The organism is Microbacterium trichothecenolyticum, assembly GCF_000956465.1.
Lineage (GTDB): Bacteria > Actinomycetota > Actinomycetes > Actinomycetales > Microbacteriaceae > Microbacterium > Microbacterium trichothecenolyticum.
In genome coordinates, this window is sequence record NZ_JYJA01000019.1 from 1 (window position 1) to 57,671 (window position 57,671).

Here is a 57,671-nt window from a genome sequence, read left to right on the forward strand (position 1 = left end):
CTGACCTCCTCGACGTGGCGCAACACCGCGAGCTTGTGATTCGCCCGCCGCTCGAGCTCCCTGTCTGACATGGACTCTTCCTCCCAATCGGAAGACCCAACTGTCAACAACCTCCGTCAGTTTTAGACGCAGATGACCGACGACGACGGCAACACCTGGACCTGGACGTTCGACCAGCGCGGCCGACAGACCGCTACGTCCGACCCCGACGCGGGCGCCAAGTCGTACACGTATGACGACCTTGCGCGGCTGCTCACCACCACCGACGCCCGGGGAACCACCCTCGGATACACGTACGACACGCTCGGCCGCCGCACCAGCGAACGCAGCGGCGGCACAACGGGCACGGTGCTCGCGTCGTGGACATACGACACCCTCGCCAAGGGGCAACTCACCTCCACCTCACGGTTCGACGGTGGCCTCGAGTACAAGACCGCGGTCACCGGGTACGACAACGCCTACCGGCCCACCGGGTCCAAGGTCACCATCCCCGCCGGCGCACCGGCATTCGCCGCAACCAGCTACACCACCAGCACCTACTACAACCCGGACGGCACGGTGGCTGCCACCGTCGTCCCGGCGATCGGCGGTCTCCCCGCCGAGGACCTGTACGCCGGATACGACGACCACGGCCGTCAGACCAGCCTGTCCGGGGCCGCGGGGTACGCTACCGGCGTCGTCTACACCGCAGCCGGCGAGCTCGGCCAGATCGTGCGTCCCGGCACCACATGGAGCGCGCTCACCTTCGGCTACGACCCGGGCACCCGCCAACTCGCCAGCCTCGAGGAGACCACCCGCCGCGGCGGCACCGTGTTCACCCAGGAGGCGCTGCGCAACTACACCCGCAACGCGGCCGGTCTCATCACGCGCGTCTCGACGACGGCGGACACGCACACCGCTGACGTCCAGTGCTTCCGCTACGACGGGCTGCAGGCGCTCACCGACGCGTGGACACCGTCCACCGGCGATTGCGCCACCGGCCCCACCGCCACCCTCGGTGGTCCCGCGGCGTATCGTGCGGCATACACGGTGGACCCGGACACGGGAAACCGGACGTCGGCCACCACGTGGGCGGGATCCACTCCCACGGTGTCGACGTACAGTTACCCGGCGGCAGGGCAGGCTCGCCCGCATGCGGTGTCGCAGGTAACTCGGACCACTGGGACCGGGCAGCCGCAGGTCGCGTCGTACAGCTACGACGCTACCGGTGGCACCACCGGACGCGACGGGCAGACTCTCACGTACGACGAGGCCGGCCGGCTTGGGTCGGTGACCGCGGGGTCGTCGACCGAGAAGTCGCTGTACACCGCAGACGGCACCTTGTTGATGCGGTGGGGTGGGACTGACGGGGCATCCCTTTTCCTCGGTGACACCGTGGTCCGCAATACGGCGGGGGTTACCACCGGGATCCGCTCCTACACGGTCGCGGGTATCACGGTCGCGGAGCGGGTATCCGGGACCGGGGGTGCGCTCAGGTGGCTGTCGCCGGACCCGGTGGGCACCGTGGGCCTGCAGATCAACGTGTCCACCGGTGCGGTCACCCGCCGCTGGATGGACCCGTTCGGCGGCACCCGCGGCACCGCAGTCACCTGGTCGTCCATGTTCGGCTACCTCAACGCACCGACCAGCTCGACCGGCCTGACCCAGCTCGGCGCACGCGCCTACGACAGCGGACTCGGGAAGTTCGTGTCGGTCGACCCGTTGCTGGACGTGGGTGAGCCACGGCACGCGAACGCGTACACATACAGCTACCACTCGCCCATTTCGTACGCCGACCCCACCGGTCTGGTCGCGATGATGCACGACGGCGGAAAGGCAGGGAAGTACAAGCCGAAGGCCACGACGAGCTTCTCAAAGCAGAGTGCTCCCGCGGCAGCCGGAAGTGGCGGAGGCGGTGCCAAGCCGCAGCCCACGCAGGCAGTGCAATGGTGGAACCCCACCACATGGGACAAGGATGCCTGGATCAACGCGGGCGCGATCGCGCTGGGCGTCGTAGCGACCGTTGCGATAGGTGCCTGCGTGGTGGCGACCGCGGGCATATGTGGCGTCGTCGGCGCGGGGATCGGCATCGCCGCGTCGGTGGCGGCAAGTGCTGCCATCTCGGTGACCGCATATCACTTCTCTTCGGGAAAGAAGACGGCAGAGGGGTACATCTTCGCAGGTGCTCTCGGCGGAGCTGCTGGCCTGATTCCGGGCGCCGCGGCGGCACTCAAGCCATTGGCAAGTGCAGCGGTGAAACCTCTGGCCGGCTTCGCTGCGAAGCAGACTGCTTCCGTCGCCGACCGAGCCGCCGCGTCAGTAGCGCGGGAAGCGAGTTCGTCAGTTTCGAGCGTCGCTCAAGGGACACGCCAGGTGCTGCCGTCCGGGCCAGCTATCCAGAAGGTGTGGTCCACTCTGAATAGAGTGGACGAGAAGGCTGCTCCCCTTCCGGGATTTCGTGGCGGCAGGACTTTCCAGAACTCGCAGCAAAAGTTGCCAGAAGGCCCGGGGCTGACATACAAGGAATGGGACGTCAATCCGCAGGTGCAAGGCGTGAATCGGGGCGGTGAGCGCCTCGTGACAGGAAGTGACGGCTCGGCCTACTTCACGGCGGACCACTACGACAGCTTCATGTTGGTCAGGAGCGGGGGATGGCAATGATGCGGTACCTCCTAGAGCCGGACCCACATATGCGGATCTTGTTGCTGAAGGGAGAGCTTGCAGACCTGTCCGCCGCAATGTCCGAGTGGATGTCTGCAAGCCTGGCAGTACGCGTGGTGAGGGGGCGGAAGATGCGTCGAATCACCGACGTCTTCGATGAGTTCGCGGCGGCCATGCAGTTCCCGCTGTACTTCGGCGAGAATAAGGACGCTTTCGACGAATGCATCGCGGAACTGGATTGGCTGCGACAAGCGGTGGGCTGCGTCGTCGTGATTACGGAACCCGACGAAGTGCTATCGGACGCACGTGCTGAACTAGCCTGGCTCGTGAACTCGCTCAGGGCGGCTGCCGAGGACTGGAGCCGTCCGGTGGATGTCGGCGAGGCATGGGACAGACCAGCACAGCCGTTCTACGTCGTGCTTGCTGGCAATCATGAAGAACTCGAGGTGGCAGCAGACCGTTGGTCTCGCGCCGGTGCGAATCTGGAACTTCTTCGTTAGCGCAACTGATTCCCGGTCTGATGACAACGCCACCGACCAGTGACGCCGATACCTCGGCCCCTGAAAGCAGTCGGCTCCGCGCCGCATACGCAACGGCACGATCCAACCGGGTGGCCCAGGCTGCGACGTCTGCCGGTGCACCGGTGCCGGGGTGGTACCCCGATCCGTTCGACCCGCTCCGAACCCAACGCTGGTGGAACGGTCGTGACTGGAGTGACTTCGAAGCTCCACTGAGCAGCGACGCGTTACCTTGGCCAGCGTCGACCTTGCCCGCCGAACCGATGCCTGATCTCTGGAAGCGTCTGTCGAACGGGCGCGTGGACCGTGATGCCGGCACGAACGCGGCGGCCAGCATATCTGTGGCCGCCGCCCTTCTCGGACTCGGGTCGATCAAGATGAGTCGGTGAGTTTTGATATCTATCTGCAGGACTTCTCAGGCGTCCTTTGCGGATCGCAGCCAGTCGGTCGGGCAGCGCATATTGGCACCACTGCTCGACGCCAACAAAGAAAATGTCCTGACCGCTGACGGCTCAGCCGCGGTGTACGGGGGCGGGCAGCGTTCCCTTGTACGGACTGATGTTCAATCACATCGAGGGGGACCTCGCCTGGGAGGTCATCTACGACGCCGCTGTCGCCGGTGGCTGGCTGATCATGCCGGTTGGCGGCCCATTGTGCCTCGTCTCGGAAGAACAGGTCGCTACGGTGCCTGAGGAACTTAGAGCTGCTGGGCTCGTTCATGTACGCACGAGGGAGGAGCTGCGCAACGCAACGGTGGGTGCTGCCTAAGCACCGCCGTCTGGCGGCGTGTTCTGTGTGGCACAAGCGCATCTTGTCGCAGCCTTCAGCTGCTGACGGCTTTCAGCTTCGCGTGGCGGCCGTGAACACCGGCCGCCGATTGCCCGGTGAACCCGTTATCCAACTGTGATGAGCAGGGTGTCAGGGGGTACCGGATCAGAACAACAGTCCAAGTAGAGGGGCCGATGATCTGGAGATGACACCCGCTTCGGTCGGCGCCGGGATGAACTCACCACATTCAGGAAGGGCGGTCATGAGAACGTCATCCACACCTGCCACCGGGACACCAAGCACTGAGAGAGACCAGGTCGCCACTATGGACGAGGCGGGTCGTGGTGCAGAGCGACGCAACCTGCGCCGTCGCGTCGTTGTGCTCGTAGTACTGGCCATCGTGATGGTCGTCGTCAGCGTGGGAACTTGGGTGGTGCTGACCGCCGCCGACCGCGCGGTTACCGCAGAGGGCGGGACCGATTACTCAACGGACGCGTACTCGGTGACCTTCCCTGGTAGTCCCGAGGTGGGTGAACTAGCCATTCCGTCCACGGAACTGTCCGTAGAGACGGCGACGTGGAGCAACAAGCAGAAGATGTACGCCATCTCTTATCTCGCCCCCTACGGCGGCATGCCGAGCGTCGACGGCGCGCTCGAAAGCTCACTGCAGAATTCGGGGGCGACTCTCGTGGACTCCGAAGCGATCTCCATCGACGGCGGCTCCGGCGTAGTTGCGCAGTCAACGGCCGAGGAAGAGATCATCTGGACGATGATCATCGTCAGCGACCGGGGTGAGTTGTTCACGTTGGTTCAGAGCGGTGAAAACAAGGACCAGGCGTACTTCGACTCGTTCCACATCCGTTGACCCGGAGAGCAGCCAGCCAATGACCCTTTCGCCTACGCCACCCTCCTCAATCGGGGGCTCTCCGTCTCCCGCCCAGCAGCCCGCGCTATCCCGCGCTTTCGTGAAGCTGGCCACGGCAACCCAAACCCTCCTGATCATCTGCGGGGGCTTCGCCGTCGCCACGATCGGCATGGAGACATTCGGGATCGCCGCGGTCACGGCGTTCCTCGACGGCAACGACGCAGCGGTCGACCTGATCAACTCGTACGACCAGGCCAGCGTGGCTGTCACCATCCTGTCGGCCGCCTCCCTTTTCGCCACGGCCGTGGTGTGGGTCATCTGGCAGTACCGAGCGGCGAAGCAGGTCGCGGGCCTCACGCGCCGCTCACCCGGCTGGCACGTCGGATCCTGGTTCGTGCCTGTCGTCAGCGCCTGGTTCCCGTTCCAGAACATCACGGACCTCTGGCGGGCTGTCGGCGATCACGCCCCTCGTGGCAGATCCTGTGGTGGCTGCTCTGGCTCGTCAGCAACTCGGTGATCCAGGTCTCGACCCGTCTGTACACGAGCGCGGAGGACCTCGAACAGTTCCGCGCCGCGATGTGGACGAGCGTTGCCGGCCAGGCTCTCCTGCTGGCAGCCACACCGCTGGCCTGGCTGATCGTCCACGGAATCACTCAGGGGGTGCAACGCCGCGGCCCGGTGGCGGCGCACCTGTCCGTGCTCGCCAACGGCGAGGCAGGGCCGCCGCTCACGTTCGGTGCGGACCTCGCACGTGCTCTGAACGGCGAGCCTGCGCCCACCGGCCATGAGGGGAAGCCGCTCATCCAGCCGTGGGCGGTCAGGCCGGCCGTATCATCGGCCTGATCGCCGCGAGCGCCGGCCTCGCGGTCGCCGCGTTCGCACCCGTCCTCGGAATCGCTCTCGGGCTCCTCGGCTTCGTCCTGTCGAACACGGCGTGGGCGCACCTTCGCAACGCAGGTCGACGCCGCACCTTGCCCATCGCTGCACAGTTCATCGCGGGCGCGGCGGCGATCGCCGGCATCGCCGCCCTGATTATCGGCGCCGTGCTCGGGCTCTAACAGGGAACGCCTGACCGCGGCGCTTGGATCTCGCCGACTGATCCAGCGGTCTTCCAACCGGGAGTTGCGATCGGTGCAAGGCCGGTGCCGTCCGCGGGTGCGCGGACGATCGGTGCGGCCTGATCGAGCTTGTCATGCGCGTGGTCAGTACGCGGAGATATCGCTCCGGATCTTCGTCATCCGTGGAATCAGGTGGTGGTGGTCGGTGTCCGGGGCCGGGCCGGTCTGGCCGAGCAGTTGCGGTGCAGAAGGGTCTGACAGACCCGTTTCAGTGGCTCCGACCGGCATCGATCCGGTGACCCTTCGACTTTCAGTCTTGCCAGGTCGTCGGGGAATCCGTCGAGCCATGAGATCGTCGTCATTCAGCGCGGTGTGAGAGATTGTCCTTGCCGAACTGGACGATGAACAACAGGGCGGTGATCGTCTACGTTCGTTCGACAGCCAATGAAGCTGTATGCGAGGGTGATACGCCTGCCCACCTGGTGCCTACGGATGTCGCGGATCGAGGGGGATTGAGAACGACTGAAGCCAGCTCTCGTCCCGATTCCGGACGCGCAAATCCGCGGATTCTGGGACGAGAAGGGCTCAAGAGGATTCGAACGTATGCCTCTCGGCGGAATTCAAACCCCTCCGTCTCCGCCGGTAGTCGTTTGCGCACGAGCAGCGGGCGCCGAGTGCCATCGGGGCACCTTGTATAGCGTCGTTCTCAAACGGGCGAGCTTGCTCCATAGGTCCGTCGCTTCACACGCGAGCACCGAGCCTGACAGCGCGACCGAGTCGATGACACGCATGTGTGCACCAATGTGTGCACTCAGGGCGGCGATCCCAGTGTCCGCAAGGGCTCGACGACGGTTCCCGCTTGACTACGGATCAGAAAGTCTCCGTTCTCGAGCATGGTGGCCATGTCGGGGGCGAAGGGCAGGCCACAAGCGTGATGAATTGTCGAATTCCTGGAAGCTTCGACATGACCGGCCTACGCTAGTCCGATGGGAAGTGTCGAGTCCTACGAATCGAAGTCAGGCCGCCGATACCGGGTGCGATACCGTCGGCCCGACAACAAGCAGACGGACAAGCGGGGGTTTCGCACCAAGCGCGAGGCGGAGAACTTCCTCGCCTCCGTCGAGACGTCGAAGCTCCGTGGCGAGTGGGTAGACCCGAGTCGCTCGCGCGTGCGCTTCTCGGAGATCGCGGAGGCGTGGTACGCAAGCAAGATTCGTGTGAAACCGACCACTCGGTCGGGCTATCGAAACTCGCTGGACAAGCATGTGTTGCCCGAATGGGGCGATGTGAGAATCGTCGACATCGATCACGCGCACGTGCAATCGTGGGTGGCCCGACTGTCGACGACGCTGTCCGCGTCCTCCACGCGGCAGATCTACCTCGTTGTGTCGGGTGCGCTCGCATACGCGGTCCGCGACGGGCGACTGGCTCGCAACGTCGCTGCGGACATCGAGCTCCCAAGGCTCTCGAAGGCGGAGCGTCACTACCTGAGCCACCTGCAGGTGCATGAGCTCGCAAATGGCGTGGGGGAGTGGGGCACGCTGGTCAGGTTCCTTGCCTATAGCGGACTGCGCTGGGGTGAGGCTTCAGCGCTGAGGCCGGCTGACGTGGATCTGGCAAACCGCGTCGTGCACGTGCGTCGCGCGGTCGCTGACGTGCGTGGCTCCCTGGTCTTCGGTACCCCGAAGACTCATGAGCAGCGCATCGTTCCATATCCGTCTCTGCTCGACGAGGGAATCGCCACTCACCTCGCGACCGGACGCCGGCACGACCTCGTCTTCTCCACCCGCGAAGGCGCGGTGCTCCGCGGAGGCAACTTCCGGCGCCGCGTATTCGCGCCGGCCGTCGCCAAGCTTCAACTCGCATCGCCAGACGGATTCCCTCACATCACTCCACACGACCTCCGGCACACGGCGGCGAGCCTCGCGATCTCTGCCGGCGCGAACGTGAAGATCCTGCAACGAATGCTCGGTCACGCGTCAGCCGCGATGACGCTCGACGTCTACGCAGACCTGTTTCCGGAGGATCTGACGTCCGTCTCGATCGCCCTCGACCGGGCGGCGCGTGATTCGTTCGTGGGCAAACCGTGGGCAAGAGCTCCAGACGGCGGTCCGAACCAATCGCAGTGACGACGAGATCTCGTCGAATCTGCGTCTCGATTCCGAGCCCCCGAGGTCCCGAGATCCGCGTAATTCCGCGGGAAAGACGAAACCCCCGCGATGTAGAAGCTACGCGGGGGTTTCAGTGGCTCCGACCGGCATCGATCCGGTGACCTTTCGATTTTCAGTCGAACGCTCTACCAACTGAGCTACAGAGCCGCGCGGCATCTCTTATACAAGACCTGCCGCGTCCTAGACGAAAGGCCCTCTTCGAAAAAAGGGCCCGTCGCTCGGAGCGACCCTGACGGGACTTGAACCCGCGACCTCCGCCGTGACAGGGCGGCACGCTAACCAACTGCGCTACAGGGCCATGCTTATTGAATTGTGGAGTGACCCCAACGGGATTCGAACCCGTGCTACCGCCGTGAAAGGGCGGCGTCCTAGGCCGCTAAACGATGGGGCCGGGTGAACCTTTGGGGCTCACTGCCGAGGACCAAGCATACGTAACTCCTCGCGAAAACGCGAATCGAGCGCGCGTCGCCCTTGTACAACGGGTCCTGAGGGCGCACACTGACCGGGTGACCGCTTCCCGAGGCGGCAACAGCCGTGCACCCCTGGGGGTTGCGCATGTTACTGATGTTGCTAGTGTGAAACGAGTTGACGCCGCGAGGGAGGGATCCGGTGCAGCCCGAAAACGTCACTGACCAGGCCGTGTCCGACGACACCTCCGTGGACTGCGGGTGCGCGCCGTCTGCTCGCGAGCAGCGGCGGCTCTGGCCATCGATGAACCGGCGCACCGCGCTCGGGCTCGGAATCCTGGGCGTCGCGGCGATCGGCGCAGTCGGCGGAACGCTCGGGCCGCTGGTCGCCCCCGCTTTCGCAGCCGACTACCCCTCGTGGGACGACGTCGTCGCGGCGAAGAACAATGAGGCCGCCAAGGCCGCCGAGGTCACGAAGATCCAGCAGCTGATCGCCGGGCTCGAGGCTGATGTCGCCGCCAAGCAGCAGGTCGCGCAGCAGCTGGCCGATGAGTTCTACGTCGCGCAGCAGGCGTACTTCGACGCCGCCTTGCGGGCCGACCAGTTGCAGCAGCAGGCGGACGAGCAGGCCGCGGCTGCGACGGATGCGGCCAACAAAGCAGGCCGCGTGGCTGCCCAGCTCTACCGCAACGGCGGCGACGACACGTCGATGGAATTGTTCTTCGCGGGCTCTGCCGCCGGCGCCGACGACCTGCTGGCGCGCCTGGGCACGATGGACAAGCTCGTCCAGCGAAACCAGGACGTGTACGCCCAGGCCGTCACCGCGCGCGACTCGGCCCAGAGCCTCAGCGATCAGGCCGCCGTCCAGCGCGCCGAGCGCGACCGGCTGCAGAAGATCGCCGAAGAGAAGATGGTCGCAGCGCAGAAGGCCGCCGACGAGGCGCAGGCCGCCCTCGACGCGCAGAACGCCAAGCGCGGCGAACTCGAGGCGCAGCTCGCCGCACTCCAGGACGCGACCGCCACGACCGTCGCACAGTACGAAGAAGGCGAGCGTGTCCGCAAGGAGCAGGAACGCCTGCGCCGCGAAGAAGAGGCACGTCGCGCCAAAGAGGAAGCCGACCGCCTCGCCCAGCAGAACCAGGGCGGAGGCGGCGGCGGTGGTGGCGGTGGCGGAGGCGGCGGGGCCGTCGTGGGCTCGGGCTGGGCCCGTCCGTCATCCGGCTGGCGCAGCTCCGGCTACGGCCCGCGCACCGTGCAGTGCGGCAACAGCTACTGCTCCAGCGGCTTCCACTACGGTGTCGACCTCGCCGCAGGGTGCGGATCCGCCATCTACGCCGCGTCGGCGGGGCGCGTCGTCTACGCCGGGTGGAACGGCGGCTACGGCAACTACATCAAGATCGACCACGGCGGCGGCATCGGCTCGGGCTACGGCCACATCCGCACGGGCGGCATCTTCGTCGGTGTCGGGCAGTGGGTCAGCGCCGGGCAGCTCATCGCGAGCGAGGGCAACACCGGCAACTCGTTCGGCTGCCACGTGCATTTCGAGACGTACGTCAACGGCTCCCCGGTCAACCCGATCTACTTCATGGCCGATCGCGGCATCTCGGTCTGACCGGCATACACACCTCGAACGACGAAGAGCGGATGCCGAGGCATCCGCTCTTCGCATGAAGACAGCCGTCAGAGCGTGTTCGGCGCGACGCCCTCACCCTGAGTCGCGGTCTGGCCCTCGTGCTGGGCGAAGCGCGCGAACGCCTCGTCGACCAGGCGCTCGGCCTCGGCGGCGTCCGCCCACTCGTCGACCTTGACCCACTTGTTGGGCTCGAGGTCCTTGTAGTGCTCGAAGAAGTGCGCGATCTCCTTCTGGAGGAACTCCGGGATGTCGGCGACGTCCTGGATGTGCGCCCAGCGCGGGTCCTTGGCGAGCACCGCGACGACCTTGTCGTCGCCACCGGCCTCGTCGCTCATCTTGAGCACGCCGACGGGGCGGACGCTCGCGAGGATGCCGGGCGCCAGGTCGACGTCGAGGATCACGAGCACGTCGAGCGGGTCGCCGTCCTCGCCGAGGGTGTTCTCGAAGAACCCGTAGTTGGTCGGGTAGCCCATGGGCGTGTAGAGGATGCGGTCGAGGAAGACGCGGCCGGTGCCGTGGTCGACCTCGTACTTCACGCGGCTGCCGCGCGGGATCTCGATGACGGCGTCGTACGCGCCCATAGTGGTGCTCCTTCGAAGACTGTGGATTGCCGCGACCAGCCTAGTTCGGGCGCCCATCGGGCACTAACTCAGGATCGTCGGCGCGCACAGGCGCGACACGCCGCGGCGAGGCGTGACCGCGAGGCTCCGATCCTGAGAACGGTACGGCGTCCCCGGTACGGTGGGCGGGTGGAGGAGCGCAGACCCGGACTCGACCCCGCCGTCGCCGAGGTGCGGCTCGCCGTGCGCCGCGCCCTCGCCGGCCTCCGACCCGGTGCGACCGTGCTCGTCGCGCTGTCGGGTGGTGCGGACTCCCTCGCGCTCGCCGCCGCGACGGCCTTCGAGGCGCCGAAGCCGGGGCTGCGGGCCGTCGCGCTCACCGTCGACCACGGCCTGCAGGACGGATCGACGGATGCTGCCGCCGCCGCAGCCGCGAAGGCCGAGGCGCTCGGGCTCGAGGCCCGCGTGGCGCGCGTCGAGGTCACGGGAGCAGGCGGTCCCGAGGCGGCGGCGCGCGAGGCGCGCTACCGCGCCCTCGCCGAAGGTGCCAGGGCGATCGGAGCGGCCGCGATCCTCACCGGCCACACGCTCGACGACCAGGCGGAGACGGTGCTGCTCGGCCTCGCCCGCGGCGCGGGTGCCACCAGCCTGCAGGGCATGGCCGAGGCATCCGTCCTCGAGGGCATCGCGCTCCTGCGCCCGCTGCTGGGCGTGCGCCGCGTCACGATCCGCGCCGCGTGCGCGGCCGAGGCGCTCGAGCCCTGGGACGATCCCCACAACGCCGACCCGCGGTTCGCGCGTGTGCGCGTGCGCGAGACGGTGCTGCCGGTGCTCGAGTCCGAACTCGGCCCGGGGATCGCCGAGGCGCTCGCCCGTACCGCAGCGCAGCTGCGCGAGGACTCCGAGGCGTTCGACGAGATGATCGACGAGACGATCGAGGACATCGTCGAGCACGCCGAGGCCGGCATCTCGGTGTCGGCGGCCGCGCTCGCCGCCAACCCGGCGGCGCTTCGGAACCGCATCATCCGGCACGTCGTGGCCAGTGAGTTCCACGAGAGCCTCTCGCGGACGCAGACGCTCGAGGTGGCGCGCCTCGTGACGGACTGGTCGGGTCAGGGCCCGATCGATCTGCCCGGTTGCCGCGCCCGCCGTCTCGGCGGGCGCGTCGAGTTCACCGCGCGCTGATGGTGCCCCTCTAGACTCGTCGCATGCGCGCGGCCGACGTTTCCAGCGACATCACCGAAGTCCTCGTCACCGAGGAGGAGATCCGAGCCAAGCTCGACGAGATCGCGGCGCGGGTCGCCGAGGACTACGCCGACGAAGACCTGCTGCTGGTCGGGGTGCTCAAGGGCGCGATCATGGTCATGGCCGACTTCTCGCGCGCGCTCAAGAAGCACGTGACGATGGACTGGATGGCGGTCTCGTCATACGGCGCCGGCACCAAGTCCAGCGGTGTCGTGCAGATCCGCAAGGACCTCGACACCGACATCCTCGGCAAGCACGTGCTCATCGTCGAGGACATCATCGACTCGGGTCTGACCCTCAGCTGGCTGCTGGAGAACTTCGCGGCCCGTGGTGCGGCATCCGTCGAGGTCTTCGCGCTGCTGCGCAAGCCCGAGGCCGCCAAGGTCGAGGTGCACTGCCGGTACGTCGGCTTCGACATCCCGACGGAGTTCGTCGTCGGCTACGGCCTGGACTACGCGGAGAAGTACCGCAACCTGCGGGACGTCGCCGTGCTCGCGCCGCACGTCTACAGCTGACGGCACCGCTCAGCCCCCGAGCATCTCCACAAGAGCGGGCGGTGCCGCGTACGTCGCGATGTGGTCGACGATGAGCCGACGGCATCCGTCCAGCTCCACCGTGATCGGAGCCTTCCCCTCCTCGTCCGCGTCGAGCACGACCAGGGAACCGGGGATGTCGTCGCAGGCCTCCGGCAGCGGCTGAGCGGATGCTGCGGCCCCGAGCACTGCGCGCGTCTCGGCGGCGTCGAGCTGACGGCTGCCGGTGAACCACGCCGTGCCCTCCGCATCGACGGTGACCCAGGTCGTCGACCCGGGCGCGGGCGTCGCCGAGGGGTTCGCGGCGTCGTCGGTGGAGTAGGCGCAGAGGCGGAGCGTCTCGACCTCGCCGGGTGCGGGCGTGCGCGGAGGCGCCCACGGAATGGTCTGGATCCCCGTCGACGACGGCGCGGGGGCGGGTGCGTCGAGGGTGCCCTCCCATTCCTCGAGTTCCTCCGGCGCGGCGATCTGCAGCGGCCGGGCCGACCAGGTCGGCGCGCACCCGGACTCGAGCGCTGCGCGCGGCTGCGTGAGCGTGCGCTGCTCTTCGTCGGTCTGCACGACGGCGAGCTCGGCCAGCGCGTCGCCGATGAGGTCGAGCTTCGGCTGGCTGCAGCCGTCGGCCGGATAGCGGACGCGGATGCCTCGGCCTGCAGCATCCGTCAGCCAGATCTGCGGCGCGATGATCGCGATCGCCGCGCACGGTCCCGGAGAGCGCGCGTCGTCGGGCTCGGCCTGCGCACGCAGGAGCGCCGTGAGATCGCCTTCGAGCCGCTCACGGAGGATGACGGACCAGATGCCCTCGTCGTCCTCGACGGTCTGGAAGGGCACGCAGCGGACCGCGGCGACCGGCTCGAAGTGATCGGGCATGGGCCCGGCTCGACCGGGGTCGCCGCCCAAGGGGTCCGTGCTCGCGCAGGCGATCTCGGCCACGATCTCGGAGGGCGTCAGTGACTGCGGACCGGATGCGCAGCCGACCAGGGCGACGGCCGCCGCAGCGAGGACGATGAGCGAGGGGCGGATGCGGGGCACGGGGTCCTCCTCGTCGTGGGCTCGTGCGGCGCTTCGCCCCCACGCTATCGGGCGGGCTGTGATTACGCCCGGGGCGAATGCACAGACGGCGCCTAGGAATCGCGCGATACCCTGATTCAACCGTCGACGGGGGTTTTCCGTCCGCGGCGGCACGTCGACGAAAGGGGTCGGGCTCGCGCCCGTGCCATGGACTTCAAGAAGATCACCCGCAACCCTCTCTTCTACGTCCTGCTGATCGGGGTCTTCCTCATCGTGGGTTTCTCGCTCATCTCGAGCCTGGGCGGGGCGAAGCAGATCTCCACGCAGGAGGGTCTCGAGCTGCTCTCGGGCGACACGGTCACCGAGGTCGTCAACACCGACGGCGACCAGCGGGTCGACATGAAGCTCTCGAAGGAGTACGAGGGCGCCAGCGACGTGCAGTTCTATTACGTCTCAGCACGCGCTGACGAGGTCGTCACCGCGATCAACGACGCGAACCCCAAGGACGGCTTCAACGACGCCGTCCCGCGTGCCACGTGGTTCGACGGCTTCATCTCCCTCCTCCTGCCGATCCTGCTGCTCGGCCTGCTCTTCTGGTTCCTGCTGTCCAGCGCCCAGGGCGGCGGCAGCAAGGTGATGCAGTTCGGTAAGTCGCGCGCGAAGCTCGTGACGAAGGAGATGCCGCAGGTCACCTTCCAGGACGTCGCGGGCTCCGACGAGGCGATCGAAGAGCTCGAAGAGATCAAGGACTTCCTCAAGGACCCGTCCAAGTTCCAGGCGGTCGGCGCCCGCATCCCGAAGGGCGTGCTGCTGTACGGCCCTCCCGGAACCGGCAAGACGCTGCTCGCCCGCGCGGTGGCGGGTGAGGCAGGCGTGCCGTTCTACTCGATCTCGGGTTCGGACTTCGTCGAGATGTTCGTCGGCGTCGGCGCGAGCCGGGTGCGCGACCTCTTCAACAACGCCAAGGACAACGCGCCGGCCATCATCTTCATCGACGAGATCGACGCCGTGGGCCGCCACCGTGGCGCCGGGATGGGCGGCGGACACGACGAGCGCGAGCAGACGCTCAACCAGATGCTCGTCGAGATGGACGGGTTCGACCCCAAGGCGAACGTCATCGTGATCGCGGCGACGAACCGCCCCGACATCCTCGACCCCGCGCTGCTGCGTCCCGGCCGCTTCGACCGTCAGATCGGCGTCGACGCCCCCGACCTCAAGGGCCGCACGAAGATCCTCGAAGTGCACGGCCGTGGCAAGCCGCTCGCCGACGGCGTCGACCTCGAGGTCGTCGCCCGCAAGACGCCCGGCTTCACCGGTGCCGACCTGGCCAACGTGCTGAACGAGGCCGCGCTGCTGACCGCCCGCTCGAACGCGCAGCTGATCGACAACCGCGCCCTCGACGAGGCCATCGACCGCGTGATCGCAGGCCCGCAGCGCCGCACGCGCGTCATGAAGGACAAGGAGAAGCTCATCACGGCCTACCACGAGGGCGGTCACGCGCTCGCGGCGGCGGCGATGAACCACACCGACCCCGTCACGAAGGTCACGATCCTCCCGCGCGGCAAGGCCCTCGGATACACGATGGTGTTGCCGCTGGACGACAAGTACTCCGTCACGCGCAACGAGCTGCAGGACCAGCTCACGTACGCGATGGGTGGCCGCGTCGCGGAGGAGATCGTCTTCCACGACCCGACCACCGGCGCCTCGAACGACATCGAGAAGGCGACGAACATCGCCCGCAAGATGGTCACCGAGTACGGAATGACCGGCGACATCGGCCCGGTCAAGCTCGGTCAGTCGTCGGGTGAGGTCTTCATGGGCCGCGACATGGGGCATGGCCGCGAATTCTCGGAGCGCGTCGCGGAGCGGGTCGACGTCCAGGTGCGCGACCTCATCGAGCAGGCGCACAACGAGGCGTACGAGGTCATCAACGCCAACCGCGATGTGCTCGACAAGCTCGCGCTCGAGCTCCTCGAGAAGGAGACGCTCGATCACCTCGAGCTCGCCGAGATCTTCAAGGACGTCAAGCGCCTCCCCCCGCGTCCGCAGTGGCTGTCGAGCGAGCAGCGCCCGGTCTCGGAGCTGCCGCCCGTCGAGGTTCCGCAGCGCCGCGACGAGGCCGGTCTCGCCGCGAGTGTCGAGGCCGACGAACTGCCGGCTGCCGAGAAGGCGACGAAGCGCCGCCCCACCGGACAGGCGCGCCCGGCGACCGCGTAGGCTCGGCCTATGGCCGTCGATCGTGAGCGTGTCGCCGTGCTCGTGCGCGAACTGCTCGAGGCGATCGGCGAAGACCCCGAGCGCCCCGGGCTGAAGCAGACGCCTGAGCGCGTCGCCGACGCGTACACCGAGTTCTTCGCGGGGGTGGGGACGGATGCTGCCGCCCCGCTCGCGCACACCATCTCGGTGTCGCGCGGCCCCGCCCCAGACACGCTGCCGTCGGGCGCGGTGATCCTGCGCGACATCATCTTCCGCTCGGTGTGCGAGCACCACCTGCTGCCCTTCCGCGGGCACGCGCATCTCGCATACCTCCCCGGCGAGCAGGTCGTCGGACTCGGCGCGCTGCCCAAGGTCGTGGACATCCTGTCGTCGCGTCCCCAGGTGCAGGAGCGCCTGGGCGAGCAGATCGCCGACGTGATCGCCGGATCCCTCGACGCCCGGGGAGTGCTCGTGGTGCTCGATGCCTCGCACGAGTGCGTGACGATGCGCGGCGGGCGGCAGCCGGATGCCTCGACCGTGACGATCGCCGCCCGCGGGGAGCTCGCCGAACCGGCCGCGCGCGCCGAGCTGATCGCGCTGATCGGGGCTGGTCGCGGATGACGCTCATCATGGGCGTCGTCAATGTGACGCCCGACTCTTTCAGCGACGGCGGGCGGTACGTGGATGCCGAGGCCGCCGTCGCCCACGGACTGCTGCTGAGGGCGCAGGGCGCCGACATCCTCGACATCGGCGGCGAGTCGACCCGGCCGGGTGCTGAGCGCGTGGCGCCGGACGTCGAGCAGGAGCGGGTGCTTCCCGTCGTGCGCGCCCTCTCGGATGCAGGGGTCGTCGTCAGCATCGACACCATGAACGCCTCGACCGCCGCCCTGGCCGTCGAGGCGGGCGCGCGGATCGTGAACGACGTCTCGGGCGGCATGGCCGACCCCGGGATGCTGGCGGCCATCGCCCCGACCGACGCGGACGTGGTGCTCCAGCACTGGCGCGGCCACTCCGCGGACATGTACGCGCGTGCCGTCTACGACGACGTCGTGGCCGAGGTCACGCGCGAGCTCACCGCCAGGATCGCGGCCGCCGCGCAGGCCGGCATCGATCCCGCGCGGGTCATCGTCGATCCCGGGATCGGCTTCGGCAAACGCGGGGAGCAGAACTGGCAGACCTTGCGAGGGCTCGACCACTTCGTCGCGATGGGCCAGCGGGTGCTGATCGGCACCAGCCGCAAGCGCTTCCTCGCCGACGCGCTCGCCCAAGACCCCGCCGACGCCTCCGAGGCCCGGCGCGATCTGGCGACCGCGGTGACGAGCGCCCTCGCGGCGCAGGCGGGCGTGTGGGCGGTGCGCGTCCACGATGTCGGCGCCACGCGGGATGCTCTGGTGGTCGCCGAGCGGTGGGCAGGTGCGGATCGATCAGGCGGCCGGGAGGGCTGATGGACTTCATCGACGAGATCACGCTCACCGGTGTGCGCGCCTACGGGTATCACGGGGTGTTCGAGGACGAGCGCCGCGAGGGCCAGGAGTTCGTCGTCGACGTGACCCTGTACCTCAGCACTGCGGAGGCGGCCGAGACGGACGACGTCACCGACACCGTGCACTACGGCGAGGTCGCCGAGCGCATCGTCGAGCTGGTCGGCGGGGAGCCGTTGAACCTCATCGAGGGCGTCGCGGCGCGCATCGCCGACGACCTCCTCTCCTACGACCTCGTGCGGATGGTCTCGGTCACGGTGCACAAGCCTCAGGCCCCGATCACCGTCGCGTTCTCCGATGTGGCGGTCACCATCCGACGCGGCCGCCCCGTCGAGCCGGCGTGGACGGTGGGCTCGTGAACCGCCGACTCGCCCAGGGCTTCGACGGCGACTCCGACCGCCATCCGCGGGAGGCGGTCGAAGCCGTCGTGGCGCTCGGCGCCAACCTCGGCGACCGTGCCGAGACGATGACCGCGGCCATCAAGGACCTCGCCCGCGTGCCGCTGGTCGACGCGGTCCGCGTGTCGGAGCCGATCGAGTCGGTCGCGCTGAAGCCGGAAGGACCGGATGCCTCCGCTCCGGCGTACCTGAACGCCGTGGCGATCCTCACCACACGCCTGGCGCCCTCGGTGCTGCTCGGCTACCTCCACGCGATCGAGCAGCGCCACGGCCGGGTGCGGTCGGTCGCTCGTTCCGCGCGCGAGGGAGGCTGGGAGGACCGCACGCTCGACCTCGACCTGATCGCCTACGGTGACGTCGTCAGTGGCGACCCGCGGCTGCTCCTCCCGCACCCACGGGCGGTCGAGCGCGACTTCGTGCTCGGGCCGTGGCTGACCGTCGATCCCGACGCGGTGCTCCCTGGCGTCGGCCGGGTCGACGAAGCGCTGCGCCGACTGCGGGCGGGGGACCGATGAAGCGCACCGGCGCCGGCGTGCTGATCATCGCCGCGGTCCTCGGAGTCGCGGCGGGGTTCCTCGCGGATCAGGTGCTGACCTCGTCGGGGAGCCCCACGTTCACGCCTGCGGTGACACTGCCCATCCTCCTCGTGCTGCTCGGCGTGGTGGTGATCGCCCTCGCGATCCCGATCCGCCGCGCCACCCACGGCACCGCCAGCAGGAAGGTCGACCCGTTCCGCGCCGTGCGCATCGCGATGCTCGCGAAGGCGTCGAGCATCGTGGGCGCCGCGATCGGCGGGCTGGGTGCAGGCCTGTGGATCTTCCTTTCGACCCGGCCGGTCACGCCCTCGCTAGGCTCGTTGGGAACGGTCATCGCGACGACCGTGTGCGGCGCCCTGCTGGTCGCCGCGGGTCTGGTCGCGGAGCACCTGTGCACGATCCGGAAGGACGACGATGACGAACAGCCCGGAGGCGATGACCCCGGACTCGAACCGCGGATCCACGGCCACTGACGCGGCGGCTGCGGCTGTCCCCGACGCCGGCCCGGAGTTCGAGCGGCTCGTCGAGCCGCGGTCCGAGAACCGTCTCTCGCTCGAGGGTGGGGTGTGGCACCAGATCTCGCCGAAGTACGTGACGGTGCAGCTGATCTCGACGGGGTCGTTCCTGTTGGTCGTCATCGCCGCCACGCTCGTGCTCACGCTGCTGATGCACCAGCTGTGGGCGTGGATCCCCGGCGGCATCATGACAGTGATCCTCGCGTGGACCCTCGCCATCCTTCCGCGACAGGCGCGGGCGATCGGCTACCAGCTCCGCGACGACGACCTCGTCTTCCGTCGCGGCATCCTGTGGCAGCGCTTCGTCGCCGTGCCCTACGGCCGCATGCAGCTCATCGACATCACCCACGGTCCGCTCGACCGCGGCTTCGGCATCGCGCAGCTCAAGTTCGTGACGGCCGCCGCCGCGACGGGCGTCGTGATCCCGGGGCTGGCGCAATCCACCGCCGAGACCCTCCGCGACCACCTCGTCGAAGTCGCCGAGAGCCGCCGCACCGGGCTATGAGTACGCTTCCCCCTCCTGAGCCGACGCCTGCCGGACCCGGCGTTCCGCCGCCGCAGCTGGTGCGGTCGCCGCTGAGCGACGGCGAGTGGCACCGCCTGCATCCGCTGACCCCGTTGCTGCGCGGCGGCCTGTTCCTCATCGTCGTCATCGGCATCGTCTTCGCGAACCTGCGCGATCGCCTGCTGTACATCTTCCTGCCGTGGCTCGCGCCCGGGGTGGGGGACGAGGTCGTGGAGTGGGAGCAGGTCGGCGGCGACCCCGTCGACTTCATCATCGCGAACAACCTCTACGTACTGGCGGGTGTCGCCGTCCTCGCGGTTCTCATCGTGCTCGTGGCGGTGTTCTACACCTCGTGGCGCTTCCACACCTTCCGCATCACCGACGACGACGTCGAGGTGAGAAGCGGCATCCTGTTCCGCACACAGCGGCGTGCGCCCCTCGACCGGGTACAGGGCGTCAACCTCACGCGGCCGATGATCGCGCGGCTGCTGGGTATGGCCAAGCTCGAGGTCGTCGGCGCGGGCACCGACGCGAACGTCAAGCTCGAGTATCTCTCGACCGCCAATGCCGAAGCGGTCCGTGCCGACATCCTGCGCCTCGCGTCGGGGCGCCGCCTCGCGATGACCGCCGGCCCCGGCGGTGCGGCCGCGCCGCGGCAGGCCGGCAGGGTGGCGTCCCTCAGCCAGACCGTCGGACGCGAGATCACGGGGCTCATCGAGGGACCCGAGGCCCCGGTCGCCGAACGGGAATCGGTCGTGCACATCCCGGTCGGCCGGCTCGTGGCATCCCACGTCCTCAGCGCGTCGACGCTGGGACTGCTGTTCGCCGTCGTCGCCATCGTGATCGGCGTCAGCCAGGGCGTGACGTGGCTGCTGTTGGGCTTCGTGCCCGCGATCATCGGTTTCGGCGCGTACTGGGTGCGCTCGATCGTCCGGTCGCTGCGCTACTCGATCGCCCCGACGCCCGACGGCGTGCGCATCACGTTCGGACTCTTCACGACGATCACCGAGATCGTCCCACCCGGCCGGGTGCATGCCGTCGAGGTGACGCAGGGGGTCTTCTGGCGCCCCGCCGGGTGGTGGACGATCCGCATCAACCGCCTCACTGGTCGCAGCGCCGCCGACAGCACGACCGATCAGTTCACGACGGTGCTGCCGGTCGGCACCGCGGCGGACGTCGAGCGGGTGCTGCGCCTCCTCCAGCCCTCGCTGCCCGACGACGAGCGGGCACTCATCGTGCGGCAGGGCATGTTCGGGCCGACCGACGATGACACCTTCACGAACACGCCCAAGCGCGCCTGGTGGATCCGGCCGTTCTCCTACCGCCGCAACGGCTTCCGCCTCACCGACGACGTTCTCCTGATGCGGCGTGGGGTGGTGTGGCGCAAGCTCGTGATCCTCCCGCTCGCTCGCCTGCAGAGCTTCGGGCTGTATCAGGGGCCGCTCGACCGTGCGTCGCGCGTGACCAACGTGCGCGCGCACGTCGTCACGGGCCCGGTCTCGCCGTTCCTCGCAGCCGTCGACCGGGACTCCGCCCTGGCGCTGTTCGACGACGTCGCCCGCGGGTCGGTGCGCGCCACGCTCGCCGACCGCACGCACCGCTGGGCCGAGGACGAGACGGTCCCCACGCCCCCTCCGGGCGCCGTCCCCGCTGCCCTCGTCTCCACGGCGCGCGATCTTGACGTGCCTGCCGGGCCGCCGCCCGCGGGTCCCGTCACCGTCGGGACGGCTGCGCCGCCGGTCCCGCCTCCGCCCGCGGGATACACCGTTGCGGCCGAGCCGGGCAAGGACCGCGCGTGAGCCGGGACGGCCGTCTCGGCGTCGGCATCATCGGCGCGGGCAGGGTCGGACCGGTGCTGGGCGCGGCACTCGGTGGAGCCGGGCACGCGCTCGTGGGGGTCACGAAGGGCTCCGACCCCGAGCGAGTCGAGGCGATCCTGCCCGGCGTTCCCGTTCTGGACGCGACCGAGGTCGCCCGCCGCAGTGAGCTCGTGATCGTCGCGGTGCCGCACGACCAGCTCGAAGGTCTCGTCAGCGGTCTGGCCGAAGTCGGCGCGTGGCAGCCGGGGCAGCTCGTGCTGCACACGGATCCGGCCTGGGGCGCCGGCATCCTGTCGGCCGCCGTGGCGAAGGGTGTGATCCCGCTCGCCGTGCACCCGGCGATCGAGTTCACCGGAACCTCGATGGATCTGCGTGCGCTCTCCAGCGCGTACGCGGCTGTCACCGCGCCCGCTCCCGTGCTGCCGATCGCGCAGGCGCTCGCCGTCGAACTCGGCTGCGAGCCCGTGGTCGTCGAGGAGTCGGCGCGCCCCGCGTACGGGGAGGCGATCGCGACTGCGCGAGTCTTCTCGCGGTCCATCGTGCACCAGGCGGCCGCGCTGCTGGCGGAGGCCGGCGTGCCGTATCCCGGGTCGTTTCTCTCGGCTCTCGCGCACACCACGCTCGACCAGGCCCTCGCGGAAGCAGGCTCTGGTCCCGCGAGCGGCGAGCCCCCCGCTACGATCCAAGGATGATCAGCACCGTCGACGAGCTGCGCGCTCGGCTCGCCGAGGTCCGCTCCGCCGCCCCGGAGGCGCGCGTCGCGCTCATCTCCACCATCGGCTCGCTCCACGACGGACACATCGACCTCGTGCATCGCGCGCGCGAAGTGGCCGACATCGTCGTGGTGTCGGTGTTCGTCAACCCGCTGCGCTTCGCCTCGCCTGCCGAGTTCGCCGCGTACCCCCGGACTCCCGACGAGGACGAACGTCTGCTCGAGTCGCTCGGGGTCGAGGTCGTGTTCGCACCGGACGCGAGCGAGCTGCTCCCCGACGGTTCGAATACGACGAAGGTCACCGCGGGCGACCTCGGCCTTCGCTACGAAGGGCGCGCACGCCCGTTCTACTTCGACGGGCTCCTGACGGTCGAGGCCAAGCTGTTCCATCTCGTCCGGCCGGACGTCGCCCTCTACGGCGAGCGCGACCGGCAGCGGGTGTTCCTGGTACGCCGCATGATCCGCGATCTGTTCTTCGACGTGGAGGTGGCGACCGTCGAGACCGTGCGGGGTGACGACGGACTGCCGGTGTCGACGCGGGTCGGCATGCTCGAAGACCGCGACCTCGTGGCCGCCGCTCTCCTTCCGGCCGCGCTCGACGCGGCGGCCGCGAACGCGGACCGCGGCATCGACGCGTGCATCGCCGCCGCGCAGTCGACCCTGATGGGGGAGCCGCGGATCCGGCTGGAGTACTTGAGCGTCGTCGACCCGGCCACGTTCCTGCCCGTCGACGAGGGCAGCAACGGCCCCGCCCTCGCCCTCATCGCCGCCTCGGTGGCGGGGCACCGATTCATCGACAACGCCGAGATCTACCTGGGCTGACGCCGGGTACGAGGGCTGGGAGGCGACATGCGCGTCACACGGATCGGCGGTCCGACCGCCCTCGTCGAGTGGGAGGACTGGCGGATCCTCACCGATCCCACGTTCGACCCGCCAGGGCGCACGTACTTCTTCGCGCTGGGCACGTCGTCACGCAAGACCACCGGTCCCGCGATCTCGCTCGAGGAGATCGGCCCGCTCGACGTCGTGCTGCTGAGCCATCATCACCACGCCGACAACCTCGACGACGCGGGCAGGGCGGGGCTGTCGGCAGCGCGGACGGTGCTGACCACGGTCGCGGGCGCCAAGGCGCTGACGTCCGACGGCGCGCACCCCGACGCCCGAGGCCTGGCTGCCGGAGATGCCGTCACCCTCACCGCCGAGGGCAAGCGCGACCTCGTCGTCACGGCGACCCCATGCCGGCACGGCGCTGCGCTCACCAGGCCGATCGTCGGGTCCGTCGTGGGTTTCGCCCTCTCGCTCGGGGGTGCCGCCCGTCCCGGCCTGTGGGTGACCGGCGACACCGTGATGTACGGAGGCCTGCGGCGTGCGGCGACCGGGCTGCGGCCCGAGGTGGCACTCGTGCACATCGGGGCCGTGAAGTTCCCCCTCACGGGGCCGCTCTCGTACACGATGGACGCCGATGACGCGGTCGAGCTCATCGAACTTGCCCAGCCTGGCGTGGCCATACCGATCCACGTCGAGGGATGGAGTCACTTCTCCCAGCAGGAGGACGCCGCCGCGGCGGTCTTCGACGCCGCCCCGGGGGCGGTGCGGGAGCGAGTCCGCTGGGCGCCGCTCGGCGTGCCGGTCGACCTGCCCTGACGCGATCCGCGTCCGGGCAGCCGCCGGGGATCAACGTGCCCGGTCGTCCGGCCGCGTGCGTGCCGGGAGCGAGTGACGGCGCATCGCAACCCCGGAGCCGAGCGTCGCGAGGAGCACGACGGCGGAGAAGACGAGAAGCACGGTCGTCTCGGCCACGAAGGGAAGGCTCAGCCCCACGAGGAGCACCGGTGCGACGAGGCCTCCGTAGGCGATGAGGAAGAGGAGCGCGAGAGTCTCGCCCCGGCGGTCGGGCGCCGAGAGCGCGCCGGCCGCGGCGATCGCCGAGCGGAACATGATGCCGGCGCCGGATCCGGCGACGACGCCGCCCAGGATGAAGAGGGCGAGGGTGGGGATCAGCGCGCCCGCGGCGATGGACACGAGTCCGACCACGAAACACAGGATCGCGATGAGGAGCTGCGTCCGCTGGGCGACGTGGACCAGAAGCACCTGCGCGAGCGCCGCGGCGCCGAAGACGGCGAAGACGGCGGCACCGTCCACGAGGTGATCGGACACGCGGAACGTGTCGTGGAGGAATGTCGGCGCCAGCGACGTGAACAGCGCGAACAGCGCGAACGAGGCGGCCGCGCCGGTGCCCGCCGCGGTGAAGGTCGTGCCGGACGCGGCGGGGAGTGCCAGCCGCTGCGGTCGATAGGCCGGATGCCGCGCCGACGTGTCGACCGTCTCGGGCACGTGGCGCAGAACGAGCGCTGCGACGACGAAGAGCACCAGGAAGACGATGTGGGGCAGCTCGAGGGGGTCGGGAGCGAACTCGGCGAACGTGCCGCCGACGAGTGGTCCGAGCGCCAGGCCGCCGAGGTTCGCGGCTCCGGCCACCGACGCCGCGACGACCGCGGTCTCCGCGGGGCGCGCCCTCGCGCGCAGTTCGGCGAGGTGGGCGGTCGCCGCAGCGCTGAGTACGCCGACGCTGACCCCGTCGACGAATCGCGCGACGATGAGGCCAGGGACCGTGTTCCACACGATGAAGACGACCGCCGCGAGCGCCGAGACGAGGATCGCGATCACCGCCATCCGGCGTCGTCCCGCCCAGTCGCTGATGTGCCCGATCAGGAACAGGCTGAAGACGACCCCCACCGCGAACGCGGCGAAGATGAAAGTCACGACCGGAACGGGGAAGTCGTCGGCCGCCTGGTACAGGGGGTACAGCGGCGTCGGGACCGTGGCGTAGGCGGTGACGCTCGTGAACGCGGCCGCGACGACCCAGAACCCGGTGAGATCCGACATCGTGCGACGAGCTTGCGACATCGCGTCGTCCGATCGTGTCGAGGTGGGCGTTCCAAGGGCCGTCCCCGACCTTACTCGCGCCCTTGAGCACCTCGGTAGACTTGGGGGTCCGCGTTCTGCGGAGAACACCCCACCGAGGAGCCCACCCCGTGACCGACGCGACCGCGCCAGACGAGCCGACCGAAGAAGAAGTCTTCGAGCAGAAGGCCGTGCGGCTGGCAAAGCGCGAGCGGCTGATCGCGGAGCGCACGGATGCCGCGGGCGGGGCGTATCCGGTCAGCCTGCCGATCACCGACACGATCCCGGCCCTGCGCGATCGGTTCGCCGACCTCGAGGCGGGCGCCGAGACCGGCGTCACCGCCGCGGTCGCCGGTCGCATCGTCTTCAGCCGCAACACCGGAAAGCTCTGCTTCGCCTCGCTGCAGGCCGGCGATGGCAGCCGCATCCAGGCGATGGTGTCGCTCGCGGCCGTCGGTGACGAGTCGCTGCAGGCCTGGAAGGAGCTCGTCGACCTCGGAGACCACGTCTTCGTCTCGGGTGAGGTCATCTCGAGCCGCCGCGGCGAGCTGTCGATCATGGTGTCGGACTGGCGCATCGCGTCGAAGGCCGTGCTTCCGCTGCCGAACCTGCACTCCGAGCTCAGCGAGGAGAGTCGCGTCCGCAGCCGCTTCCTCGACCTCATCGTGCGCGACCGCGCGCGCGACACGGTCCTCGCGCGCGCGAAGGTCAACGCGAGCCTGCGGCAGACCTTCGCGTCTCACGAATTCGTCGAGGTCGAGACCCCGATGCTGCAGGTGCAGCACGGTGGGGCATCGGCACGCCCGTTCATCACGCACTCCAACGCGTTCGATACCGACCTGTACCTGCGCATCGCGCCCGAGCTGTTCCTCAAGCGCGCTGTGGTCGGTGGCATCGACCGTGTCTTCGAGATCAACCGCAACTTCCGCAACGAGGGCGCCGACTCGACCCACAGCCCCGAGTTCGCGATGCTCGAGGCCTACCAGGCGTACAGCGACTACAACGGCATCGCCGACCTCACGCAGGAGCTGATCCAGAACGCCGCCGTCGCGATCTCGGGCTCGACCACCGTGACATGGGCCGACGGCACCGAGTACGACCTGGGCGGCCAGTGGGATCGCCTGTCGATGTACGGGTCGCTGTCGGAGGCGGCGGGCCGCTCGATCACGCCCGAGACGCCGTTCGAGGACCTGGTCGCGCTCGCCGAGGCCGAGGGCGTCGACCTGCCGCCGCACGCGATCCACGGCAAGCTCGTCGAGGAGCTGTGGGAGCACTTCGTGAAGCCGGGCCTCGTGCGCCCGACCTTCGTCATGGACTTCCCGGTCGACACGAGCCCGCTCGTGCGCGAGCACCGCTCGATCGCCGGCGTCGTGGAGAAGTGGGACCTGTATGTGCGCGGCTTCGAGCTCGCGACCGGCTACTCCGAGCTCATCGACCCGGTCATCCAGCGGGAGCGCTTCGTGGAGCAGGCCAAGCTCGCTGCCAAGGGCGACCTCGAGGCGATGCGGATCGACGAGGAATTCCTGCGCGCGCTCGAGCACGGCATGCCGCCGACCGGCGGCATGGGCATGGGCATCGACAGACTGCTCATGGCGGTGACCGGGCTCGGCATCCGCGAGACCATTCTCTTCCCGCTCGTCAAGTAGTCCGCGGGCGGGATCCTTCGGTACGCGGATCACCGGGCGCTCGCGCGGTGGAACGCCCAGTCCGGGAGGTGCCCGGCGTTCACGAACGACAGCACGATCTGCGACAGTCCGTGCTCGGGCTCGATCTCGCACGCGCGCTCCGCGTACGCCGCCGCATGGGTCGAGCGGCCGAGAGCCCACGACAGCCACGCGCACATCGCGAGCGGACCGGGCTGTGCGTCGCGAGGCGCCACCGCGGCGGCCCGCCGTGACAGCTGCAGAGCGGTCTCGAGCCGAGACACCTGCGGCCGATCGCCCTCTCCCCACATGCGCATCGCGAGGTGCGCCGGATACTCCTCACCCGACTCCCACCGCAGCTGTGCATCGAACGCCTCGTCGCCCTGTGCGAGATTGCCGCTCCATTGCACGAGCGCGACATCCCGCAGCGACGGGCGTGCGAGGCACCACACGAGCGCGGCGACGTCGTACGCGTCCGCCGCATCGAGCGGGCGTGCGAGGGCGTCCTCGAAGAAGCCGGGCAGATCGTCGAACCGGCAGACTGCCGCGAGCGCCTGCGGGTCGACCCGTGCCGCCTCGTCGGTGACGGATGCCTCCGCCTCCACCGCGCCCGGCACCGGTGCGGGAACGGGGCCGAGGTCGCTCATGCGCGCGTTCGGCCGCGCAGCGCTCGTCGCGACCTCCGCCCCGCGGGCGGAGCCCGTCACCGCGTCGTCGCACGCGGTGCGAGCCGATCGCGCGGTGCGCGCCGCAGTACCGCCGTCCGCCTGCGGTCCGCACAGCACCGCCACCGCCGTGTCGAGCGCCGTCATCGCCTTCGCGACCCGCTCCCGCTCCTCGGCCGAGCATGCGGGCAGGTCCGCGCCTGTCGACTGATCGCCGTCGGGCTCCGGGATGTCTCCAGCACCGATCCACTCCAGGTCGCCGAGCGGCCTCCCGGTCGCGGGACACTCCGCGTCGAGGAACGAACCCCACCCGTCGCCGGCGACGCACAGCAGATCGGTGACGCGTAGGCCGCACGCATCCGCACGGCGCTCGAGAGCGGCGAGGAGGTCGCGATGCGGCATCCGTTCCTCGTCCTGGAATCGTGCTCCGGTGTAGGCGATCGCGGCGACGGCATCCGCTTCGGGGAGCCGGCAGACCATGCCGGTGACGGTGGCGGCGATCCGGTCGACGGCGTCGTCATCGCCGTCGGGGAGGTCGAACCGCATCGCGCCGAGGCTGCGGGCTCCCTGGAACGGGATCACCACGAGGCTCTGCGTCGGGCGGTAGCCGAGCATGCGGGGGACGAAGGAGAGGAACTGCGCGGCATCCGCGGCTTTCACGACGGTGGGGGTCATGGCCCGAGTGTCGCCACGCCCGATGCCTGCGTCCCGGTTTCCACAGGTGCTCGGCCTGCGGCGCCCGCAGAGGTGCCCCTGGGGAGGAGGCGATACCGGCACGGCGTATCCTTGGAGACATGGATTACTGGGTCGCGGCGCTCTGGACGCTCCTGCCGACCGTCCTCGTGTCGCTGATCTTCTTCTTCGTGCTGCGCAGCATCGTCCGCGCCGACCGCACCGAGCGTCGTGTCTACGCGAAGATCGAGGCCGAAGAGCGTGCCAGGCGCGGGCTGCCGCCGGTGGCTCCCGGCACCGCCTCCACCGACGCCTGACCGCCATCGACGCCGCGGGCTGATCCCCGCCGGTCCCCCCGCGCGGCACCTCGCGACTCCGCCCGGATGCGCGGCCGCGTCCGCCGCCCCCGATAGTGTGGGCACACCGCTTGGTCGGCGTGTCCGATCACGCGGGTCCGCCCGACGCCGGTGAGAGGCTCCGCTCGATGATCACCATCACGTTCGACGCGACGTGGTGGGTGGTGCTCGTCTTCATCGTCGACATCGTCATCCGCGTCACTGCGATCATCGTGGTGCCGCGCAACCGCCGCCCGACCGCGGCGATGGCGTGGCTGCTGGCGATCTACTTCATCCCGATCATCGGCGTGTTCCTGTTCCTGCTGATCGGCAACCCGCGGCTTCCGCGCAAGCGCCGCCGCAAGCAGGAGCGCATCAACGACTACATCCACGACACGAGTGCGTCGCTGGACTTCGGCACGTTGCGCCCCCACGCCCCGGGCTGGTTCACGTCGCTCGTGACGCTCAACCGCAATCTCGGCGCGATGCCCCTCGCCGGCGACAACGCCGCGCACCTGATCCCCGACTACCAGGAGAGCCTCGACGCGATGGCGGACGCCATTCGCGAAGCCGAGCGGTTCGTCCACGTCGAGTTCTACATCCTGCAGGCGGACGCGGCGACCGACAACTTCTTCCGCGCGCTCGAAGAGGTGGCGGCGCGCGGCGTGACCGTGCGCGTACTGCTGGACCACTGGGCGAACCGCGGCAAGCCGTTCTACAAGCGCACCCTCAAGCGCCTGACCGCGATGGGCGCGCAGTGGCACCTCATGCTCCCGGTGCAGCCGCTGCGCGGCAAGTATCAGCGACCCGATCTGCGCAACCACCGCAAGCTCCTCGTCGTCGACGGACGCGTCGCGTTCACCGGCTCGCAGAACGTCACCGACTCGACGTACAACCTGCGCAAGAACATCAAGCGGGGCCTGCACTGGGTCGACCTCATGGCGCGCATCCAAGGCCCGGTCGTGGCATCCGTCAATGCCGTCTTCCTGAGCGACTGGTACAGCGAGACCGACGAGGTGCTCACCGACCAGATCGACCTGTTCGACGTGACCAGCGGGCCGGGCGATCTCGACTGCCAGATCATCCCCTCCGGACCGGGCTTCGAATTCCAGAACAACCTCAAGCTCTTCGCCGGGCTGCTCTACGCGGCGCAGCGCAGGATCATCGTGGTGAGCCCGTATTTCGTGCCTGACGAGGCGATGCTGCTGGCGATCACGACTGCGTGTCAACGCGGCATCCATGTCGAGCTCTTCGTGTCGGAGGAGGGCGACCAGGCGATCGTCTACCACGCGCAGCGCAGCTACTACGAGGCGCTGCTGCGCGCGGGCGTGAAGATCTGGATGTACAAGAAGCCGTTCATCCTGCACACGAAGAGCCTCACCATCGACGACGAGGTCGCCATCGTCGGCTCGAGCAACATGGACATGCGCTCGTTCGGTCTCAACATGGAGATCTCGATGCTCGTGCGCGGCGAGGAGTTCGTGCGCCAGATGCGCATCGTGGAGGACATGTACCGCTCGCTCTCACGGGAGCTCACGCTCGAGGAGTGGGAGAAGCAGCCGCTGCGCTCGACGGTGCTCGACAATCTCGCGAGGCTCACCTCGGCCCTGCAGTAGGGGGTTCTCCCGGCGGATCGTGACCTTGACGTGACCGGACTGCTGAGATTCCGGGGCGTTTTGCGACACGATATGGGTGACGGATGCTGCGGGGGATGGCGTCCGCAGAACTCCAGGAGGCCTCGCATGCCCACTCGCTCCCGTTCACTGCTCGCCGGTCTCGGCCTGGCGCTGCTCACCGCAGGACTCCTGACGGCCTGCGCGACGCCCGCCGGCGGCGGCACCACCCCGACGCCGGCCGCGACCGGCAAGGACGACGACAGCAGCAACGAGCAGGAGGTCGGCGCGGCCTGGCTCGACGGCGGTCGCATGGTCGGCATCGTCACCCAGGGCAGCTCGACGTGCATCCCGGTCGCCGAGGAGGCGACCTACGAGAACGGCGTGATGAAGGTCACCCTGGTCGACGCCGAGGGCGACGAGGCGTGCACCGCCGACCTCGTCCCGCGCGTGACGCTCGTGGGCACCCCCGACGGTGTCGACCCGGCGAAGGGCGTCGAGATCGAGGTGACCGGCGACGGCTGGCACGGCGACACCGACCTCGAGGGCGTCGAAGGCCTGAAGACAGGCGGTGAGACCGACTACCTGCCGAGCGCCGGCTGGACGGACGTCGACGGCCAGTTCGTGATCCTGTCGTGGGGTTCGTCCTCGTGCGCTCCCACGATCGAGAACACCGAGCCGACGAGCGCGACCGAGGTCACGGTGACCTTCGTGACCCCGCCTGCAGACCAGGTCTGCACCATGGACATGGCCCCGCGCGGTGTCGTGACGGCGGTGAACGGCCTCGAGGACGAAGACGCCGACACCTTCGCCATCCTCACCGGCGGCGAGTTCGACAACATCCGCATCCCGATCTACCCCAACTGACGCGTGGGATTCCGGATGCCGCGGCCCGCGGCATCCGGAATCCCACAACCGGTCCGCCCGCCCCGCCTGCCGCCGCCGCCCCGCCCGCCCCGTCATCGCTCCGCAGTCACTTTTGGCGTGTTCCGAGCCTCGAGTCCGGCCGTTTCTGACTGCGGAACGCCGTGGCCGGGCGCCGCGTACCCCGGCGTTCGCGCAGCTTCGTTCGGCAGTCACTTTCGGCGCGTTCCCGGCGTCTGTCCCGCCCTAGCTGACTGCGGAGCCGCCGTGGGCTGGGCTCCGTCCCCAGGCGTTCGGGCACCTTCGTTCCGCAGTCACTTTCGGCGCGTCCTGGGCCTCGAGTCCCGCCCATACTGACTGCGGAGCGGCAGGCGCTGGTTCCTCCCCAGGAGGAGTGAACGGTGCCGTCGTCCACAGAACGCGGAACGCAGTTCCACCGCGACCGACCGCGCGGTCAGGATCGGGCGGCATGCGCAGAACGCCGCTTCCACACGGTCTCGGGACGGTCTTCACGATCGCGGAGGCGCGGAGTGCGGGTGTCCCGAGGTCGAGGCTGCGGGCTCTCGACCTCGACAGCCCCTTCCGCGGGCTCCGCGTGGTGTGCGACGCAGTCCCCGCGTCGCCGGGAACGCGGTCCAAGGCGGAGGAGGCGACCGCAGCCATTCGCGAACGTGCCCTCCTCTACGCGCGGGTGATGCCCGCGAATCAGTTCTTCTCGCACGTGACCGCTGCGGTGTTGTGGGGGCTGCCACTCCCGTCTCGCACCCTGACCGATGCGTTCGGTCGTCCCCGGATGCTCGACGTCGCGGTGCGGGCTCCGCTGCGGCATCCGCGGCACGACGGAGTTCTCGGCCACCAGGTGAAGCAGCGAAGCGTCGCGGTCGTCGATCACCCGAGCCACGGCCTTCCGCTGACGAGTCCCGCATTCACCTGGGTGATGCTGGCGGCGGTCGTGCGCGACGAGTACGACCTCGTGGCGCTCGCCGACGGGGTCGTCCGCGAGCAGATGTTCTCGGGGGACGCGCAGCCGCTCGGCACTCTCTCCGAGCTCGAATCGGCGGTGCGGTCTGGCCGCAGGGTGGGCATCAGGGCGTTGAGGACGGCATTTCCTCGTGTGCGCACCCGTTCGGCGTCGCGAATGGAGACGCGCTGCAGGTTGATCATCGTCGACGCGGGTCTGCCGGAGCCGCTCCTGAACCATGCGGTATTCGACTCGATCGGGGGACTCATCGGAGTCGTCGACCTCGCATACCCCGAGCTGAGGATCGCCATCGAGTACGAGGGTGAACACCATCTTCGCGATCCCGAGCAATGGGCGAAGGACATCGCTCGCTACGAGGCGCTGGCCAGCGCCGGCTGGTTCGTGATCCGAGTCACGAGGAACGACGTGTTCGACGGTCGGGCGGACCTCGTCCGCCGCGTGCGGTCGGCAATCCGCTCCCGTCGCTGACGGCGACCTCCGCCATCGCCGCTCCGCAGTCGCTTCGGGCGGGTCGCCCCACCGGGAGCTGACCAAACGTGACTGCGGAGTGGGGACGGATGCTGCGGCGGTGGGCGGCCAGAATCCTCAATCCGCCCACACCAGCAGGTCGCCGACCTCGCAATCCAGCGCCCGGCAGATCGCGGACAGCGTCGAGTAGCGGATCGCGCGGGCGCGGTCGTTCTTGAGGATCGACAGGTTCACGACCGAGACTCCGACGAGTTCCGACAGCCGTGTCAGGGTCATGCCGCGCTCCTCGAGCAGCTCGTCGAGCCGGCAGTGCACCCCGGAGGGGCCGTCGTCGTCGGCGGGTGTCACACGAGCCCCCGGACGTCGCGCTGCAGCGCGGCCCCGTGCCGGAACACTGCGCCGAGAGCCCACAGCGCGACGGCGGCGCCGATCGGCCAGAGCGGCACCGTGAGCCGGTAGATGCCCGTCGCGGTCACTGCCGCGTCACTCGTGCTCGGCGGCAGTACCTCAGCCGCGGCCATCGCACGGCCGATGTCGCCGGCGAGTCCGCCGCCGAGGCCGGCCGCCAGCACGACGACGGCTGCGATGACGAGCCAGCGGCCGGCGATTCGAGCGAAGGGTGTTCCCCGCAGCGCCTCGCGGCACACCACGACGAGGAGCACCGCGGGCATCGCGATCACCACGAGCGTGAGCAACTCGCCGAGGGCGAGCATCACCTTGGCGCCCGCGCTGAGCACCGTGATCGTGAGGTCGGCCGCCGGGGCATTCGCGCACCACAGTGCCGTGGTCGCCGTCGGCTCAGCGGGAACGGTCTGTTCGCACGGCAGCGTCTCGGGCCACACCAGCGCCACCGGGACACCGGCGACCCACGTGTCGACCGCGCTGAGCCAGCGCCAAATCGTGAGCCCGGCCGCGAGTACGGTGAGCGCGAGCCACATGCGGGCGACCGCGCCGGTCACCTCGAGGATCACGCTGGGGCTCTTTCGTCGCCGCGCGTCCCAGACGAGCAGGCCGACGATCGCCGCGAGGATCGCGAGCCCTGCGAGGGTGAGGAGCAGGGCGCCGCCGAGGTCTGTCCACCCGATGCCCATCAGACCAAAGCCTCCGTGTCCTTCTGCATGCGCACGCCGATCTGGAAGGCCGCGGCTACCAGCGCGAGCCCGAGCGCCCATCCGACCGGAGCAAGGTCCAACGACAGACTCCATCCCATGAAGCCCTCGTACGGTCCGTCGCCCATGTCGCCGGCAGTCATGTGGCGTGCGCCGAGGTAGGCGACGACCGATGCCCGCGCCGCGCTCGCCAGCACCTGCGAGCCGAGTCCTCCGACCAGCACCGCGATCGAGGCCACGCCGACGACGTTGGGAAGCGACCGCACAAACGGGCGTCCGCGCAGGAGAGCGATGGCGAGCCACGCCACTGCGAGGCCGATCGAGAGAGTTGCGAGCAAGGGCAGCGCGAGTTCGAGGTACAGCAGCCAGCGCGTGCCGTCGGGGAGACCTGTCAGGTCGATCCATGCCGATTCGTAGCCGGCGTCTACAATCGCGCTCGACTTCTCGGTGAACGCAGGCACCAGCGCGTTCCCGAGCGGGAAGCCCGACACCCGCGAAGGCTCCCGGGTGAACACCTGGATCCCCGCCGTCACCAGAAAGACCGCGCTGCCGCCGGCGACGAGCAGGGCGCCCGTGCCCACCAGGGCGACGACCCACTCCTCTACCCGCGAGAGCGCCGTGGCGCGGTCGCCGCGTCTGCTGCGCACCATCACCGCCACCACGAGCGTCGCCACGACGATCGGCAACCCGACCCAGAGTGCGAGGAATCCCCATCCCATGCCTGACCCCATATCGATAAACGTTGTTATCGAAAAACGATAAGCCCGATGGATGCTGCGGCGCAAGGCATCCGTTCCGTTTCGCGCGCGCTATGCCCACGGCGAACACGGCCGTGCGCTCCCGAGCCGCTGGCTACCCTCGATGTAAGGCGAGATGGGCTCAGCAGACCCACACCGCCCCGGAGGAGTGAACGATGTTCGAGAGATTCACCGACCGTGCCCGTCGTGTGGTCGTCCTCGCCCAGGAAGAGGCGAAGATGCTGAACCACAACTACATCGGCACCGAGCACATCCTGCTCGGTCTCATCCACGAGGGCGAAGGGGTCGCCGCCAAGGCGCTCGAGAGCCTGGGCATCTCGCTCGACGCCGTGCGCGAGCAGGTGCAGGACATCATCGGCCAGGGCCAGCAGCAGCCGACAGGGCACATCCCCTTCACGCCGCGAGCCAAGAAGGTGCTCGAGCTGAGCCTGCGCGAGGCGCTGCAGCTGGGCCACAACTACATCGGCACCGAGCACATCCTCCTCGGCCTCATCCGCGAGGGCGAGGGCGTCGCCGCCCAGGTGCTCGTCAAGCTCGGGGCCGACCTCAACAAGGTGCGCCAGCAGGTCATCCAGCTGCTCTCGGGCTACCAGGGCAAGGAGCCCGCGGGCGTGGCCTCCGGCGCCGGCGAGCAGACCCAGGGCACGACACAGGGCGGCTCGCAGGTGCTCGACCAGTTCGGCCGCAACCTCACGCAGGCCGCGCGCGACAACAAGCTCGACCCGGTCATCGGGCGCGAGAAGGAGATCGAGCGCGTGATGCAGATCCTGTCGCGTCGCTCCAAGAACAACCCTGTCCTGATCGGCGAGCCGGGTGTCGGCAAGACCGCTGTCGTCGAGGGGCTCGCTCAGGCGATCGTCAAGGGCGACGTGCCCGAGACGCTCAAAGACAAGCAGCTCTACTCGCTCGACCTCGGCTCGCTCATCGCCGGCTCCCGCTACCGCGGTGACTTCGAGGAGCGCCTCAAGAAGGTCACCAAGGAGATCCGCACGCGCGGCGACATCATCGTCTTCATCGACGAGATCCACACCCTGGTGGGTGCGGGTGCCGCCGAGGGCGCGATCGACGCCGCCTCGATCCTGAAGCCGCTCTTGGCCCGTGGCGAGCTCCAGACGATCGGCGCGACCACGCTCGACGAGTACCGCAAGCACTTCGAGAAGGATGCTGCGCTCGAGCGCCGCTTCCAGCCGATCCAGGTCGCCGAGCCGAGCCTGCCCCACGCGATCAACATCCTGAAGGGGCTGCGCGACCGCTACGAGGCGCACCACAAGGTGCAGATCACGGACGGCGCGATCGTCGCGGCAGCGAACCTCGCCGACCGCTACATCTCGGATCGGTTCCTCCCCGACAAGGCGATCGACCTGATCGATGAGGCCGGCGCGCGCCTGCGCCTGTCGATCCTGTCGAGCCCGCCGGAGCTGCGCGAGTTCGACGAGAAGATCGCCAAGGTCCGTGAGGACAAGGAGCGCGCCTCCGAAGACCAGGACTTCGAGAAGGCCGCGTCGCTGCGCGACGAGGAGAAGTCGCTCCTCGCCGAGCGCCTGCGCCTCGAGAAGCAGTGGCGCTCCGGCGACGTCGCCACCCACGCAGTGGTAGACGAGGGCCTGATCGCCGAGGTGCTCGCCCAGGCCACCGGCATCCCGGTGTTCAAGCTCACCGAGGAGGAGTCGAGCCGTCTCGTCTTCATGGAGAAGGCGCTGCACCAGCGCGTCATCGGCCAGGAGGAGGCGATCGCCGCACTCTCGAAGACGATCCGCCGTCAGCGCGCGGGCCTCAAGGACCCGAAGCGCCCGTCGGGCTCCTTCATCTTCGCCGGCCCCACGGGCGTCGGAAAGACCGAGCTCGCCAAGGCGCTCGCCGAGTTCCTCTTCGACGACGAGCACGCGCTCATCTCTCTCGACATGTCGGAGTTCGGCGAGAAGCACACCGTCTCGCGGCTGTTCGGCGCCCCTCCCGGGTTCGTCGGGTTCGAAGAGGGCGGCCAGCTCACGGAGAAGGTGCGTCGCAAGCCGTTCTCGGTGGTGCTCTTCGACGAGATCGAGAAGGCCCACCCCGACATCTTCAACTCGCTCCTGCAGATCCTCGAAGAGGGTCGCCTGACCGACGGTCAGGGTCGTGTCATCGACTTCAAGAACACGGTGATCATCATGACGACGAACCTCGGTTCGTCGGCGATCGCCGGAGGCCCCGTGGGCTTCCAGGTCGAGGGCAACAGCGGCACGACCTACGAGCGCATGAAGGGCAAGGTCAACGAGGAGCTGAAGCGCAACTTCAAGCCCGAGTTCCTGAACCGCGTCGACGACATCATCGTCTTCCCGCAGCTCGACAAGGACGAGCTCCGCCAGATCGTGGGTCTGTTCACCAAGCGCCTCGGCGAGCGGCTGCTCGACCGCGACATGACGATCGAGCTGACGGATGCCGCGAAGGACAAGCTGATCGAGATCGGCTTCGACCCCGCGCTCGGCGCCCGGCCGCTGCGTCGCGCGATGCAGCGCGAGGTCGAGGACCGTCTTTCGGAGAAGATCCTGCACGGCGAGCTCGACGCGGGCGACCATGTGAAGGTCGACGCGCAGAACGGCGAGTTCGTCTTCGAGCACGGACCGCGCGGCGACAAGGTCGCTGTCGGCGTCGTGCACAACGGCGAGATCACCGCCACGCCGGATCTCGCTGCGAACGCGTAAACCTGATCGGAACGAAGAGCGGATGCTGCGGCATCCGCTCTTCGTCGTTCGTGGGTGCGTTCGTCGGCGAGCGGGGGTCTTACGCTGGACGGGTGGCAGAGTTCACGGTCAGGCCGGCGCGCACGAGCGACGTCCGCCGCATCCAGGCGCTCCTCGAGCCGTTCGTGCAGCGGCGCATCCTGCTCGGCAAGGACCTCGTGGTGCTCTACGAGGCGACGCAGCAGTTCCTCGTCGCCGAGGATGCGAACGGCGACCTCATCGGCTGCGGCGCGCTGCACGTCATGTGGGAGGACCTCGGCGAGGTCCGCACCCTGATCGTCGCCGACGGCTGGCTGCACCACGGCGTGGGCCGCGCGATCGTCGAGGGCCTCGAGACGAACGCCCGTACGCTCGGCCTTTCGCGCCTGTTCTGCCTGACGTTCGAGGTCGAGTTCTTCACGCGCCGCGGGTTCGAGCAGATCGGCGAGCAGGTCGTCGACCCCGACGTCTACTCGCAGCTCATCCGCTCTCCCGACGAGGGCGTCGCGGAGTTCCTCGACCTCGCGCATGTGAAGCCGAACACTCTCGGCAATACCCGGATGATCAAGCGCCTCTGACGCTCGCGGTGCCGCCGGGTCGCGGCATCCGGGGCGCGCCGACGAGAGAAGGCCACGCCCGCCGTTAGCCTGGTGAGCATGACCGGCACCACCCCCCGACGTCGCCCCTCCAAGGCGGTCTACCGTCGCCGGCGGCTTGTGCTGATCGTGGGGCTGCTGGTCATCGCGGCGGTCGTCTGGCTGCTCATCGCTCAGCCGTGGGCGGGGGCGGCGACCACATCATCCGAGGACAAGCCCCCGGCGAAGAACACGGCCGAGTCGCTTCCCGTGCCGTCGTCGCAGGCGACGACCGGAGGAACCGACACCGGCGCCGTCGAGGGGGCTGTCGTCGAAGGGCAGACCCCGACGCCCGGGTCCACCCCCACCGCACAGCCGTGTGTCGCGAGCGAGATCACGGTCGAGCCGGTCACCAGCGCCGACACCTACGCGGGCGACCAGCAGCCGCAGTTCACCATCTCCCTCACCAACAACGGTCCCGACTGCACGATGAACGTCGGCACGAGCGCCCAGTCGTTCACGGTGACCAGCGGCGACGATATCTGGTGGCGCTCGACCGACTGCCAGAGCGAGCCCAGCGACATGATCGTGCTGATCGCCGCCGGGCAGACGGTGTCGAGCGCAACGGCCCTCTCGTGGGATCGCACGCGCTCCGCGGTCGGCACCTGCGCCGACGGCAACCGCCCGATGGCTCCCGGCGGCGGCGCCTCGTACCACCTGTCGGTCGAGATCGGCGGCATCCCCTCGACCGAGCCGAAGCAGTTCCTGCTCTACTGAGACGATCGCGGGAAGCGACGACGGCGCCGGATACCGCTGCGCAACGCGTGAACGCGCGCCGGACGTTTGCGTTCATTGCTTGGAACAAATGCGCAGCCGGTGCCGCGTGTGTCATCGTGGCTAGTGGCTTCGACAGCACGCCCGGCCCATCCCCAGAGGGGCGCAGTAGGGCGGTGCGTTCCCCTGTCCCCAGCAGGAAACGCACGCGCCGTTGATAGCCCGGCCCCCCTCGGGCTTCGGTAGCTGGCAGGCGACGGGCTCGAGGGGGGCTGCTCGGAAAGCGCCCGCGCATACTCGGCCGTTCCCCAGTAGGCATGTCGTGAGGCGAGGCTCCCACAGCCTCCCCAGCGCCTCACGACGACGCCACATTCAAGGTACCTTGTCCCCCAAATGGGGGACACCGAACCGGAGATTTCTTGCGCGAATCTTGCGGTTGCGTTCACGACCCGGTTGCTCTCGCCATCAGTCGCAGACGCGCGCAACGTCAGCCATCTCCGCATGGTGGGCGCGCGGACCTTCCGGCGGACGCGGATCAGGGCGGTCGGGCGAGGGCGCCGCCGCGCCCGGGCCACGATCGGAGTAGGATCACGGACGAACGCGGAGATTCGAAATGCTTCGTGGAGCTGGGGAGCTCGAATGGACTGGGGAGTCTTCGTCTGGCGTCGTCGTTGTCGCGCAGACCGCCGATGCTATTGCTGGCCTTCGGGCTTCGCCGGGTGTTCGTCGCGACGGCGGATTGCGGCAGTCGGCCGCACGTCGTAGCCACACGCTGCGTCGCCGGCGACGGGGCGCGTCACGTCGCGCATGCCGGTGTCGGCGGGGCGTGGGCCCGTCGCGGGCCGACCGGCTAGAGTGAACGCGATTCCGTTGCAGAATCAGCGCAAGGTGTCCCCAGCACCGATCCCCGGCCTCCCCAGTGCCGGGTCGACTGTCCCAGCGGTCGGCGCGGAAACGGAATCGCGGTCCCTCGGACGCCCTGCAATGGCATCCGAGGGACCGCTTTGCTGCGGAAGTTCAGTGGCCCCAGATTCCCCAGAAGATCCCAGCTCCCCAGTGCACCGACTCGGTCTCCCAGCCGTCGACGGCGGATCAACGATAACCATCACGGCCGGGTTTGTCCACCTTTTGGGGGACACGGCATCCGGCGTGTCGAGCGCGAGCGTGCACCGGTCGATTGAGTCGTTTCAGTGCGCGTGAATCGGGGCGGGGCCGCCCCAGGCGGCCACGCCCCGCTCCTCTTCCCCTGCACAGGTGTCTTGGCCGAACACCTAGGGCTTGTTGTCGAAGACCTCTTTCTCCATCGCGTCGTAGCCCTCCGCCTGCGGATCGCGGTGCCGGCCGCCCGACAGCGCGTACTCCTCCTCAGGAGAGAGCACGAGGCGGTGGCGGCCGACGAGGGCGAAGATGACGAGGCCGATGACGTAGAGCACTCCGATCGCGATGATCGCGGCCGTGTATCCGGGGTTGATGAACTGGCCGATGAACGTCGCGAGTGCGATGACGCCCGCGATGGCGGCGCCCGTGATGCCGACCGGGCTGCGGTACGGGCGCGCGACGTCGGGCAGCTTCACCTTGAGCACGATGTACGACACCATCTGCAGCAGGTACGAGATTACGGCGCCCCACACCGCGATGTTGAGCACGATCGCGTTCGAGACGGCGCCGATGTCTTCGTTGGCCTTGGTGATGAGGTCGACTCCGACCAGCACGACGAAGCCGATGATCGCGCCTGTCAGGAGAGCCACCCATGGCGTCTGGCGCTTGCCTGTGAGCGACAGGAACTTGGGGTAGTAGCCCGCGCGCGACAGGGAGTACATGTTGCGTCCGTACGCGAACATGATGCCCTGCAGCGAAGCGAGGAGGCCGATCAGGGCGAACAGGGCGAGCACCGCGGCGAGCTGGGGCGGGAGGAACGCTCGGAAGCCGTCGAGCAGCGGCTCACCGCTGGCCGCGATCGCGGCCGAGCCGGTGACCGCGGGGTTCAGGAACAGCACGATGGCGCCGGTGAAGATGAGGGTCAGCAGGCCCCAGATACCGGCACGGGGGATGTCCTTCTGAGGGTTGTGCGCCTCTTCCGCTGCGAGGGGGAGCTCTTCGATCCCGAGGAAGAACCACATCGCGAACGGCAGGGCGAACAGGATGCCCATACCGCCGAACGGCAGGAACTCCGACGATCCGGCAACGGACTCGTCGGGCGCGATGTCCCACACCCGGGAGAAGTCCACCGCGCCGTTCGCGAACGCGAGCACGCCGAAGAGCACGAGGATGCCGATGGTCAGGATCGACACGACGACGGCGAAACGGAAGGAGATCGCGGCTCCCGCGGTGTTGAGGGCGATGAACACGGCGTAGAGGACGATCCACCAGACCCACTGGAGTCCCGCCTCCTTGAGGTCGAACGCCCCGCCGGTGAGGATCGAGAAGATCCCGTTCAGGTAGTCGGCGGAGAAGAGCACGATGACGCCCGTGGTGAAGACGTACTCGATGGTCTCGGCGAACCCCGTGATGAATCCGCCCCAGGGGCCCATCGCCGATCGCGCGAACGAATAGGCGCCGCCGGTGTGGGGCAGCGCCGCCGACATCTCCCCGATCGAGAAGAGCATGCCGAAGTACATGACGATGATGATCAGCGTCGCGATCAGCAGCCCGCCCCAGCCGGCGGCTCCGAGGCCGAAGTTCCAGCCCGAGAAGTCGCCCGAGACGACAGCCGCGACACCGAGGCCCCACAGGCCCCAGAATCCGGCGGCCCGGGTGAGTTGGCGTTTCTGGAAGTACTCGCTGCCGGCCTGCGTGTAGGTGACGCCGCCGACGGATCGGGAATCTGACATGACGGGCTCCTCGCTCTCGGGAAAGCGCGCGCGATTCTGCGGATGTATCGCCTCTGGGCAAGAGAATGGCGCGAAAGGTACTTCGTGTCTACCTTTAGAAGCAACTTCGTCCCGCGCGTGGCCCGATACGGTGGCATTGGAGGGGCGAAAAGGACGCGCTGCCCACCAATGGAGGACTCATGACGGCCAAGGCCCCACTCAGCGTCTCCGATCTCGACGCCGGGATCGCCGCGGGTGACATCGACACCGTCATCGTCGCGTTCGCCGACGCGCAGGGCCGGCTCGTCGGCAAGCGGGTGTCGGCGCGGCTCTTCCAGGAGGAGGTGCTGCCGCACGGCGCGGAGGCGTGCAACTACCTGCTCTCGGTCGACGTCGACATGAACACCGTCGACGGCTACGCGATGTCGAGCTGGGAGACCGGCTACGGCGACATGATGCTGCGGCCCGACGTCTCCACACTCCGGCGCATCCCGTGGCTTCCCGGATCGGCACTCGTGATGGCCGACCTCACGTGGGAGAACGGCGACCCCGTGGTGCAGTCGCCGCGCGACATCCTGAACCGCCAGCGCGAGCGGCTCGCCGGCCGAGGTCTCGTTGCCTTCTCCGGGACGGAGCTCGAGTTCATCGTCTTCGACGACACGTATCGGGAGGCCTGGGCCAAGGGCTACCGCGACCTCACTCCGTCCACCGACTACAACGTCGACTACGACCTGCTCGCCTCGGGCCGCCTCGAGCCGCTGCTGCGCGACATCCGGCTGTCGATGGACGGGGCCGGCCTCTACACCGAGGGCGTCAAGGGCGAGTGCAACCTGGGCCAGCAGGAGATCGCGTTCCGGTTCGCCGAGGTGCAGCAGACCGCCGACCAGCACGCGATCTACAAGAACGGCGCGAAGGCGATCGCCGGGCATCACGGCAAGTCGATCACGTTCATGGCCAAGTTCAACGAGCGCGAGGGCAACAGCTGCCACATCCACCTCTCGTTGCGCTCGGCGGCGGGCGACCCCGTCATGGCCGGCGACGGCGCGCACGGCTTCAGCCCGCTCATGGACCACTGGATCGCCGGCGTCCTGGCGACGCTCCGCGAGTTCACGCTGCTCTACGCGCCCAACATCAACTCGTACAAGCGGTTCGCGAAGGGCTCGTTCGCCCCGACGGGCGTCGCGTGGGGCGTCGACAACCGCACGTGCGCGCTGCGCGTGGTCGGCCACGGTTCCTCGCTCAGGGTCGAGAACCGGGTGCCGGGCGGCGACGTCAACCCGTACTTGGGCATCGCCGCCATCATCGCGGGCGGCCTGCACGGCATCGAACACGAGCTGCCGCTGCCCGACCGGCTGGAGGGCAATGCCTACACGGCCGGCGTCGACCACCTGCCGACCACGTTGCGCGAAGCGGCGCAGCTGTTCGACGAGTCGGCCATCGCCCGTGCGGCGTTCGGCGACGACATGGTCGACCACTACCTGAACCAGGCGCGCATCGAGGTCGAGGCCTACGACGCCGCCGTGACCGACTGGGAGAGGGTCCGTGGCTTCGAACGCCTTTAGGAAGCCCCTGATCGGCCTGACGACCTACCTCGAGCAGGCCAAGCAAGGCGTATGGGACGTGCGTGCGGCGTTCCTCCCGCAGGTCTACTTCGACTCGGTGACGGCGTCCGGCGGCGTGGCCGTGCTGCTGCCGCCGCAGCCGGACCCCGAGATCGCAGCCGAAGCGGTGCTCGATGGACTCGACGGACTGATCCTCACCGGCGGGCGCGACGTGCAGCCGGAACTCTACGGGGCACAGCGGCATCCGCTCACCGACGAGCCGCGCCCGGACCGCGACGCGTGGGAGCTCGCGCTGTTCCGCGGCGCGGAACAGCGTCGGCTCCCGGTGCTCGCGATCTGCCGCGGCCTCCAGCTCGTGAACGTGGCACGCGGCGGCACGCTGCATCAGCATCTGCCCGAGGCGCTCGGCACCGAGCGGTTCCGCGTCGGCGGCGGCGTCTTCGCGACGAACGACGTCATCGTCGACGAGGGGTCGCGCCTGGCGGAGCTCGTCGGTCCCGGTGAGCTCGAGGTCCATAGCTACCACCACCAGGGCATCGACCGTCTCGGCGCCGGACTGGTCGCGACCGCCCACACCGACGGGCTCGTGCAGGCGTTCGAGTCCGACGGCGAGGGCTATGTGCTCGGCGTGCAGTGGCACCCCGAGCAGAACCAGGAGGACCGCCGGCTGTTCGCAGGTCTCGTGGCCGAGGCATCCGTCTATGCATCACGAGGAGTGCCGACCGCATGAGCGTGTTCACCGTCATCAACCCGGCGACCGCGCTGCCGATCCGTGAGGTCGCCCGCGCGAGTGCGGGCGAGACGGATGCTGCGATCTCGCGCGCCGTCGTCGCGCAGCGTTCGTGGGCCTCGCTGCCGCCGGTCGCGCGCGCCGACGCGCTGCGGTCGTTCGCGCGCGTCGTCGAGGCGCACGGGGAGGAGCTGGCGCAGCTGGAGGTGCTGAACTCGGGTCACCCGATCGGCTCGGCGCGCTGGGAGGCGTCGCACGTCGCGCAGGTGCTGAACTTCTACGCCGGCGCGCCCGAGCGTCTGTCGGGACAGCAGATCCCGGTCGCGGGCGGGCTCGACGTGACGTTCCACGAGCCCTACGGCGTCGTCGGGATCATCGTGCCGTGGAATTTCCCGATGACGATCGCATCGTGGGGGTTCGCTCCGGCGCTCGCCGCGGGCAACGCCGTGGTGCTGAAGCCCGCCGAGCTGACGCCGCTCACGGCGATCCGGCTGGGGGAGCTCGCGCTTCTCGCCGGATTGCCCGAGGGGCTCTTCGAAGTGGTGACGGGGTCTGGCTCCGTGGTCGGGCAGCGGTTCGTGTCCCACCCGGACGTGCGCAAGGTCGTCTTCACCGGATCGACGTCGGTGGGGACGGATGTCGCGGCCGGCTGTGCGCGCGAGCTCAAGCCCGTCACCCTGGAGCTCGGCGGCAAGAGCGCCAACATCGTGTTCGCCGACGCCGACCTCGAGAAGGCCGCGGCATCGGCACCGGGTGCGGTGTTCGACAATGCCGGGCAGGACTGCTGCGCCCGCAGCCGCATCCTGGTCGAGCGATCGGTGTACGACAGGTTCCTCGAGCTGCTCGAGCCCGCGGTGCGGGCCTGGCGAGTCGGCGACCCCGCGGACGAGGCGACAGAGATGGGCCCGCTGATCTCGGCCTCGCATCGCTTCACCGTCGAAGGGTTCCTCGATGGTGCGGACGTCGCGTTCCGCGGGTCGGCGCCGTCCGGTGACGGCTTCTGGTTCGCGCCCACGGTGGTGCTGGCGGACCCCGCCGACCGCATCGCGCGCGAGGAGGTCTTCGGACCCGTCGTCGCGGTGCTGCCGTTCGAGGACGAGGCCGGAGCGATCCGTCTCGCGAACGACACGATCTACGGTCTCGCCGGCTCGATCTGGACGGAGAACCTCGGCCGTGCCGTGCGCGTCTCGCGGGGCGTGAAGAGCGGCGTGCTGTCGGTCAACTCGCACTCCTCCGTGCGGTACTGGACCCCGTTCGGCGGCATGAAGGCGTCGGGGCTCGGCCGCGAGCTCGGCCCCGACGCCGCCGAGCACTTCACCGAGACCAAGAACGTCTTCTTCGCGACGGACGCCTCGTGATCGGCATCCACCACCGTTGCGATGTCCGGACTTCGCGGCCTCCGGGGCGCGGAATCCTGCAAAGTCCGGATTGCGCACGGCAGAAATGGAAGGGAACAGCATGGATCTGACCCAGCGGCTCAAGGACCGGGTGGCCGTCATCACGGGCGGGGCATCCGGCATCGGCCTCGCGACCGCACGGCGGTTCGCCGCCGAGGGCGCACGCGTCGTGATCGCCGACCTCGACCCCGCGACGGGCGAGCGTGCCGCCGCCGAGGTGGACGGCCTGTTCCGGCTCGTGGACGTCGCGGACGAGGCATCCGTCAACATGCTGTTCGACTCGGTCGCGGGGGACCTCGGGCGCCTCGACATCGCCTTCAACAACGCCGGCATCTCTCCCGCCGATGACGACTCGATCGAGACGACCGAGCTGCCGGCGTGGGATCGCGTGCAGGACGTCAACCTCAAGAGCGTGTACCTGTGCTCGCGAGCGGCGCTGCGGCACATGGTGCCGGCGGGCAAGGGATCGATCATCAACACCGCCTCGTTCGTGGCGCTGCTCGGGTCGGCGACGTCGCAGATCTCGTACACCGCGTCCAAAGGGGGCGTCCTCGCCATGACCCGCGAGCTCGGCGTGCAGTTCGCGCGCCAGGGCGTGCGCGTGAACGCGCTGTGCCCGGGGCCGGTGAACACCCCGCTGCTGCAGGAGCTCTTCGCGAAGGACCCCGAGCGCGCGCAGCGCCGGCTCGTACACGTCCCGATGGGCCGCTTCGCCGAACCCGAAGAGCTCGCGGCTGCGGTCGCCTTCCTCGCGTCGGACGACGCGTCGTTCGTTACCGCGAGCACGTTCGTGGTGGACGGCGGCATCACCAACGCCTACGTCACGCCCCTGTAAGGTCTCGCCATGACCGATGCCCCGCTGCAGGAGGTGCGCAAGGCCGTCTACCGGCCGGTGCGCGAGGGCAACGCGCTCGAGGACACCGTCGCGCGGCTGGTGCAGACGATCCGGCTCGGTGTCGTCGCGCCGGGGGAGTCGCTCCCATCCGAGCGGGAGCTCGCCGTGCTCTACGCGGTGAGTCGCGACACCGTGCGCGAGGCGATCCGCGAGCTCGCGGACACCGGCTACCTCGTGCGTCGCCGGGGCCGCTACGGCGGCACGTTCGTCGCCGACCCGCTGCCGCAGCCGCCACACCCCCGCGACGTCACGACCGCCGAGCTCGAGGACGTCCTCGGGCTTCGCCGCGTGCTCGAGGCGGGCGCGGCGCGTGCGGCAGCCGGACGCACGCTCGACGCCGCCGCCCGCGACGAGCTCTGGGCGCGGTACGAGGTCGTGGCCGAGGCATCCGAATCCGACTATCGCCGGCTCGACACCCTGCTCCACCTGACGATCGCCGAGCTCGCCGCCATCCCGTCGCTCGTCGCGCTCGCCGCCGAGAACCGCGCGCGCGTGAACGAGTGGCTCGACACCTTCCCGCTGCTGCCGCGCAACATCGAGCACTCCAACGTGCAGCACGAGCGCATCGTGACCGCGATCCTCGCGGGGCGACCGGATGCTGCGGAAGCCGCGATCCTCGAACACCTGGCCGGTTCCGAGGCTCTGCTGCGCGGCTTCCTCGCCTGAGCCGCTCCCGGTCCGGGGAGAGCGGCGGCGAGCGGGCGATTACGCTGGACGGGTGGCAGGCAAGAAGCGCGCGAACAAGGCGAAGGAACCGCTCGAGTTCCGCAACACGCAGCTCGGCGACGCGCTCCAGACGCAGGACATGGCCGCGGTCGCCTTCGCGCTGCGCCACGGGCCCACCGTCGTCCCGCTGATGCGTCCCGGACACCGCGACAACCCACTCGATGTCGGCGAGGTCTGGACGTACCGCGACGCGAAGACCGGCGACGTCGCGCTGCTGCTGTTCAGCGACGCCGCACACAAGCCCGAGACGCTGCCGCCGGGAGTCGCGCTGCAATCGCCGAGTTGGCTGCGCGCCTTCCTCGGCGCGCACGAGGACGAGATCACCACCGTCTTCTTCGACATCGCCGGACCACACCCTCTGCAGGCGTCGCCCACCGACCTCATCGCCGCACTCGACGCCTGACTCCGGCGTCCCGCCTCCCGGGCCACGTTCGTGTCGACCAGATCAGGAGATCCGGCGAGAACCGGACGATCGGGCGCGAAAGTTCCTGTCTCCGCCAGGTCTCCTGATCTGGCAAGAGGGGGCGCCGGACGGATGCCTCGACCCGGCGACACTCCGGGCGAAGGGTTTGCGCGACGCGGGACCACGGGGCAGACTCGCCGGGTGGAATTCCTGCTGGTCGGAATCGTGTGCGCGGCTGGACTCGTGATCCCCATCGTGCTGGGATTCGCCGACCCGGAGCGTCGCCGGCGGCCTCGCGGTCGCTGAGCGCGTCGCCGCTGCTCAGAACTCGGGGATGTCCTCGCCGGGGCGGCCCTTCGAGCGCGCCCGCACGTCGCTGACGGCGCCGCCCAGCGACCCCGAGCGGTGGTCGATCACGTCCCGATAGCCGAGGCGGGCTCCTTCGCTGCGCCGCTGTGCGGCCTGGGTGACGGGACGCACCTCGCCCGCCAGACTCAGCTCGCCGACGACGGCGATATGCCGCGGGATCGTCCAGCCCTCGACCGCGCTGGCGACCGCGAGCGCGATGGCGAGGTCGGCCGCCGGTTCGGCGAATCTCACACCGCCGACCGTCGAGACGTAGACGTCCTGGTCGGAGGTCTTGATCCGCATCCGCTTCTCGAGCACCGCGAGCACGGTCGCGACGCGCGCGGCATCGACGCCGTTCACGATGCGCCGCGGGTTGCCCGACTTGCTGTCGATGGTGAGCGCCTGCACCTCGACCGGCAGCGCGCGGCGGCCCTCGAGCGCGATCGACACGCACGTGCCGGGCTCGGTGCTGCCGTGCCCGAGGAACAGCGCGCTGGGGTCGGGCACCTCGGCGATGCCGGCGCCGGTCATGTCGAAGCATCCGACCTCGTCCGTGGGGCCGAAGCGGTTCTTGAGCGCGCGCACGAACCGCAGCGACGTCTGCCGGTCGCCCTCGAACTGGCAGACCACGTCGACCAGGTGCTCGAGGATGCGAGGCCCCGCGATCGAGCCGTCTTTTGTCACGTGACCCACGATGATCGTCGGCAGCCCGCGGTCCTTCGCGACGCGGATGAGCGTCGCGGCGACCTCGCGCACCTGCGACGGATGCCCGGCCATGCCCTCGGACAGTGCCGACGACACCGTCTGCACCGAGTCGACGATGAGGAGGTCGGGCGTCACGTCGTCGACGTGGCCGAGGATCGTCGCCAGGTCGGTCTCGCTCGCGAGGTACAGCTCGTCGTGGAGAGCGCCGGTGCGTTCGGCGCGCAGCCGCACCTGTGCCGTCGATTCCTCGGCGCTCGCGTAGAGCACGCGGCGCCCGGCCTGCGCCGACCGTGCGGCGACCTCGAGCAGCAGCGTCGACTTGCCGACGCCCGGTTCGCCCGAGAGGAGGATGGCGGCCCCGGGCACGAGCCCGCCGCCGAGCACGCGGTCGAACTCGCCCACGCCGGAGGTGCGCCGCGGGGCGTCGGAGGTGTCGATGCGGGTGATCGGCTGCGCCGCGCGCCCCGTCCCGGGAGACACCGGCGTGACCGACCGGAGGATGCCGGTCTGTTCGGCGGCCTCGACCACGGTGCCCCACTGCTGGCACTCGCCACAGCGCCCGACCCACTTGAGCGTGGTCCAGCCGCACTCGGTGCACCGATAGGGGGCGGTCTGCGTCGGGCGTCGGGCGGCGGGCATGCGATGAGCCTACGTCCGCCCCGCGACATCGCCGGCGAGCCCCGCTGAGCCGCGCGGGACGAAAGCGAGCTGTCGCAGCATCCGTCGCCCGGATCCGTTACACGGGCGAAACGAGGGCACAATCGCGCCGACACGGGGCCGCCCCATACTTCGAATACCTGTCGTTCGACAGATATAGGTAGGAGCCCCGGGAATGACCACACTCCACGTCACCGACACCGTCGGCAACGCCCGCGCCGATGCCCGCGCGCAGACCGGCCTGACCAGCGACTTCATGCCCTACCTGCCGGCATCCTCCTCTCCCTATGTCCCCGCCGGCGTCGACCCGGCCACGCTCACGTGGGCCGAGACGGTCGCACCTGGCGGCTACACCCACCGCGTGATCGCCCGGGGCACCCACCTGCGTCTTGACGACCCGGCCGGCGACGCCAACGCGCACGTGCTGCTGTTCAATGCCGACGAGCCGTGGGAACGCCTGAACGTCGCCGACACCGTCAAGATCCCGTGGCAGGCCTACCTCGGGGCGGGGCATCCCCTGCTCTCAGGCGACGGCCGTGCGCTCGCCACGATCGTCGCCGACACCTCGGGGCGGCATGACGCACTGTTCGGAACGTCGACGGATGCTGCGAACCTGGCGCGGTTCGGCGATGCACGTCCGGAGGGCCCGGCGCCGTCAGGCCGTGCGCTGTTCCTCAAGGCGGCCGCGAAGCACGGCCTCGCCCCGCGCGACCTGCCGCCGAGCATCTCGTTCTTCCAGGGCGTGAGGGTCGGACCGGACGGTGCGATCGAGTGGCTCGGGTCAGCCGGACCCGGCACCTCGGTCACGCTCGTGGCCGAACTGCCGCTCATCGTGCTCATAGCGAACGTCATGCATCCCGCCGATCCGGCGCCCGGCTACCGCAGCGGCCCGCTGCGCGTGCACGCGTGGCGCGGCTCGCCGACGCTGCCCGGCAGCCCGCGATTCGACGCCTCGCCCGAGTCGCGCCGTGCCTACCTGAACACCCTCGACTACGCGGAGGCCCGCGCATGACCCTCGTCGCAACCCCCTTCGAAAGCGCGGTGCCCGTCGGCGCCGTCGCCGCTCCCGACTCGCTGCTGGACTGGAGTTCGAGTGCCGTCCCCGGCCGCGTCGTCGCGGACGAGCGCATCGTGTCCAACGCGTCGTGGTCGGCCGTCGTCGCCGCCGGCAATGTGCTCACCATCGTCGACGTCGGCGGCAACCAGTCAGCGGACTTCCTCGTGTACGACGCCCACGACACGGCGCACCGCTACAGCGCGCCCGACACCCTCGTCGCGCAGGGCAACGCCTACCTGCGCGAGGGGTCGGTGCTGCTCTCGAACGAGTCGCTGCCGCTCATGACCGTCGTGGTGAACGAGATCGACCGTCAGGACACCATCGGGGGAGCGTGCTCCAAGGAGTCCAACACGCTGCGCTACGGGCACCACGTCGCGTTCCAGCACGCGTGCCGCGAGAACTTCCTCACCGAGGCGGCGGTGCACGGGCTCGGCGCGCGCGACCTCGTCTCGAACATCAACTGGTTCATGAACGTCCCCGTCGAGGCCGACGGCAGCCTCGGCATCGTCGACGGCATGAGCGCCCCCGGCAAACGCGTTGCGCTGCGCGCCGAGCGCGACGTTCTCGTGATCGTGTCGAACTGCCCGCAGATGAACAACCCCTGCAACGACTTCAACCCCACGCCGCTGCGCGTGATCACGGTCGAGCCGCGCGAGGCGGCCGGCACCGAGGAGGCCTCCCGATGACCGCTCTCTCGCGCGACACCGTCCTGATCGCCAACCGCGGCGAGATCGCGCGGCGCGTCATCCGCTCGGCCCGCGACCTCGGCATGCGCACCGTCGCCGTGTACTCCGACGCCGATCGCGCCGCGCCGCACGTGCGCGAGGCCGACGAGGCGGTGCGCCTCGGCCCGGCCGCGCCCAAGGAGTCGTACCTCCGCGCCGACGCCGTGCTCGAGGCGGCGCTCAACGCCGGCGCCGGGCTCATCCACCCCGGCTACGGGTTCCTGTCCGAGAACCTCGCGTTCGCGGCGGCCGTCGAGGGGGCGGGCATCGGGTTCGTCGGGCCTTCGGCAGACCACATCGCCGCGTTCGGCGAGAAGCACACGGCCCGTGAGCTCGCGCAGCGCGCGGGGGTGCCCATGCTCCACGGCACGGGCCTGCTCGCCGACGCCGACGAGGCCGTCGCGGCCGCCGACGCGATCGGCTACCCCGTCATGGTGAAGGCCACCGGCGGTGGTGGTGGCATCGGCATGCAGGCGTGCTTCAGCGCCACCGAGGTGCGCGACGCCTTCGCCCGGGTCGCGGCGCTCGCCGCGGCGAACTTCGGGTCTACGGGCATCTTCCTCGAGCGCTTCGTGCGCCCCGCCCGTCACGTCGAGGTGCAGCTGTTCGGCGACGGCGAGGGCCGCGTCGCGGTGTTCGGCGACCGCGACTGCTCGCTCCAGCGCCGCAACCAGAAGGTCATCGAAGAGGCGCCCGCGCCCGCCCTGCCCGCCCACGTGCGCGACCTGCTGCACCGATCGGCGCGTGAGCTCGCAGCATCCGTCTCCTATCGGAGTGCCGGCACCGTCGAGTTCGTGTACGACCCGGTGCGTGAGGAGGCGTCGTTCCTCGAGGTGAACACGCGCCTGCAGGTCGAGCATCCCGTCACCGAGGAGGTGTTCGGGGTCGACCTGGTCGCGATGATGCTCACCCTCGCCCGCGACGGTGCATCGGGGCTTGCCGAAGACGTGTTCACGCGGGAATGGATGCCGCGGGGATTCGCCGTCGAAGCGCGCGTGTACGCCGAGGACCCGGGCAAGAGCTCGCTGCCCTCGACGGGTCTCGTGACGCGTGCCGCGTTCCCCGGCCAGGGTGCGGAGGCGATCGCCGGGGTGCGGATCGACGGCTGGGTCGAGGACGGCACCGAGGTCACGGCGTCTTACGACCCCATGCTCGCGAAGGTGATCGCGCACGCCGGCGACCGGCCCGCGGCGCTCGAGCTGCTCGGCCATGCGCTCGACGCCAGCCGCGTCGACGGCATCGTCACGAACCTCGGGATGCTGCGCGCGCTCGCCGAGACACCCGCGCTTGTCGACGCGACCCACAGCACCTCCACCCTCGACGTCACCGAGGATCCCGATCCGCGCATCGACGTCATCGCGCCCGGTGCGATGACCACCGTGCAGGACCTTCCCGGTCGCGTCGGGTACTGGCAGATCGGCGTACCGCCGAGCGGCCCGTTCGACCGCGTGTCGTTCTCCGAGGCGAACCTCGCCGTCGGCAACCCCGAAGGCGCACCCGCGCTCGAGATCACGCTCACCGGGCCGACCCTGCGGTTCTCGCACGCCGCGGTCGTCGCCGTCACCGGCGCTCCCGCCGCGGTCACGGTCGACGGCGAGCGCGTGCCGCTGTGGGAGCCGGTGCGTGTGCCTGCCGGTGCGACGCTGGCGATCGGGCCCGCGAGCGGCCCGGGGCTTCGGACCTATGTCGCCCTGCGCGGCGGTCTCGACGTGCCGGCCTACCTCGGCAGCGCGTCGACCTTCACGCTCGGCGGCTTCGGTGGCCACGGCGGCCGGGCGCTCCTGGCCGGCGACGTGCTGCGCCTGGGCGGCGTCGAGGCGCCGGTGGTCGACGCCGAGCTCGGCGACGAGACCCCGGCCGACCGCCGCCCGGCGCTCACCGACGCGTGGACCATCGGTGTGACCGAGGGTCCGCACGCCGCGCCCGAGTTCTTCACCCGCGACGACCTCGATGCGTTCTACGCCACCGACTACGAGGTGCACCTGAACTCGGCGCGCACCGGCGTGCGGCTCATCGGGCCGAAGCCGCGCTGGGCCCGGCCCGACGGGGGAGAGGCGGGGCTGCATCCGTCGAACATCCACGACACCCCGTATGCCGTGGGCGCGATCGACTTCACCGGTGACACCCCGATCATCCTCGGGCCCGACGGCCCGTCGCTGGGCGGATTCGTGTGCCCGGCCGTGGTGGCGAGCGGCGAGCTCTGGAAGGTGGGACAGTTGCGCCCCGGCGACCGCGTGCGGTTCGTGCCGGTCCTCGAGGCCGAGGCGCCGTCGCTCATCACGCGGCGCGCCGCCCCGACGCTCCTCACTGCGGGCGGCGACGGCGATGACGGCGTATACGCGCGCCGCGCGGAGACCGAGACGGGTCCGAGCGTCACCTATCGCCGCGACGGCGATGACGGCGTATACGCGCGCCGCGCGGAGACCGAGACGGGTCCGAGCGTCACCTATCGCCGCGACGGCGACTCCAACGTGCTCGTGGAGTACGGCCCGATGCAGCTCGACCTCGCGCTGCGCATGCGCATCCACGCTCTGCAGGAGACGCTGGCCGCGCACGCCCCGAAGGGCATCGTCGACGTCACCCCCGGCATCCGTTCCCTCCAGGTCCACACCGACCCGGACGTCCTGCCCGCGTCCAAGATGGCGGCGCTCCTGCAGGAGCTGGAGGCCGAGGTGCCGCCCACGAGCGAGCTCGTCGTGCCCTCGCGCACGGTGCGCCTGCCACTCAGCTGGGACGATCCCGCGACGCGGCTGGCGATCGAGCGGTACATGAACGGCGTCCGCAACGACGCCCCGTGGACCCCGTGGAACATCGAGTTCATCCGCCGCATCAACGGCCTCGACTCGGTCGACGACGTGTTCCGCACCGTGTTCGACGCGAGCTATCTCGTGCTGGGACTCGGCGACGTGTACCTCGGCGCCCCGGTGGCGACCCCCCTCGACCCGCGCCACCGGCTCGTCACGACCAAGTACAACCCCGCCCGCACCTGGACCGCCGAGAACTCCGTCGGCATCGGCGGCGCGTACATGTGCATCTACGGCATGGAGGGCCCGGGCGGCTACCAGTTCGTCGGCCGCACCGTGCAGATCTGGAACCGCTTCCGCCGCGGCGGGCTGTTCCAGGAGAACCCGTGGGCGCTGCGCTTCTTCGACCGCATCGAGTGGTACCCGGTCTCGGCCGAGGAGCTGCTCGAGCTGCGCGCCGAGACCGACGCCGGCCGCGGCGAGTACGAGACCGTCGACGGCACCTTCTCGATCGCCGAGTACTCGCGGTTCCTCGACGACAACGCCGCCTCGATCTCGCAGTTCCGCGATCGCCAGAGCGCGGCGTTCGCCGAGGAGCGGGAGCGCTGGCGCCTCGCGGGCGAGTTCGAGCGCTCGGACGAGCCGCCCGCACCGCCGGCTCCCGCCGAGATCACGATCCCCGACGGTGCCGAGCCGGTGTACGCGCCGTTCGCCTCGACGGTGTGGCAGCTGTCGGTCGACGTCGGCAGTGCGGTCGCCGCGGGCGATCCGATCCTGTCGGTCGAGGCCATGAAGATGGAGTCCAAGGTCGTCGCTCCGCGCGCGGGCCGAGTGCTCGAGCTGTACGCCTCACCCGGAGAGCAGGTCGTCCCGGGTCAGATCCTCGCCGCGATCGGAGCACACGCATGACCCGCCGCCAGCCGACCGCCCGCGCCGCCGTCGAGCGCTCCCTCGCCCGGATCGCCGAGGTCGACCGACCCGAGATCTGGATCTCGCTGCGGCCCGCGGCCGATCTGGTCGCGGAAGCCGCCGACGTCGACGCGCGCGTCGCGGCCGGTGACGACCTGCCGCTGGCCGGCCTCACCGTCGCGGTCAAGGACAACATCGACGTCGCCGGACTCCAGACGACGGCGGGAGCGGCATCCTTCGCCTACGAACCCGTCGTCGACGCGACCGCGGTCGCCCGCCTCCGCGCCGCGGGTGCGATCGTGGTCGGCAAGGCGAACCTGGACCAGTTCGCGACGGGACTCGTCGGCACGCGCTCACCGTTCGGAGCCGTGCGCAACGCATGGGATCCGACGCGCATCTCCGGCGGCTCGTCGTCGGGCTCGGGCGTCGCGGTAGCCCTCGGCATCGTCGACCTCGCGCTCGGCACCGACACCGCCGGCTCGGGCCGCGTCCCGGCGGCGCTCAACGGCATCGTCGGCGTCAAGCCGACCAAGGGGCTGGTGCCCACGACCGGCGTCGTGCCCGCGTGCCGCACGCAGGACGTGGTGACGGTGTTCGCCCGCGACCTCGACCTCGCGAGGTCGGCGGTCGAGATGATGACCGGTGTCGACGGGCGGGATCCGCTGGCGAGGACGGATGCTGCGCACGCGGCGCTGCCCGCGCGCGCACGGCTCGCCGTGCCCCTGCCGACCCAGCTCGAGGGCCTCGCGGACGGCTGGCGTGAAGCCTTCGTCGCCGCCACGGAGGTGGCGCGGTCCGCGGGGTTCGAGGTCGTCGAGCGCGACATCTCGGCGCTGCTGGATGCGGCGCGGCTGCTGTACGACGGCGCGTTCGTCGCCGAGCGGTACAGCGCCGTCGGCGCGCACATCGCGGCTCACCGCGAGCTGATCGGCGCGGACCTCGACGAGACGGTCGCGGGCATCATCCTCGCCGGCGCGGCGCCGGCGGCGCACGAGCTGTTCGACGACTTCGAGCGGCTCGACGCGCTGCGCCTGCGCGGGGCAGAGGCGCTCGACGGCTGCGTCGCGCTGCTCACCCCGACGACGACCTGGCACCCGACGCTCGCCGAGGTCGCGGCTGATCCGGTGGGCGCGAACTCGCGCATGGGGCGCTTCACGAACTTCGCGAACCTGCTCGACATGGCCTCGCTCGCGGTCCCCGCCGGCGTCGTCGACGGCCTGTCGTTCGGCATCATGCTGACCGGACCCGCATTCACCGATCGCGTGCTCGCGCAGATCGCGCAGCGCATCGCGGCGGCGCCGCGGCGCCTGTTCGTGGTGGGCGCGCACCTCAGCGGCCAGCCGCTCAACAGTCAGCTCGTCGCCGCCGGCGGCCGCCTGATCGGCGCAGCGTCCACCGCCGCCGAGTACGCGTTCCACGCGCTGGCCACCACGCCCGCGAAGCCCGGCCTCGTGCACATCGGCGCGGGCGGCACGTCGATCGTGGGCGAGGTGTGGGACCTTCCCGCGGCCGGATTCGCGGCGGTGGTGGATGCCGTGCCCCTGCCGCTCGCGATCGGCTCGGTGCTGCTCCACGACGGCACGAGGGTCGCCGGCTTCCTCGCCACGCCCGCTGCGCTCGAGGGTGCCACCGATATCTCGGCACTCGGCGGCTGGCGCGCCCACCTCGCCAGGGCGTGATCCGCTCGACGGGCATCCTCGCGCGATCGTGCGAGGATGCCGGTATGAGCACGACGCCCCGAGCCCGCGTGGGCCGGCCCCGGGCCACCGCCGGCTCCACCCAACTGGCACCTCGCGACGAGATCCTCGATGCCGCCGCCGCGCTGTTCGTCGAGAACGGGTTCGCCGCCACCACGACCCGTGCGATCGCCGAGAGGATAGGCATCCGTCAGGCGTCCCTCTACTATCACTTCGCCGGCAAGGACGACATCCTCGTCGAACTGCTCGAGCGCACCGTGCGTCCCAGCGTCGAGTTCGCGAAGACGCTGCGCGAGGATCCGTCGCTCGCCTCCGCTGCCGCGCTGCACACGCTGGCCGTCCGCGACGTCGAGACTCTGGCCGCCGCACCGCACAACATCGGCACGCTCTATCTGCTGCCCGAGGCGAACCGCGACCGTTTCGACGGCTTCCGTGCGTCGCGGCGCGAGCTGCGTGACGCCTACGGCGCATTCGCGATGGATGCGGCGACCGACGCGCTTCGCGCCACCTGGACGCTCGCCGAACTGGGCGCCGCGATCATTCATCTCGTCGAGATCGTGATCCCGCTGCGTCGCGACGGCGAGATGATCGACGCCGTCCGCATCGCCGACGCCTGCCTGCGGCTGTGCGGCCTCGACGACGCCGCGATCGCCGCCGCCACCGGTCGCTGAGCCCGTTCCGAGGGCTCTGCGGCGCGCGTCCGACCGCGGCCGGAACACTGTTACACGCCTGAAACGGGGCGGCAATCGGTGTGGAATCGCGGGCCTTCACACTCGATGCAAACGATAACTATCGATTGACAGGTATCGGGCTCCATCGCCTGTCCGGCCGTATCAGCACGCCACCTCCGAAAGGGCCCGCCATGGCATTGACCGCTCGCCGATCCTCGCTGCACGACTCCGGTGCCGACACCGACCACGGTTACACGCAGGAGCTCCACCGCGGGGTGGGCTCGTTCTCGTCTTTCGCTGCCGGCTTCTCGTTCGTCTCGATCCTCACGACCGTCTTCCAGCTCTTCGCGCTCGGCTTCGGGCTCGGGGGGGCCGCCTTCTTCTGGACCTGGCCCGCCGTGTTCCTCGGTCAGCTGATGGTCGCCCTCAACTTCGCTCAGCTCTCGGCGCGGTGGCCGATCTCGGGTGCGATCTTCCACTGGTCCAGCCGCCTGGCCGGCACCGTCTTCGGCTGGATGGCGGGCTGGACGATGGTGATCGGCCAGATCATCACCGTCGCCGTCGCGGCGATCGCCGTGCAGGCGGTGCTCCCGGCGATCTGGGACGGCTTCCAGATCGTCGGCGGCCCGGGCGCCGATCCATCGATCGCGTCTCCGACCGGTGCAGCGAACGCCATCGTGCTCGGCCTCATCATGCTCACCGCGACCACCACGGTGAACATCCTCAGCGTGCGGCTCATGGCGCGGATCACGTCGTTCGGTGTCGTCGTCGAGATCATCGGCGCGATCGTGCTCATCGCGATCCTGTTCCTGCTGCCGCAGCGCGACCCGTCGATCCTCCTCACCACCGAGGGGCGCGTCGGCACCGAGCCGTACCTGTTCGCGTGGCTCGCGTCGTCGCTCATGGCCGCGTACGTGCTGGTCGGCTTCGACTCGGCGAGCGAGCTGGCCGAAGAGACCCACAATCCGCGCCGCACCACGCCCCGGACGATCCTGCGCGCGCTGGTGTTCTCGGGCCTCGGCGGCGCGCTGCTCATCGTCGGCGCACTGCTCGCCGCTCCCAGCCTCACCGACGGCAACCTCGCGACCTACGGACTCTCGTACGTCATCACCGCCGTCCTCGGCGACACGGGCGGACGCCTCATGCTGTGCACCGTCGCGGTCGCGGTGTTCGCGTGCACCCTCGCCGTGCAGACCGCCGGAGCGCGCATGATGTTCTCGATGTCGCGCGAGCGCGCCCTGCCGTTCCACCGCGCGATCGGTCGGGTCTCGCCGCGCACCGGCACGCCGATCACGGCATCGGTGGTGGTGGGGGTGGGCGCCGCCATCGCGCTCGCCGTGAACTTCGGCCAGCCCGCGCTGTTCACGGCGCTCTCGAGCATCGGAATCGCGATGATCTACATCGCGTATCTCGGCGTGACCGCACCGCTGCTGGTCGCCCGCATCCGTCAGCGCCGTACCGGAGGTCTGCCCTCGGGCGTCGACGAGGACGGCAAGCCGTTGTTCACCCTCGACCGCTGGGGTGTCGTGGTGAACGCCGTCGCCGTCGCGTTCCAGATCGCGATGATCGTGAACCTCGTGTGGCCGCGGCCCGAGATCTACGACCTCGAGGGCGACTCGCCGCTGCTGCAGTGGAGCGCGCTCATCACGATCGGCCTCAGCCTCGCGATCGGTGGCGCTTACCTCTGGTGGCGCCGGCGCGCACACGGCCCGATCGTGCTCGCGCCGATCCCCATCACGGCGCATGCTCGGGCCACCACCGCCCGCGCCGAGAGCCACGGAGTCTCGTGACCGAGCCGTCGGACGTGTGGCCGCTCCTGTTCGTGATCCTGTCACTGGGGGCAGCCGTCATGGCCAGTCTCCTCGCGACGGCTCGCGGGCGGACATCGGACTCCTCACGGGAGCACGGTTCCGCCCGCGGGCGGCGGTCGCCCTCCGCGACCGAGTGAGAGCTCAGCCGCGCAGCGAGTCTGCCACCTGCTTCAGTGCGTCGGCGGAGGCGT

Annotated in this window: 50 protein-coding genes, 3 tRNA genes and 1 pseudogene (1 of these 54 running past the window's edge); 41 read left to right on the top strand and 13 right to left on the bottom strand. The window is 69.7% G+C overall.

Going from position 1 to position 57,671, the window contains the following annotated elements; translation table 11 throughout:
• Positions 1-132 precede the first annotated feature (132 nt).
• The 7 genes and pseudogenes from RS82_RS01360 to RS82_RS01390 all read left to right on the top strand — a co-directional run bounded on the left by RS82_RS01360 (position 133) and on the right by RS82_RS01390 (position 7,978).
• Positions 133-2,640, top strand: coding sequence for an RHS repeat-associated core domain-containing protein (locus RS82_RS01360; RefSeq protein ID WP_052676638.1), 2,508 nt, complete (start codon positions 133-135; stop codon positions 2,638-2,640).
• 89 nt (positions 2,641-2,729) lie between these two features.
• Positions 2,730-3,140: a barstar family protein gene (locus RS82_RS01365; protein WP_281176450.1), complete on the top strand. Its 411-nt coding sequence runs from the start codon at positions 2,730-2,732 to the stop codon at positions 3,138-3,140.
• Positions 3,141-3,160: 20 nt separating this feature from the next.
• A complete protein-coding gene (locus RS82_RS20940; protein WP_084695395.1) occupies positions 3,161-3,547 on the top strand; it encodes a DUF2510 domain-containing protein in 387 nt (128 codons plus the stop codon).
• A 704-nt stretch (positions 3,548-4,251) separates the two neighbouring features.
• The gene (locus tag RS82_RS01375; RefSeq protein ID WP_157005274.1) at positions 4,252-4,791 is read left to right on the top strand and encodes a hypothetical protein; all 540 of its coding nucleotides are present in this window, start codon (positions 4,252-4,254) and stop codon (positions 4,789-4,791) included.
• A gap of 169 nt (positions 4,792-4,960) precedes the next feature.
• Positions 4,961-5,634, top strand: a pseudogene (locus RS82_RS22010) (DUF4328 domain-containing protein).
• A complete protein-coding gene (locus tag RS82_RS01385; RefSeq protein ID WP_045296415.1) occupies positions 5,601-5,849 on the top strand; it encodes a hypothetical protein in 249 nt (82 codons plus the stop codon). Before RS82_RS22010 ends, RS82_RS01385 begins: the two are co-directional and overlap by 34 nt.
• A 986-nt stretch (positions 5,850-6,835) precedes the next feature.
• Entirely contained in the window at positions 6,836-7,978 is a 1,143-nt protein-coding gene (locus tag RS82_RS01390; protein ID WP_045296416.1) for a site-specific integrase, read from the top strand.
• A 116-nt stretch (positions 7,979-8,094) separates the two neighbouring features.
• Here the strand turns inward: RS82_RS01390 and RS82_RS01395 are convergent.
• The 3 genes from RS82_RS01395 to RS82_RS01405 form a co-directional block, all read right to left on the bottom strand.
• Positions 8,095-8,167, bottom strand: a tRNA-Phe gene (locus tag RS82_RS01395).
• Between the two features lie 77 nt (positions 8,168-8,244).
• Positions 8,245-8,318 (bottom strand) — tRNA-Asp (locus RS82_RS01400).
• A 20-nt stretch (positions 8,319-8,338) separates the two neighbouring features.
• Positions 8,339-8,411: transfer RNA gene (locus RS82_RS01405), tRNA-Glu, on the bottom strand.
• Positions 8,412-8,731: 320 nt separating this feature from the next.
• Between RS82_RS01405 and RS82_RS01410 the strand changes: the two genes are divergently transcribed.
• Positions 8,732-10,039 carry a M23 family metallopeptidase gene (locus RS82_RS01410; RefSeq protein ID WP_245619483.1) on the top strand — a complete coding sequence of 436 codons (1,308 nt, stop codon included), beginning with the start codon at positions 8,732-8,734 and terminating at the stop codon, positions 10,037-10,039.
• A gap of 68 nt (positions 10,040-10,107) precedes the next feature.
• Here the strand turns inward: RS82_RS01410 and ppa are convergent, their stop codons facing one another.
• Positions 10,108-10,641: an inorganic diphosphatase gene (ppa, locus tag RS82_RS01415; protein ID WP_045296419.1), complete on the bottom strand. Its 534-nt coding sequence runs from the start codon at positions 10,639-10,641 to the stop codon at positions 10,108-10,110.
• Positions 10,642-10,809: 168 nt separating this feature from the next.
• Between ppa and tilS the strand changes: the two genes are divergently transcribed.
• Positions 10,810-11,805 carry a tRNA lysidine(34) synthetase TilS gene (tilS, locus tag RS82_RS01420; RefSeq protein ID WP_045296421.1) on the top strand — a complete coding sequence of 332 codons (996 nt, stop codon included), beginning with the start codon at positions 10,810-10,812 and terminating at the stop codon, positions 11,803-11,805.
• 23 nt (positions 11,806-11,828) lie between these two features.
• Positions 11,829-12,380 carry a hypoxanthine phosphoribosyltransferase gene (gene hpt / locus RS82_RS01425; protein ID WP_045296423.1) on the top strand — a complete coding sequence of 184 codons (552 nt, stop codon included), beginning with the start codon at positions 11,829-11,831 and terminating at the stop codon, positions 12,378-12,380.
• Between the two features lie 9 nt (positions 12,381-12,389).
• Here the strand turns inward: hpt and RS82_RS01430 are convergent, their stop codons facing one another.
• Entirely contained in the window at positions 12,390-13,430 is a 1,041-nt protein-coding gene (locus RS82_RS01430; protein WP_045296425.1) for a hypothetical protein, read from the bottom strand.
• 186 nt (positions 13,431-13,616) lie between these two features.
• Here RS82_RS01430 and ftsH point away from each other — a divergent pair, with 186 nt between their 5' ends.
• From ftsH to RS82_RS01485, 11 genes are read left to right on the top strand one after another with little or no spacing between them, the layout of a single operon-like run.
• A complete protein-coding gene (gene ftsH, locus RS82_RS01435) occupies positions 13,617-15,626 on the top strand; it encodes an ATP-dependent zinc metalloprotease FtsH (protein ID WP_045296427.1) in 2,010 nt (669 codons plus the stop codon).
• Between the two features lie 9 nt (positions 15,627-15,635).
• Positions 15,636-16,226, top strand: coding sequence for a GTP cyclohydrolase I (gene folE / locus RS82_RS01440; protein ID WP_045296428.1), 591 nt, complete (start codon positions 15,636-15,638; stop codon positions 16,224-16,226).
• Positions 16,223-17,050 carry a dihydropteroate synthase gene (gene folP, locus RS82_RS01445; RefSeq protein WP_045296430.1) on the top strand — a complete coding sequence of 276 codons (828 nt, stop codon included), beginning with the start codon at positions 16,223-16,225 and terminating at the stop codon, positions 17,048-17,050. Before folE ends, folP begins: the two co-directional genes overlap by 4 nt.
• Positions 17,050-17,445, top strand: coding sequence for a dihydroneopterin aldolase (gene folB / locus RS82_RS01450; RefSeq protein ID WP_045296432.1), 396 nt, complete (start codon positions 17,050-17,052; stop codon positions 17,443-17,445). The genes folP and folB overlap by 1 nt, the downstream gene beginning before the upstream one ends.
• Positions 17,442-17,999 carry a 2-amino-4-hydroxy-6-hydroxymethyldihydropteridine diphosphokinase gene (gene folK, locus RS82_RS01455; RefSeq protein ID WP_045296475.1) on the top strand — a complete coding sequence of 186 codons (558 nt, stop codon included), beginning with the start codon at positions 17,442-17,444 and terminating at the stop codon, positions 17,997-17,999. Before folB ends, folK begins: the two co-directional genes overlap by 4 nt.
• Entirely contained in the window at positions 17,996-18,493 is a 498-nt protein-coding gene (locus RS82_RS01460; RefSeq protein WP_045296433.1) for a DUF3180 domain-containing protein, read from the top strand. The genes folK and RS82_RS01460 overlap by 4 nt, the downstream gene beginning before the upstream one ends.
• The gene (locus tag RS82_RS01465; protein ID WP_045296434.1) at positions 18,435-19,040 is read left to right on the top strand and encodes a PH domain-containing protein; all 606 of its coding nucleotides are present in this window, start codon (positions 18,435-18,437) and stop codon (positions 19,038-19,040) included. The genes RS82_RS01460 and RS82_RS01465 overlap by 59 nt, the downstream gene beginning before the upstream one ends.
• Positions 19,037-20,839, top strand: a complete 1,803-nt coding sequence (locus RS82_RS01470; protein ID WP_084695397.1) for a PH domain-containing protein — start codon at positions 19,037-19,039, stop codon at positions 20,837-20,839. The genes RS82_RS01465 and RS82_RS01470 overlap by 4 nt, the downstream gene beginning before the upstream one ends.
• Entirely contained in the window at positions 20,836-21,552 is a 717-nt protein-coding gene (locus RS82_RS01475) for a DUF2520 domain-containing protein (RefSeq protein ID WP_045296435.1), read from the top strand. Before RS82_RS01470 ends, RS82_RS01475 begins: the two co-directional genes overlap by 4 nt.
• Positions 21,549-22,394: a pantoate--beta-alanine ligase gene (gene panC, locus RS82_RS01480; protein WP_045296436.1), complete on the top strand. Its 846-nt coding sequence runs from the start codon at positions 21,549-21,551 to the stop codon at positions 22,392-22,394. Before RS82_RS01475 ends, panC begins: the two co-directional genes overlap by 4 nt.
• A 27-nt stretch (positions 22,395-22,421) precedes the next feature.
• Positions 22,422-23,216, top strand: coding sequence for an MBL fold metallo-hydrolase (locus RS82_RS01485; RefSeq protein WP_045296437.1), 795 nt, complete (start codon positions 22,422-22,424; stop codon positions 23,214-23,216).
• Between the two features lie 30 nt (positions 23,217-23,246).
• Here the strand turns inward: RS82_RS01485 and RS82_RS01490 are convergent, their stop codons facing one another.
• Entirely contained in the window at positions 23,247-24,458 is a 1,212-nt protein-coding gene (locus RS82_RS01490) for an MFS transporter (RefSeq protein ID WP_245619484.1), read from the bottom strand.
• A 149-nt stretch (positions 24,459-24,607) separates the two neighbouring features.
• Between RS82_RS01490 and lysS the strand changes: the two genes are divergently transcribed.
• Positions 24,608-26,122 carry a lysine--tRNA ligase gene (gene lysS / locus RS82_RS01495; protein ID WP_045296439.1) on the top strand — a complete coding sequence of 505 codons (1,515 nt, stop codon included), beginning with the start codon at positions 24,608-24,610 and terminating at the stop codon, positions 26,120-26,122.
• A gap of 29 nt (positions 26,123-26,151) precedes the next feature.
• Here the strand turns inward: lysS and RS82_RS01500 are convergent, their stop codons facing one another.
• Positions 26,152-27,459, bottom strand: coding sequence for a DUF4192 family protein (locus RS82_RS01500; RefSeq protein WP_045296440.1), 1,308 nt, complete (start codon positions 27,457-27,459; stop codon positions 26,152-26,154).
• A gap of 119 nt (positions 27,460-27,578) precedes the next feature.
• On the opposite strand from RS82_RS01500, the gene RS82_RS01505 reads away from it, so the two are divergent.
• The 4 genes from RS82_RS01505 (at position 27,579) to RS82_RS01520 (ending at position 31,718) form a co-directional block, all read left to right on the top strand.
• Positions 27,579-27,773 (top strand): hypothetical protein, encoded by a 195-nt coding sequence (locus tag RS82_RS01505; RefSeq protein WP_045296442.1) that lies wholly within the window; start codon positions 27,579-27,581, stop codon positions 27,771-27,773.
• Between the two features lie 167 nt (positions 27,774-27,940).
• On the top strand, positions 27,941-29,407 hold the full coding sequence (cls, locus tag RS82_RS01510; RefSeq protein WP_045296477.1) for a cardiolipin synthase: 1,467 nt from the start codon (positions 27,941-27,943) through the stop codon (positions 29,405-29,407).
• Positions 29,408-29,533: 126 nt separating this feature from the next.
• Positions 29,534-30,271 carry a hypothetical protein gene (locus RS82_RS01515; RefSeq protein WP_045296443.1) on the top strand — a complete coding sequence of 246 codons (738 nt, stop codon included), beginning with the start codon at positions 29,534-29,536 and terminating at the stop codon, positions 30,269-30,271.
• A gap of 691 nt (positions 30,272-30,962) precedes the next feature.
• On the top strand, positions 30,963-31,718 hold the full coding sequence (locus RS82_RS01520; protein ID WP_245619485.1) for an endonuclease domain-containing protein: 756 nt from the start codon (positions 30,963-30,965) through the stop codon (positions 31,716-31,718).
• A gap of 117 nt (positions 31,719-31,835) precedes the next feature.
• Here the strand turns inward: RS82_RS01520 and RS82_RS01525 are convergent, their stop codons facing one another.
• Genes RS82_RS01525 through RS82_RS01535 form a run of 3 tightly spaced genes read right to left on the bottom strand, consistent with a single transcriptional unit; the run spans position 31,836 to position 33,546 of the window.
• Positions 31,836-32,066 (bottom strand): helix-turn-helix domain-containing protein, encoded by a 231-nt coding sequence (locus RS82_RS01525; protein WP_045296445.1) that lies wholly within the window; start codon positions 32,064-32,066, stop codon positions 31,836-31,838.
• Positions 32,063-32,809: a hypothetical protein gene (locus RS82_RS01530; protein WP_045296446.1), complete on the bottom strand. Its 747-nt coding sequence runs from the start codon at positions 32,807-32,809 to the stop codon at positions 32,063-32,065. The genes RS82_RS01525 and RS82_RS01530 overlap by 4 nt, the downstream gene beginning before the upstream one ends.
• Entirely contained in the window at positions 32,809-33,546 is a 738-nt protein-coding gene (locus RS82_RS01535) for a hypothetical protein (protein WP_045296447.1), read from the bottom strand. Before RS82_RS01535 ends, RS82_RS01530 begins: the two co-directional genes overlap by 1 nt.
• Before the next feature lie 194 nt (positions 33,547-33,740).
• Here RS82_RS01535 and RS82_RS01540 point away from each other — a divergent pair, with 194 nt between their 5' ends.
• The 3 genes from RS82_RS01540 (at position 33,741) to RS82_RS01550 (ending at position 37,636) form a co-directional block, all read left to right on the top strand.
• Positions 33,741-36,266: an ATP-dependent Clp protease ATP-binding subunit gene (locus tag RS82_RS01540; protein WP_045296449.1), complete on the top strand. Its 2,526-nt coding sequence runs from the start codon at positions 33,741-33,743 to the stop codon at positions 36,264-36,266.
• Between the two features lie 92 nt (positions 36,267-36,358).
• The gene (locus RS82_RS01545) at positions 36,359-36,862 is read left to right on the top strand and encodes an amino-acid N-acetyltransferase (RefSeq protein WP_045296450.1); all 504 of its coding nucleotides are present in this window, start codon (positions 36,359-36,361) and stop codon (positions 36,860-36,862) included.
• 78 nt (positions 36,863-36,940) lie between these two features.
• Positions 36,941-37,636, top strand: a complete 696-nt coding sequence (locus RS82_RS01550) for a hypothetical protein (protein ID WP_052676642.1) — start codon at positions 36,941-36,943, stop codon at positions 37,634-37,636.
• A 1,268-nt stretch (positions 37,637-38,904) separates the two neighbouring features.
• On the opposite strand, the gene RS82_RS01555 is transcribed toward RS82_RS01550, so the two are convergent.
• Positions 38,905-40,464, bottom strand: coding sequence for an amino acid permease (locus tag RS82_RS01555; RefSeq protein WP_045296452.1), 1,560 nt, complete (start codon positions 40,462-40,464; stop codon positions 38,905-38,907).
• A 179-nt stretch (positions 40,465-40,643) separates the two neighbouring features.
• Here RS82_RS01555 and RS82_RS01560 point away from each other — a divergent pair, with 179 nt between their 5' ends.
• From RS82_RS01560 to RS82_RS01585, 6 genes are all read left to right on the top strand, one after another.
• Positions 40,644-42,005 carry a glutamine synthetase family protein gene (locus tag RS82_RS01560; RefSeq protein WP_045296453.1) on the top strand — a complete coding sequence of 454 codons (1,362 nt, stop codon included), beginning with the start codon at positions 40,644-40,646 and terminating at the stop codon, positions 42,003-42,005.
• The gene (locus RS82_RS01565; RefSeq protein WP_045296455.1) at positions 41,986-42,735 is read left to right on the top strand and encodes a gamma-glutamyl-gamma-aminobutyrate hydrolase family protein; all 750 of its coding nucleotides are present in this window, start codon (positions 41,986-41,988) and stop codon (positions 42,733-42,735) included. The genes RS82_RS01560 and RS82_RS01565 overlap by 20 nt, the downstream gene beginning before the upstream one ends.
• A complete protein-coding gene (locus tag RS82_RS01570) occupies positions 42,732-44,093 on the top strand; it encodes an aldehyde dehydrogenase family protein (RefSeq protein WP_045296456.1) in 1,362 nt (453 codons plus the stop codon). Before RS82_RS01565 ends, RS82_RS01570 begins: the two co-directional genes overlap by 4 nt.
• A gap of 100 nt (positions 44,094-44,193) precedes the next feature.
• Positions 44,194-44,967, top strand: a complete 774-nt coding sequence (locus RS82_RS01575; RefSeq protein ID WP_045296458.1) for a 3-oxoacyl-ACP reductase — start codon at positions 44,194-44,196, stop codon at positions 44,965-44,967.
• A 9-nt stretch (positions 44,968-44,976) separates the two neighbouring features.
• Complete coding sequence (locus tag RS82_RS01580; RefSeq protein ID WP_045296459.1) at positions 44,977-45,693, top strand: FadR/GntR family transcriptional regulator; 717 nt, start codon at positions 44,977-44,979, stop codon at positions 45,691-45,693.
• Between the two features lie 52 nt (positions 45,694-45,745).
• A complete protein-coding gene (locus tag RS82_RS01585) occupies positions 45,746-46,156 on the top strand; it encodes a hypothetical protein (RefSeq protein WP_045296460.1) in 411 nt (136 codons plus the stop codon).
• Between the two features lie 321 nt (positions 46,157-46,477).
• Here RS82_RS01585 and radA read toward each other — a convergent pair whose 3' ends face one another.
• Entirely contained in the window at positions 46,478-47,848 is a 1,371-nt protein-coding gene (gene radA, locus RS82_RS01590) for a DNA repair protein RadA (RefSeq protein ID WP_045296462.1), read from the bottom strand.
• 193 nt (positions 47,849-48,041) lie between these two features.
• On the opposite strand from radA, the gene RS82_RS01595 reads away from it, so the two are divergent.
• The 6 genes from RS82_RS01595 (at position 48,042) to RS82_RS01620 (ending at position 57,459) form a co-directional block, all read left to right on the top strand.
• Complete coding sequence (locus tag RS82_RS01595) at positions 48,042-48,878, top strand: urea amidolyase associated protein UAAP1 (protein WP_045296463.1); 837 nt, start codon at positions 48,042-48,044, stop codon at positions 48,876-48,878.
• Positions 48,875-49,609 carry an urea amidolyase associated protein UAAP2 gene (locus RS82_RS01600; protein ID WP_045296464.1) on the top strand — a complete coding sequence of 245 codons (735 nt, stop codon included), beginning with the start codon at positions 48,875-48,877 and terminating at the stop codon, positions 49,607-49,609. Before RS82_RS01595 ends, RS82_RS01600 begins: the two co-directional genes overlap by 4 nt.
• A complete protein-coding gene (gene uca / locus RS82_RS01605; RefSeq protein WP_045296466.1) occupies positions 49,606-53,301 on the top strand; it encodes an urea carboxylase in 3,696 nt (1,231 codons plus the stop codon). Before RS82_RS01600 ends, uca begins: the two co-directional genes overlap by 4 nt.
• Positions 53,298-54,980, top strand: coding sequence for an allophanate hydrolase (locus RS82_RS01610; RefSeq protein WP_045296468.1), 1,683 nt, complete (start codon positions 53,298-53,300; stop codon positions 54,978-54,980). The genes uca and RS82_RS01610 overlap by 4 nt, the downstream gene beginning before the upstream one ends.
• Positions 54,981-55,024: 44 nt before the next feature.
• A complete protein-coding gene (locus tag RS82_RS01615; protein WP_045296469.1) occupies positions 55,025-55,669 on the top strand; it encodes a TetR/AcrR family transcriptional regulator in 645 nt (214 codons plus the stop codon).
• Positions 55,670-55,860: 191 nt separating this feature from the next.
• Positions 55,861-57,459 (top strand): APC family permease, encoded by a 1,599-nt coding sequence (locus RS82_RS01620; RefSeq protein WP_045296470.1) that lies wholly within the window; start codon positions 55,861-55,863, stop codon positions 57,457-57,459.
• A 162-nt stretch (positions 57,460-57,621) separates the two neighbouring features.
• Here the strand turns inward: RS82_RS01620 and RS82_RS01625 are convergent, their stop codons facing one another.
• Positions 57,622-57,671 carry the 3' end of an L-lactate dehydrogenase gene (locus RS82_RS01625; RefSeq protein WP_045296471.1) on the bottom strand. Its footprint extends 904 nt past the window's final position, so only the last 50 of its 954 coding nucleotides appear in the window; its start codon lies off the right edge, out of view; the stop codon is at positions 57,622-57,624.

Coding starts and splice junctions, on each gene's coding strand:
- RS82_RS01540 (WP_045296449.1), top strand. CDS start 33,741: ATGTTCGAGAGATTCACCGACCGTGCCCGTCGTGTGGTCGTCCTCGCC.
- folP (WP_045296430.1), top strand. CDS start 16,223: ATGACGCTCATCATGGGCGTCGTCAATGTGACGCCCGACTCTTTCAGC.
- RS82_RS01490 (WP_245619484.1), bottom strand. CDS start 24,458: ATGTCGGATCTCACCGGGTTCTGGGTCGTCGCGGCCGCGTTCACGAGC.
- RS82_RS01505 (WP_045296442.1), top strand. CDS start 27,579: ATGGATTACTGGGTCGCGGCGCTCTGGACGCTCCTGCCGACCGTCCTC.
- RS82_RS01615 (WP_045296469.1), top strand. CDS start 55,025: ATGAGCACGACGCCCCGAGCCCGCGTGGGCCGGCCCCGGGCCACCGCC.
- RS82_RS01520 (WP_245619485.1), top strand. CDS start 30,963: ATGCCCGCGAATCAGTTCTTCTCGCACGTGACCGCTGCGGTGTTGTGG.
- folB (WP_045296432.1), top strand. CDS start 17,050: ATGGACTTCATCGACGAGATCACGCTCACCGGTGTGCGCGCCTACGGG.
- RS82_RS01410 (WP_245619483.1), top strand. CDS start 8,732: ATGAACCGGCGCACCGCGCTCGGGCTCGGAATCCTGGGCGTCGCGGCG.
- RS82_RS01365 (WP_281176450.1), top strand. CDS start 2,730: ATGTCTGCAAGCCTGGCAGTACGCGTGGTGAGGGGGCGGAAGATGCGT.
- ppa (WP_045296419.1), bottom strand. CDS start 10,641: ATGGGCGCGTACGACGCCGTCATCGAGATCCCGCGCGGCAGCCGCGTG.
- hpt (WP_045296423.1), top strand. CDS start 11,829: ATGCGCGCGGCCGACGTTTCCAGCGACATCACCGAAGTCCTCGTCACC.
- RS82_RS01535 (WP_045296447.1), bottom strand. CDS start 33,546: ATGGGATGGGGATTCCTCGCACTCTGGGTCGGGTTGCCGATCGTCGTG.
- RS82_RS20940 (WP_084695395.1), top strand. CDS start 3,161: ATGACAACGCCACCGACCAGTGACGCCGATACCTCGGCCCCTGAAAGC.
- RS82_RS01575 (WP_045296458.1), top strand. CDS start 44,194: ATGGATCTGACCCAGCGGCTCAAGGACCGGGTGGCCGTCATCACGGGC.
- radA (WP_045296462.1), bottom strand. CDS start 47,848: ATGCCCGCCGCCCGACGCCCGACGCAGACCGCCCCCTATCGGTGCACC.
- RS82_RS01610 (WP_045296468.1), top strand. CDS start 53,298: ATGACCCGCCGCCAGCCGACCGCCCGCGCCGCCGTCGAGCGCTCCCTC.
- RS82_RS01360 (WP_052676638.1), top strand. CDS start 133: ATGACCGACGACGACGGCAACACCTGGACCTGGACGTTCGACCAGCGC.
- RS82_RS01460 (WP_045296433.1), top strand. CDS start 17,996: ATGAAGCGCACCGGCGCCGGCGTGCTGATCATCGCCGCGGTCCTCGGA.
- RS82_RS01600 (WP_045296464.1), top strand. CDS start 48,875: ATGACCCTCGTCGCAACCCCCTTCGAAAGCGCGGTGCCCGTCGGCGCC.
- RS82_RS01530 (WP_045296446.1), bottom strand. CDS start 32,809: ATGGGCATCGGGTGGACAGACCTCGGCGGCGCCCTGCTCCTCACCCTC.
- RS82_RS01465 (WP_045296434.1), top strand. CDS start 18,435: ATGACGAACAGCCCGGAGGCGATGACCCCGGACTCGAACCGCGGATCC.
- uca (WP_045296466.1), top strand. CDS start 49,606: ATGACCGCTCTCTCGCGCGACACCGTCCTGATCGCCAACCGCGGCGAG.
- RS82_RS01500 (WP_045296440.1), bottom strand. CDS start 27,459: ATGACCCCCACCGTCGTGAAAGCCGCGGATGCCGCGCAGTTCCTCTCC.
- RS82_RS01570 (WP_045296456.1), top strand. CDS start 42,732: ATGAGCGTGTTCACCGTCATCAACCCGGCGACCGCGCTGCCGATCCGT.
- RS82_RS01470 (WP_084695397.1), top strand. CDS start 19,037: ATGAGTACGCTTCCCCCTCCTGAGCCGACGCCTGCCGGACCCGGCGTT.
- RS82_RS01375 (WP_157005274.1), top strand. CDS start 4,252: ATGGACGAGGCGGGTCGTGGTGCAGAGCGACGCAACCTGCGCCGTCGC.
- RS82_RS01515 (WP_045296443.1), top strand. CDS start 29,534: ATGCCCACTCGCTCCCGTTCACTGCTCGCCGGTCTCGGCCTGGCGCTG.
- RS82_RS01550 (WP_052676642.1), top strand. CDS start 36,941: ATGACCGGCACCACCCCCCGACGTCGCCCCTCCAAGGCGGTCTACCGT.
- RS82_RS01595 (WP_045296463.1), top strand. CDS start 48,042: ATGACCACACTCCACGTCACCGACACCGTCGGCAACGCCCGCGCCGAT.
- folE (WP_045296428.1), top strand. CDS start 15,636: ATGGCCGTCGATCGTGAGCGTGTCGCCGTGCTCGTGCGCGAACTGCTC.
- RS82_RS01580 (WP_045296459.1), top strand. CDS start 44,977: ATGACCGATGCCCCGCTGCAGGAGGTGCGCAAGGCCGTCTACCGGCCG.
- RS82_RS01555 (WP_045296452.1), bottom strand. CDS start 40,464: ATGTCAGATTCCCGATCCGTCGGCGGCGTCACCTACACGCAGGCCGGC.
- RS82_RS01485 (WP_045296437.1), top strand. CDS start 22,422: ATGCGCGTCACACGGATCGGCGGTCCGACCGCCCTCGTCGAGTGGGAG.
- panC (WP_045296436.1), top strand. CDS start 21,549: ATGATCAGCACCGTCGACGAGCTGCGCGCTCGGCTCGCCGAGGTCCGC.
- ftsH (WP_045296427.1), top strand. CDS start 13,617: ATGGACTTCAAGAAGATCACCCGCAACCCTCTCTTCTACGTCCTGCTG.
- RS82_RS01620 (WP_045296470.1), top strand. CDS start 55,861: ATGGCATTGACCGCTCGCCGATCCTCGCTGCACGACTCCGGTGCCGAC.
- cls (WP_045296477.1), top strand. CDS start 27,941: ATGATCACCATCACGTTCGACGCGACGTGGTGGGTGGTGCTCGTCTTC.
- RS82_RS01560 (WP_045296453.1), top strand. CDS start 40,644: ATGACGGCCAAGGCCCCACTCAGCGTCTCCGATCTCGACGCCGGGATC.
- RS82_RS01390 (WP_045296416.1), top strand. CDS start 6,836: ATGGGAAGTGTCGAGTCCTACGAATCGAAGTCAGGCCGCCGATACCGG.